At 64.4% G+C, this 46,402-nt stretch carries 28 protein-coding genes and 2 pseudogenes; 10 read left to right on the top strand and 20 right to left on the bottom strand.

Features of this window, described 5'->3' with window-relative positions; translation table 11 throughout:
* Positions 1-130 precede the first annotated feature (130 nt).
* Together AC0L2Z_RS30010 and AC0L2Z_RS30005 are read right to left on the bottom strand one after the other, a co-directional pair.
* On the bottom strand, positions 131-2,566 hold the full coding sequence (locus tag AC0L2Z_RS30010) for a GcvT family protein (protein ID WP_473630046.1): 2,436 nt from the start codon (positions 2,564-2,566) through the stop codon (positions 131-133).
* 244 nt (positions 2,567-2,810) lie between these two features.
* The gene (locus AC0L2Z_RS30005) at positions 2,811-4,349 is read right to left on the bottom strand and encodes a trimethylamine methyltransferase family protein (RefSeq protein WP_473479962.1); all 1,539 of its coding nucleotides are present in this window, start codon (positions 4,347-4,349) and stop codon (positions 2,811-2,813) included.
* A 218-nt stretch (positions 4,350-4,567) separates the two neighbouring features.
* Here AC0L2Z_RS30005 and AC0L2Z_RS30000 point away from each other — a divergent pair, with 218 nt between their 5' ends.
* Positions 4,568-5,158: a transglycosylase SLT domain-containing protein gene (locus tag AC0L2Z_RS30000; protein ID WP_128174262.1), complete on the top strand. Its 591-nt coding sequence runs from the start codon at positions 4,568-4,570 to the stop codon at positions 5,156-5,158.
* Positions 5,159-5,171: 13 nt separating this feature from the next.
* Here AC0L2Z_RS30000 and AC0L2Z_RS29995 read toward each other — a convergent pair whose 3' ends face one another.
* The 6 genes from AC0L2Z_RS29995 to AC0L2Z_RS29970 form a co-directional block, all read right to left on the bottom strand.
* Positions 5,172-7,388 (bottom strand): dipeptide ABC transporter ATP-binding protein, encoded by a 2,217-nt coding sequence (locus AC0L2Z_RS29995; protein WP_473630045.1) that lies wholly within the window; start codon positions 7,386-7,388, stop codon positions 5,172-5,174.
* 50 nt (positions 7,389-7,438) lie between these two features.
* Positions 7,439-8,596, bottom strand: a complete 1,158-nt coding sequence (locus tag AC0L2Z_RS29990; protein ID WP_128174266.1) for an ABC transporter permease — start codon at positions 8,594-8,596, stop codon at positions 7,439-7,441.
* A gap of 12 nt (positions 8,597-8,608) precedes the next feature.
* The gene (locus tag AC0L2Z_RS29985; RefSeq protein ID WP_023798677.1) at positions 8,609-9,643 is read right to left on the bottom strand and encodes an ABC transporter permease; all 1,035 of its coding nucleotides are present in this window, start codon (positions 9,641-9,643) and stop codon (positions 8,609-8,611) included.
* Positions 9,644-9,867: 224 nt separating this feature from the next.
* A complete protein-coding gene (locus AC0L2Z_RS29980; protein ID WP_023798676.1) occupies positions 9,868-11,523 on the bottom strand; it encodes an ABC transporter substrate-binding protein in 1,656 nt (551 codons plus the stop codon).
* A 390-nt stretch (positions 11,524-11,913) separates the two neighbouring features.
* The gene (locus tag AC0L2Z_RS29975) at positions 11,914-19,830 is read right to left on the bottom strand and encodes a translocation/assembly module TamB domain-containing protein (RefSeq protein ID WP_473630044.1); all 7,917 of its coding nucleotides are present in this window, start codon (positions 19,828-19,830) and stop codon (positions 11,914-11,916) included.
* Positions 19,830-21,758: an autotransporter assembly complex protein TamA gene (locus AC0L2Z_RS29970; protein WP_287300786.1), complete on the bottom strand. Its 1,929-nt coding sequence runs from the start codon at positions 21,756-21,758 to the stop codon at positions 19,830-19,832. Before AC0L2Z_RS29970 ends, AC0L2Z_RS29975 begins: the two co-directional genes overlap by 1 nt.
* A 304-nt stretch (positions 21,759-22,062) precedes the next feature.
* Here AC0L2Z_RS29970 and AC0L2Z_RS29965 point away from each other — a divergent pair, with 304 nt between their 5' ends.
* The 6 genes from AC0L2Z_RS29965 (at position 22,063) to AC0L2Z_RS29940 (ending at position 33,960) form a co-directional block, all read left to right on the top strand.
* On the top strand, positions 22,063-27,543 hold the full coding sequence (locus AC0L2Z_RS29965) for an alpha-2-macroglobulin family protein (RefSeq protein ID WP_473630043.1): 5,481 nt from the start codon (positions 22,063-22,065) through the stop codon (positions 27,541-27,543).
* 193 nt (positions 27,544-27,736) lie between these two features.
* The gene (pbpC, locus tag AC0L2Z_RS29960; RefSeq protein WP_473630042.1) at positions 27,737-29,842 is read left to right on the top strand and encodes a penicillin-binding protein 1C; all 2,106 of its coding nucleotides are present in this window, start codon (positions 27,737-27,739) and stop codon (positions 29,840-29,842) included.
* Between the two features lie 272 nt (positions 29,843-30,114).
* The gene (locus AC0L2Z_RS29955; RefSeq protein WP_473630041.1) at positions 30,115-31,143 is read left to right on the top strand and encodes a sulfate ABC transporter substrate-binding protein; all 1,029 of its coding nucleotides are present in this window, start codon (positions 30,115-30,117) and stop codon (positions 31,141-31,143) included.
* Positions 31,144-31,175: 32 nt separating this feature from the next.
* The gene (cysT, locus tag AC0L2Z_RS29950) at positions 31,176-32,027 is read left to right on the top strand and encodes a sulfate ABC transporter permease subunit CysT (protein ID WP_095493088.1); all 852 of its coding nucleotides are present in this window, start codon (positions 31,176-31,178) and stop codon (positions 32,025-32,027) included.
* The gene (cysW, locus tag AC0L2Z_RS29945; protein WP_287291429.1) at positions 32,020-32,904 is read left to right on the top strand and encodes a sulfate ABC transporter permease subunit CysW; all 885 of its coding nucleotides are present in this window, start codon (positions 32,020-32,022) and stop codon (positions 32,902-32,904) included. The genes cysT and cysW overlap by 8 nt, the downstream gene beginning before the upstream one ends.
* 15 nt (positions 32,905-32,919) lie before the next feature.
* Positions 32,920-33,960 (top strand): sulfate/molybdate ABC transporter ATP-binding protein, encoded by a 1,041-nt coding sequence (locus tag AC0L2Z_RS29940; RefSeq protein ID WP_473630040.1) that lies wholly within the window; start codon positions 32,920-32,922, stop codon positions 33,958-33,960.
* Positions 33,961-33,978: 18 nt separating this feature from the next.
* On the opposite strand, the pseudogene AC0L2Z_RS29935 reads toward AC0L2Z_RS29940, so the two are convergent.
* Both AC0L2Z_RS29935 and AC0L2Z_RS29930 read right to left on the bottom strand, forming a co-directional pair.
* Positions 33,979-34,098, bottom strand: a pseudogene (locus AC0L2Z_RS29935) (type II toxin-antitoxin system VapC family toxin); the annotation flags it as partial.
* Between the two features lie 63 nt (positions 34,099-34,161).
* A pseudogene (locus tag AC0L2Z_RS29930) lies at positions 34,162-34,386 on the bottom strand (antitoxin); the annotation flags it as partial.
* Between the two features lie 298 nt (positions 34,387-34,684).
* Between AC0L2Z_RS29930 and AC0L2Z_RS29925 the strand changes: the two are divergent.
* Both AC0L2Z_RS29925 and AC0L2Z_RS29920 read left to right on the top strand, forming a co-directional pair.
* Positions 34,685-35,671: a sulfate ABC transporter substrate-binding protein gene (locus AC0L2Z_RS29925; RefSeq protein ID WP_473536053.1), complete on the top strand. Its 987-nt coding sequence runs from the start codon at positions 34,685-34,687 to the stop codon at positions 35,669-35,671.
* A 250-nt stretch (positions 35,672-35,921) separates the two neighbouring features.
* Positions 35,922-36,371, top strand: a complete 450-nt coding sequence (locus AC0L2Z_RS29920; RefSeq protein WP_027154320.1) for an RrF2 family transcriptional regulator — start codon at positions 35,922-35,924, stop codon at positions 36,369-36,371.
* A gap of 38 nt (positions 36,372-36,409) precedes the next feature.
* Here AC0L2Z_RS29920 and AC0L2Z_RS29915 read toward each other — a convergent pair whose 3' ends face one another.
* From AC0L2Z_RS29915 to AC0L2Z_RS29870, 10 genes are all read right to left on the bottom strand, one after another.
* Positions 36,410-36,937, bottom strand: a complete 528-nt coding sequence (locus AC0L2Z_RS29915; RefSeq protein WP_128247729.1) for a gluconokinase — start codon at positions 36,935-36,937, stop codon at positions 36,410-36,412.
* A 29-nt stretch (positions 36,938-36,966) separates the two neighbouring features.
* Positions 36,967-37,953 (bottom strand): ABC transporter permease, encoded by a 987-nt coding sequence (locus tag AC0L2Z_RS29910; protein ID WP_023798663.1) that lies wholly within the window; start codon positions 37,951-37,953, stop codon positions 36,967-36,969.
* The gene (locus tag AC0L2Z_RS29905; protein WP_127293490.1) at positions 37,950-38,930 is read right to left on the bottom strand and encodes an ABC transporter permease; all 981 of its coding nucleotides are present in this window, start codon (positions 38,928-38,930) and stop codon (positions 37,950-37,952) included. Before AC0L2Z_RS29905 ends, AC0L2Z_RS29910 begins: the two co-directional genes overlap by 4 nt.
* Positions 38,927-40,495 carry a sugar ABC transporter ATP-binding protein gene (locus AC0L2Z_RS29900; RefSeq protein WP_287249950.1) on the bottom strand — a complete coding sequence of 523 codons (1,569 nt, stop codon included), beginning with the start codon at positions 40,493-40,495 and terminating at the stop codon, positions 38,927-38,929. Before AC0L2Z_RS29900 ends, AC0L2Z_RS29905 begins: the two co-directional genes overlap by 4 nt.
* Before the next feature lie 70 nt (positions 40,496-40,565).
* Positions 40,566-41,690, bottom strand: coding sequence for a sugar ABC transporter substrate-binding protein (locus tag AC0L2Z_RS29895; RefSeq protein ID WP_027154324.1), 1,125 nt, complete (start codon positions 41,688-41,690; stop codon positions 40,566-40,568).
* Positions 41,691-41,986: 296 nt separating this feature from the next.
* Positions 41,987-43,015, bottom strand: coding sequence for an HTH-type transcriptional regulator GntR (gene gntR / locus AC0L2Z_RS29890; protein WP_023798659.1), 1,029 nt, complete (start codon positions 43,013-43,015; stop codon positions 41,987-41,989).
* A 248-nt stretch (positions 43,016-43,263) separates the two neighbouring features.
* On the bottom strand, positions 43,264-43,485 hold the full coding sequence (locus tag AC0L2Z_RS29885; protein WP_287229374.1) for a hypothetical protein: 222 nt from the start codon (positions 43,483-43,485) through the stop codon (positions 43,264-43,266).
* A 124-nt stretch (positions 43,486-43,609) separates the two neighbouring features.
* Positions 43,610-44,020: an SRPBCC family protein gene (locus AC0L2Z_RS29880; RefSeq protein WP_287174559.1), complete on the bottom strand. Its 411-nt coding sequence runs from the start codon at positions 44,018-44,020 to the stop codon at positions 43,610-43,612.
* Positions 44,017-44,340: an ArsR/SmtB family transcription factor gene (locus AC0L2Z_RS29875; protein ID WP_128247742.1), complete on the bottom strand. Its 324-nt coding sequence runs from the start codon at positions 44,338-44,340 to the stop codon at positions 44,017-44,019. The genes AC0L2Z_RS29880 and AC0L2Z_RS29875 overlap by 4 nt, the downstream gene beginning before the upstream one ends.
* Before the next feature lie 138 nt (positions 44,341-44,478).
* Complete coding sequence (locus tag AC0L2Z_RS29870) at positions 44,479-45,708, bottom strand: MFS transporter (RefSeq protein WP_473630047.1); 1,230 nt, start codon at positions 45,706-45,708, stop codon at positions 44,479-44,481.
* Between the two features lie 192 nt (positions 45,709-45,900).
* On the opposite strand from AC0L2Z_RS29870, the gene AC0L2Z_RS29865 reads away from it, so the two are divergent.
* Complete coding sequence (locus AC0L2Z_RS29865) at positions 45,901-46,188, top strand: DUF3175 domain-containing protein (RefSeq protein WP_473630039.1); 288 nt, start codon at positions 45,901-45,903, stop codon at positions 46,186-46,188.
* The last annotated feature ends 214 nt before the right edge of the window (positions 46,189-46,402 follow it).

The following is a 46,402-nucleotide window of genomic DNA, read 5'->3' as shown; positions in this document are numbered from 1 at the left end:
GGAATCATTCCTTTGCATCTGGCCTAGGAATCACATCTCGATTCCACCAGTCTACCCCTAAGGTTAGCGCCTATGGGGCGCTGTCCCGCCGACCCCGCGCATTTTGGATAGCCTCCACCTAGCAGCGCCCTCACCCTCGCAGCCGCTCGAGATTCGCGTCGAACAGCGGCGTCGGCTGCACCCGGGCGGTGTAGCGCTTGCCCAGGAGCTCGATCTCGAAACCATCGGCCTCGTCGGCGATCTCCTTCGGCACATAGCCCAGGGCCACGGACGTCTTCGAATGATGTGCGTAGCCGCCTGACGTGACCCAGCCGCGCACCGCGCCGTCGAACCAGATCGGCTCGTCGCCGATGACGTCGGCCGCATCGACGACAAAGGCGCGCAGTCGCAGGTTGCCGCCTTGCTGGCGCTCGGCGAGTGCCGCCTGCTTGCCGATGAAATCGGTTTCTTTCCCGTAGGCGACGAAACGGTCGAGCCCGGCCTCCAGCGGTCCGTAGATCGGCCGGTATTCGCGCGCCCACGAGCCGTAATTCTTCTCCAGCCGCAGCGCGTTGAGCGCGCGCGCGCCGAACAGGCCGATGCCGAAGTCTTCGCCGGCCGCCATCAGGGTCTGGTACGCGGCACGCTGATATTCCGGCGCCACCCAGATCTCGTAGCCGAGATCGCCGGTGTAGCTGACGCGGCCGACCAGGCACGGCGCCATGCCGATATCCATCCTGGCCGTCGCCATGAACGGAAACGCCGCATTCGACACATCCGCCCGCGTGGCTTTTGCCAGCACGTCCCGCGCCCTCGGACCGGCAATCGACAGGCCCGTCAGTCTCGCCCCCAGCGCCTCGATATGGACCGAGCCATCTTGCGGCAGATGCGCCTCGAACCAGCGCATGTGATACTGCTCGGCAATGCCGGAACCGGCGAGGAACCAGCCCTCCCCGCTGGAATTGCCGCTGCCGAGATTGGCCAGCGAAAAGTCGCCGATCAGCCTGCCGTCTTGCTTCAGCATCGGCGCCAGCGTCATGCGGCCGGGCTTTGGCAGCTTGCAGGCAAGCAGGCGGTCGAGCCAGGCCGCCGCGCCCGCGCCCGTCACCCTGTATTTGGCGAAGGACGAGATTTCCGACAGGCCGACACTTGTCCGCACCGTCCTCACCTCTTTTGCGACATGCTCGAAATCGCTCGAGCGCCGCCACGAGAACTCGTCCCTTACGCCTTCGGGCGCATACCACAGCGGCACTTCCAGCCCATAGGCCACGCCCCACTGCGCGCCCTTGGCCGACAAGAGGTCGTAGACCGGCGTGGTCTTGAGCGGCCGCCCGGCAGGCAGCTCCTCATTGGGAAAGCGGATGGAAAAACGCCGCGAATAATTCTCGCGCACCTTGGCGTTGGTGTAGGCCATCGTTGCCCAGTCGCCGTAGCGCGAGACGTCCATCGCCCAGATGTCGGCGCCGGGATCGCCCTCGATCATCCAGTTCGACAGCGCCAGGCCAACACCGCCGCCCTGCGAAAAGCCGGCCATGACGCCGCAGGCGACCCAGAAGCCAGGCAGGCCGCGCACCGGCCCGACCAACGGGTTGCCGTCGGGCGCGAAGGTGAAGGGGCCGTTGATGATCTGCTTGATTCCGGTGTTCTGGAAGGCCGGGAAATGCCGAAACCCGACTTCCAATGACGGCGCGATGCGGTCGATGTCGGGCTCCAGCAGCTCGTGGCCGAAATTCCACGGTGTCTGGAGCTCGGACCATGGCTTGTTGGCCTTCTCATAGGTGCCCATCAGCATGCCGCCGCGCTCCTGGCGCAGATAGAGCTCGCCGTCGAAATCGACCGCGTGGATGATCTCCGTGCCGGTCTTCTGGTTCCAGGCGGCGACCTCCGGCATGTCCTCGGTGATCAGGTACATGTGCTCCATGGCCAGCACCGGCAGTTCGAGGCCCACCATGCGGCCGACCTCGCGCGCCCACAGGCCGCCGGCGTTGACGACATGCTCGGCCACCACCTCGCCCTTGTTGGTGATGATCCGCCACAACCCGTCGGCGCGGCGCACGATATCCTCGACCTTGGTGAAGCGCTCGACCTCGGCGCCAAGTTTTCTGGCCGCCTTGGCATAGGCGTGGGTGACGCCGGACGGGTCGAGATGACCGTCCTCCTTGTTGCGCACCGCGCCGACGAACTGTTTCGGGTCGAGCAGCGGCATCAACTCGGCCGCCTCATCAGGCGAGATCTCCTCGAGGTCGATGCCGAGATAGCGGCCCTTGGCGACAACGCCGCGCAGCCAGTCGAGCCGCGCCTCGGTCGCCGCCAAAAGCACGCCACCGGTCAGATGCACGCCGGTCGCCTGGCCGGACAGCTCCTCGATCTCCTTGTAGAGCGAGATCGTGTATTTCTGCAGCTTGGCGACGTTGGGATCGCCATTGATCGTGTGCATGCCGCCGGCCGCGTGCCAGGTCGAGCCGGAAGTCAGCTCGTCGCGCTCCAGAAGCACAATGTCGGTCCAGCCGTGACGGGCGAGATGGAACAGCACCGAACAGCCGACGACGCCTCCGCCAATGACCACGACCTTCGCATGCGATTTCATCGGTTTTTCTCGTTATTTCAGGGAGTTGGAGGGGTGGGATGAATCGGTGCGGGAGGAGCCAAGCCACCCCCCTCTGGCCTACCGGCCATCTCCCCCTCAAGGGGGGAGATTGGCAGTTTCAACGCCGCCGCGCTCTTTTCAACGGTGGTGATTGGCGAAGGAGAACGTGACAGCCAATCTCCCCCCTTGAGGGGGAGATGTCCGGCAGGACAGAGGGGGGTACACGAGCGCAAGCCTTCGACCATCACGGCTCGCCCTGCCCGATCGCTTCCTTGCGCCTGGCCACATACGCCTCCAGCGCCTCGCGCACGGCAATATCAATAGTCGGTTCGACATGATCCTCCAGCGCCTTCTTCCACAGCCGCGTCGCCCGCGCCGTGGCGTCTAGCCCGCCGGCCTCCTGCCAGGCCTCGTAGTTCTGCCAATTGGAGAGCATCGGCTGGTAGAAGGCGGTTGCATAGCGCTCCAGCGTGTGCGGCTCGCCGAAGAAATGGCCGCCGGTCGGCACGGCACCCAGCGCCTCGACGGCGAGTTCCGCCTCGTTGACTTCGATCGGGCGCAAAAACTCCATCATGTGCTGGATCATCTCGACGTCGATGATGAACTTTTCGAACGACGCGGTCAGCCCGCCCTCCTGCCAGCCGGCTGCGTGGTAGACGAGATTGCCGTGGCCGAGCACCGCGCCCCACAGCGCCATCAGCGTCTCATAGGCGCCTTGCGCGTCGGCGGCGTTGGAGGCCGAGCCCGGCGTCGTCCGGTAGGGCAGTCCATAGCGCCGCGCCAATTGCCCGGAGGCGATGTTGGCCTTGGTGTTCTCCGGCGTGCCAAAGGCCGGCGCACCGGACTTCATGTCGACATTGGAGGTGAAGGCGCCATACATGACCGGGGCGCCGGGGCGGACAAGCTGCGTCAAGACCACGCCGAACAGCGCCTCGGCGTTCTGTTGCGCCAGCGCGCCGGCAAGCGTCACCGGGCTCATCGCCCCCATCAGCGTGAACGGCGTCACCGCAACCGACTGACCGAACTCGGCCATGGTCATCAGGCCTTCGGCCATCATTTCGTCGAAGCGGCGCGGCGAGTTGACCGAGATGATGGTGGTGACGCCGGGATCGTCGCGCATTTGGTCGAGGCTCAAGCCCCGCGAAATCGCCATCATTTCGACGCCGTCCAGCGCCCTGCCGCGGCCGATCGCCGAGACGTGAAAACTCTTGTCGGTCAGCGTCAGATTGGCGAAATAGGTGTCGAGGTGGCGTGAATTGGCCGGCAGTTCCACCGGTGCGCAGACCTGATTGCCGAGCATGTGGATGCAGTTGAAATGCTGCGCCAGCCGGGTGAGGTCGCAATAGTCGCGCAAATTGCCGGCGCGCCGGCCGCGTTCCATGTCATGCACGTTCGGCGGTCCGGCGACGAGCGTAAAATTGATCGTGTTGCCGCCGAGATGGACTGTGTGGGCCGGGTTGCGCGGCGTCAGCGTATAGCTGGACCGCGTCGTCTTCAGTGCCTCGTCGACCATGCCGCGGTCGATGCGGACAGTCATCGACGCATGATTGACCTTGGCGCCGGCCTTCTCGAACAGCGAAAGCGCCCGCGGGCTCATCACCTCGATGCCGAAATTCTCCAGAATGTGCATCGACGCCTGGTGGATCGCCTCGATCTGATCGGCCGAGAGCATCGCCATCGGCGGATAGGGATTTGTCACGCGGCGCAACGGCAGTTGCGGGATGGCGGCCGGTCCCCTGTTGCTGGTTCGCTCGGCGCCGCGCTTGCGTCTCGGTTCGGTCATGCGGCGCATCAAAGCGCCGGCACGACGATCGGGCTGTCAGAAATCCGCCACCTGCGGGCGCGATTTTAGCCAAGGCGGCATTTTGGGATTTTCGTGCCGACAAAAGCGACGGAAAACGTCGGAATATCTATCCTCGCTGTGTCCCGGCCAAAGCGGCCGATCAGCCGTTAAGGAACGCTGCAAGATTCCCTTTATGATTCCAGCCTAATCCTCTTCCAATGGGTAGGTCGAGTTTTAGCAAAATTGTAGCCGTTACCGTGCTGCTGGCGCTGTCGGCCTGCGCGACGCCGCCGAGCCATATCAACAATGTCTGCGCCGTCTTCGACCAGAATGACGGCTGGTTCGACAACTGGCAGGCGGCGGCCGAACGCGCCGAACGGAAGCACGGCGTGCCGGTTCCCGTGCTGATGGCGACGGTGCGCAAGGAATCCGGCTTCAAGAGTAACGCCAGGCCGCCGCGCAAGAAGCTGCTCGGCTTCATTCCCTGGAAACGTGCCTCCAGCGCCACCGGCTTCTCGCAGGCGCTTGACGGCACCTGGGCGCAATATCAGAGCGAGACCGGCAGTTGGGCGGCGCGCCGCACCAGCTTCGCCGATGCCGTCGATTTCGTCGGCTGGTATCATTCCAAGACATCAGACACGCTCGGCGTCGCCCGCAACGACACCTACAATCTCTATCTGGCCTATTATCTCGGCTGGACGGCCTATGGCCGCGGCAACCGCGGCGATGCCGGCGTGCAGCGCTATGCGCGGGCCACCGAGCAGATGGCTCGGGACTACGCCGCGCAGCTACGCCAATGCGCGCGTTGATGGCGCCACGGATCTAATCGTCCGTCAGCTTCGGCCTCTTGCCGTGCGGACGCTGCGGCGGAGCGCCGGCAAAGCCCGGACCGATGCCTTGCGGCGCGTCGTCGGGCACGCCTTCATTGGCGGCATGCTCCTTGTCGAACTTGATCACCGGCTCCATTTTCGCCAGCACGTCGTCGGCAAGCCAGCACAGGCTCATATGACCGTCGCCGAGATGCTTGACCGGCGGCACCTGCGTCTCGCAAAGATTGTCCGGCACCAGCTTCTTGTAGCCGCAGCGGGTCTGGAACGGGCAGCCGGTTGGCGGGTTCATCGCCGACGGGATGTCGCCCTCCAGCACGATGTGCTTCTTGATCACGCTGGTATCGGCGATCGGGATCGCCGACAGCAGCGCCTCGGTATAGGGATGATAGGGCGGCGAAAAGATCTGGTCGGTCGTGCCCTGCTCGACGATATAGCCGAGATACATGACGACGACGCGGTCGGCGATGTAGCGCACCACCGACAGGTCGTGGCTGATGAACAGCATCGTCGTCTTGTTCTTGCGCTGGATGTCCATCAACAGTTCGGTCACCGCCGCCTGCACCGACACGTCGAGCGCCGAGACTGGCTCGTCGGCCACCACCACCTTGGCATCGCCGGCAAAAGCCCGAGCCACGCCGATGCGCTGCTTCTGGCCGCCTGAAAGCTGGCGCGGCTTGCGGGTCTCGAACGCCCGCGGCAGCTTCACCAGGTCGAGCAGTTCCAGCATGCGCTTGCGGCGGTCGGCAACGGTGTTGCCGACATTGAACTTTTCCAGCGTGCGGATGATCTGCGAGCCGACCGTGTGGCTGGGGTTGAGCGTGTCGAACGGATTCTGGAACACCATCTGGATCGACGACACCGTCTCGACGCTGCGGTTCTCGACCCCGATCGACTGGATCTGCTGGTTGCCGAGCGTCACGCTGCCGGAGCTTGCCGTCTCCAGCCCGAGCAGCACCTTGGCCAGCGTCGACTTTCCGCAGCCGGACTCGCCGACAATGGCGACGGTCTCGGATTCGCGCGCCATGAAGGAGATCGTCTCATTGGCCTTGACGACGCGGCCCTCGCTCGAGCCGAACACCTCGCTGCCGCCGACCTTGTAGTACTTTTTGAGATCCTCGATCTTGAGCACCGGCGCGCCGGGCTCGACGCGCTCGTTGACCTTCTTGGCGCCGGGCGGCAGCGCTTCCCAGTCGATCTCGTTGAAGCGCACGCAGCGCGAAAAATGGCCTTCATGGCCGTCGACCGCGATCATCGGGATTTCTGCGGCGTTGCAGACGCCCTCGACGAAATGGTGGCAGCGGGGGCCGAAATTGCAGCCCTTCGGCCGCTCGTGCGGCAGCGGCAATTGCCCCGGGATTGAGATCAGAGGCCGCGAATTCTTGTCGGCGCCAGGCAGCGGGATCGAGCGGAACAGGCCTTGCGTGTAGGGATGGCGCATCCGGTCGAAGACATCCTTGATCTTGCCGGTCTCCACCGCTTCGCCCGAATACATCACCGTGATGCGGTCGCAGGTTTCCAGGATCAGGCCGAGATTGTGCGACACGAAGATCATCGAGGTGCCGAACTTCTCGCCAAGTCCCTTGACCAGGTCGACGATGCCGGCTTCGACCGTCACGTCGAGCGCCGTCGTCGGCTCGTCGAGCAGCAGCAGCGCCGGCTTCGACAGCAGCGCCATGGCGATGACGATGCGCTGTTGCTGGCCACCGGAAAGCTGGTGCGGAAACGAGCGCATCATCCGCTCCGGATCGGGCAGCCTGACCGAGCGCACCATTTCCAGCGCGCGTTGATAAGCCTCTTCCTTCGACACCTTGTCGTGGATCAGCGGCACTTCCATCAGTTGCTGGCCGACCTTCATCGCCGGGTTCAGGCTGGCCATCGGCTCCTGGTAGATCATCGCGATCTTGTTGCCGCGGATGGCGCGCAGTTCCTCGTCGGACAGCTCGCCCATGTCCTTGCCCTGGAACTTTATCCGGCCGCCGACGATCTTTCCGATGTTGGAGAGGTCGCGCATGATGCCGAGCGACACGGTCGACTTGCCGCAGCCGGATTCGCCGACGATGCCCATCGCTTCGCCAGGCATGACCGTGCAGGAGAAGTCCATGACGGCCGGTATCTCGCCCTTGCGGGTGAAGAAGGAGATCGACAGGTTCTCGATCTCGATGATCGGCCCATTGGTCCGCTTGGGGGGATTTCGAACTGCCTCATTCATGGGTCGCTCCAATCCTGTTCTTTCAGCATATCGGGTCGAGAACCCGTCCATCAATCTTTCATCGATTGCTCACGCAGCGAGTCGGCCAGCAGATTAAGGCCCAGCACGAACGACATCAGCGCGATCGTCGGCGGCAGCGCCGGATGGATGAAGGAGCGCAGCAGCCGGCTGGCATCCTTGATCGCGGTGCCCCAGTCCGGGCTCTCGGGCGCCAGCCCCAGGCCGAAATAGCCGAGCGTGCCGAGCAGGATCGTGGTGTAGCCGATACGCAGGCAAGCATCGACGATCAGCGGCCCGCGCGCATTGGGAAGTATCTCCCACAGCATGATGTACCAGGGCGATTCACCGCGCGTCTGCGCCGCCGCCACATAGTCGCGCGTTTTGATGTCCATGACCAGGCCGCGCACGATGCGGAACACGCCGGGGCTGGAGGCGAACACCACCGCCACGAAGATGTTGAGCTGGTTGGGATCGATATGGATGATCCTGAACGGATCGGCATCGAAGACCAGGCCGGCATAGACCCAGCCGCCAATGATCAGCGTCAGCCCCAGCAGGATGTAAAGGCGGTCGGGCCGTTTCTTGTAGCGCGTCCAGAACAGCACGCTGAAGAAGATGATCGGGAACATGAAGAACAGGCCGGCCATCGCATAGGGGATCGGTGTCTCCATGATGCCCGGCGTCACCAGGAGGTAGAACAGCAGGATCACCGGGAAGGCGAGCACCAGATTGGCGAGGAATGACAGCACCGTATCGATCCTGCCGCCATAATAGCCGGCCGGCAGACCGAGCGTGATGCCGACCATCAGCGCAAACCCGGTCGCCGCCGGCGCGATGATCAGCACGATCTGACTGCCGTAGACCATGCGGCTGAACACGTCGCGGGCAAGCTTGTCGCCGCCGAACAGGTAGACAAGTCCCGATTGCGGCTCGACCGCGCCCGGCAGGGCGTCCTTCATGATCGGGATCTGGACAAGCGGATTGAACGGCGAGACGGTCGACGCGAAGATCGCCGTGAACAGCCAGAACAGGCAGATGCCGACGCCGACGATGCCGACGCTGCTGTCGAAGAGCTGACCGTAGAGGCCAAGCCTCTTCTTGTAGGCGAAGCTCGCCCCCATCACCACGACGAGAGCGATCCAGACCGGCCAGAAACGCGCAAGCACGCCAAGCACCACATTGAAGGCGCCGATATATTCAAGCTGCATCCGCTCGATCCCCTATTGAACTCTGATACGCGGATTGAGAAACGCGTAGCCGACATCGGAAATGAGCTGCGTGATCAGGACGATGAACACCGAGACCAGGGAGCAGCCGAGCAAAAGATCGATATCGTTGTTGCCCGCCGCCTCGACCAGCGTGTAGCCAAACCCCTGGTAGCGGAACATCACCTCGACAATGACGACGCCGGTGAGCAGCCAGGGAAATTGCAGCATGATGACGGTGAATGGCGCGATCAGCGCGTTGCGCAGCGCGTGCTTGACCACGACGCTGCCGAAGGAGAGGCCCTTCAACCGGGCGGTGCGGATATATTGCTGCGTCATCACCTCGACCATCGAGGCGCGGGTCATGCGGGCGATATAGCCGATGCCATAGATCGCCAGCGTCATCACAGGCAAGGTGAAGTTGTAGAAGGTGATGCCCCGGCTGGCGGAAGCCGCCGAACCGTTCAGCAGGCCGAGCCATGAGGCGAAGATGACGGTGAAAATGACGCCCGAGACATATTCGGGCGTCGCCGTCGAGGCGATCGAGGCGACCGACAAGGTCCGGTCGGTTCGCGAGCCTTCGCGCATGCCGGCGAGGATGCCGATCAGCAGCGAGATCGGCACCATCACCACAAGCACCCAGAACATCAGGATTCCGGTAGCACCAAGCGCCGGGAATAGCTTCGACGCGACCGTCGTCTTGAACTTGGTCGAGCAGCCGAAGTCACCCTGCAGAACGCCGGAGAATGTCGGCTCGACAGGATCGTTGCAGAAGGCAAAACGTCGCGTGGGTTTGCCGGTTGCCGGGTCTGTGACTGGCTGCTTGGGCACGATACCCAGCCATTGGCCATAGCGGGAAAAGAAATTCTGGCGGTAGCCATGGTTGACAAGCCAGTTTTCGAGCTGCTCGGCCGAGGTGTGCATTTCGGTCTGGCTGATCGCCAGCTTTTTCAGATTGGGATCGAGATTGATCAGGAAGAACACGACCATCGTCAGGCACAGCATCGTCAATGCCATGGTGACGAGGCGTCGAAGGATGAAAGAAAGCATGGCGGTCCCCTGCCGGCTGGTTGGGGTTGAGGCCGGCTCGGAGCCAGCTCAGCCGCAATCGGCAGAGCTGGCTGTCAAACGGACCCTCAGAATGCGATCAACCCTGTCTTATTGCACGCCCCTTTCCGAAGAGTCTGCGCTTTTTTTCTGCGCCGATCTGCGGTTGTGGGATCATGCATGGCGTGGGTGGAAGGGGCGAACCGCCCCTTCCACGATCGATCCGATCAGGCCTCCTCGTCGAGCCAGACCTTGCCGTAGTCGCGCTCGAAGGTCGGGTGCATGCCGTAGTTCTTAACGGAAGCGACCGAATGGCTGTAGAGCTTGCGCCAGTAGGGCTGGATGATGATGCCGGCATCTTGCAGGATCTGCTCGATGTCCTTCATCATTTCCTTGCGCTTGGCGGGGTCGGCAACGGCGAGCGCCGCGTTGAGCTTGGCATCCCACTCCGCATTCGCCCAGCCCGTCTCGTTCCAGGCTTCACCGGTGCGATAGCCGATCGCCAGAACCTGGACGCCGAGCGGCCGCATGTTCCAGTTGGTCATCGACAGCGGGTATTTGGTCCAGTCGTTCCAGAAGGTCGAGCCCGGCAGCACCGTACGCTTGACCTTGATGCCGGCGTCGCGCATCTGCGCGGCGATCGCATCGCCGGTGTTCTTGTGCCAGTCTTCGTCGACCGTGATCAACTCGTGCTCGAAGTCGGCCTGGCCGGCTTCAGCCATCAGCGCCTTAGCCTTGGCCGGATCGCGGGCAATCTTCGCCAGCTCGAAGTATTCCGGATGGATCGGCGAGACATGGTGGTTTTCGGCAACTGTGCCGGCATTGCCGTAGCCGAGCTGCAGGACGACAGCGTTGTCGACCGCAAGCTGCAGCGCGTTGCGAACCTTCTGATCGTCATACGGCTTGTTGGTCACATTGGTGCGGCAGACGATCGTCGAAGCGGTGACCACCTCGGACTTGACCAGGTCGACACCGTCGAGGATCGACACATAGTCGGCCGACGTCTCGAAATTGGTATGGACTTCGCCGGCTTCGAAAGCGCTGACCATCGCCGCCGGATCGGTGCCATAGTCGATGAACTCGACGCCGTCGAGAAACACCTCACCGTCCCACCACTTGTTGTCTTCGCGGCGCTTGTAGACGACCTTCTGGCCGACATCGTAGGAGACCAGTTCAAATGGGCCGGTGCCGATCGGGCAGGCTTTGAAATCGCCGCCCTTTTCGTCGAAGGTCTTGTGGACGACGAGACCGGGATAGTCGCACACGTTGGGGATGAGCGCGATATCCGGCGAGCTGAGCGTCAGCTTGACCGTGTGTTCGTCGACCTTGGTGACGGCGCTCTCATCCAGCTTGTCGTCCTTGACCAGCGAGCCGAGACGACCGGGCATGGAATTGCCTTCGGCCTTCTTGTCGGCCCAACGCTTGAAGTTGAAGATGACATCGTCGGCGGTGAACGGATCGCCGTTGTTCCAGGTGACGCCCTTGCGCACATGCAGCGTGTATTCGGTGGCGTCGTCGTTGACGTCCCAGCTCTCGAGCAGGTAGGGGCGGAACGTGTATTCGTTCGTGTACTTGACCAGCGGCTCGAGCGCCTGGCGCTCGGCATTGGCGATCTCCGACCAGTCGGCCTTGCGCGGATCCTTCGGATCCTTGATCCACATAGCGACCTTCAGTATGCCGCCTTTCTTGCCCTGCGCGTCCTGCGCTCTCGCCGGCGTCGGGTCGGCGAGGCCGAGCATGCCATAGGCCATCGCCGTGGACGCGCCGAAGACGCTGGCCAAAGCGAGAAACTCGCGGCGATCGACACGTCCGGCCCTGGCTTCCTGGGCCATCGCATGGATGTGATCCGGAACGCGGTCGCCATTACTCTTGTAGATTGTCATCGAGAACTCCCATTGTTGGCTTTCTGCCTTTTACCATTCCGCATCCGGGCCGTGATGTCAAAAACGGCACCGGATTGGGAACATGCCAAGGAATGTGCAACTTTGGAAGGGAAGCAGTTCGCGTGATAACGACAGTCTTGGCGCAAAATTGCTATTGCCCGGCAGATTTCGTTCGAATCTCCGGCATCGATCAAACTGAGACATTCACTACCGCGCCGCACGTCCCGTCGGGCGCGCAACGGACGCTGTAGCGGTTTGATTTTGCGCCGAAATCGATTTCGATTCTCGCGGTCATGCGCGAAGCTTTGCACCGCGCCGGCCGATCGCGGATGAGTGCCAGAACGGCGACGAGGGCTGTCGGACTGCCGGACCCTATCTCGCCGGCCGGCTTCAGTACTCGCGTTCGTAGAAAATGCCACCCTTGGCTTCGCCGGCATCGGTGGCTTCGCCGCGCAATTTGACGCCGCGGCCGACGTCGAGATCGATCGCCGCCTTGCCCGAACCCGGCTTGTCGCCCTTCTGGATCGTCACATAGGTGCGGTCGTTGAGATATTTGCCGGCCGAGACCGCGGTGCCGCCCTCCTCGTCGGTGACGACGTCGAGATCGTCGACGCCGATGGCGCTGCGCAGGTTCTGGAGCAGCGAGGTCGAGCCGCCGATGCCGGCCAGTTGCGCGGCGGCTTCGGCAAGCTGGGCGATCTGCAGCGGCGACAGGTTCGACATCGAGCGGCCGAAAATCAGTTGCGCCAGGACCTCGTCCTCTGGCAATGCCGGCACCGACGAGAAGTTGAATTTCGGATTGGTCGCCTCGCCCGAAACCACGATGGTGACGGTGGTGCTGCTCGTCGTCGATGTCGCCGTGAGATTGAGATAAGGCACCAGCGACCCCGAAAAGCCGACCGTGCCTTCGGTGAAGGTCAGCCGCTTGGCCAGGATCGACAGCCGACCGCGCTGCAAGTCAAAGGTGCCGACCGCTTGCGGCGACGATGCCGGGCCGGTCAGCCGCAGCGAACCGCCAAGCTCGGCATCGACGCCCCTGCCCTGGATGAAGATCTGGCTGGGCGCGTTGACCGTGACATCGAGGTTGAGGCCGCCACCACCGCTGCTGCTGCTCGCCGTCGCCGGACGCAACGCCTTGTCTTGCGCGCGCACGGCGGCCGGTGCGTTCTTGTGCCTGATGTTGAGCGCCGCCAGCGAGCCCGGCAACTTTTCGGGAACGGTGATGACGGTCTTGGCCAGGTTGATCGTACCCGAGATCAACGGCGCCGATGCGAGTGGCCCCTTGATGGTCAGGTCGCCGCCGAGATTGGCGGTGACCACCCTGCCGTCGGTGTAGCGACCGTCGACGAGCTTGACCGACAGGTCGGCCGGAAAGCCTTGCGCCGGATTGATGCCGACCGTGCCGCTGGCCGACAGGCTGCCGCGCGTCGACAAATTGCCGGTCAGGCGGTTGATCCTGGCGACGCCATCGCCGATCGCCACATCGGCGGTGATGTCGTTGATTGCAAGTCCCGAGCGTGCATCGATCAGGCGGGCACCTGACGTGCGGACCGTGCCTGTGATCACCGGCGCCGTCGCCGGGCCGCGCACCTTCAGATTGACGTCGGCAGTGCCGCTCAACGACAGGCCTTGTGCGGCCAGTGTCCGGGTCAGGAAGGCGAACGGCACCTTGCCGGAAAAGTCGAGATCAAGCGTCGGCGTGCCTGATGTCGTCATCGTGCCGCCGCCCTTGAGGCCGAGACCGGCGGCATCGCTCATGTTGGCCTCGAAGGTCAGTCGGTTGCCGGAAAACGTGCCGGAGGACGAAACGCCCATGCCGCCGAAACCGGCGCCGCGGGTCTGCGACGTCTGGACGCCTGCGGCGTCGACCTTGAAGGCGACGGCCGGATTGGCCGGCGCGCCCGTCACCTTCACCGTGCCCGAGATCGTGCCGGCGGCATCGAGGCCGGGCGAGAAACTGTTGGCGAGCGACATCGGCACCCGCGCCAGCGTCGCGTTGAGATTGAGCGCCTCCCCGACCTTGCCCGAAACCGTCGCCGTGCCGCCGCCGAGGTTGAGTGCGAGCCTGTCCAGGCTGGTGGTGCCGTTGGCGATGGTGATGGTCGAGGTCTGGGCGATCGCCGCCTTGATGCCGCGCATCGTCGCCTGGCCGGAGGCGAGCTCAACCGTCGTCGTGCCATTGGCGACCCTGACGCGGCCGGCCGCCTTGGCCGGAATGTCCTTGACGGTGGCGCCGCCGGAAAAGCCGGTCCAGTCGCCGTCACGGGTGAGATCGACATCGATGCCGCGAATGACGGTGTCGCCGGAGGTGACGCTGTCGGCCCGGATTTTTCCGGAGATCACCGGTGCCGCGAGATAGTTGCCGATCGATGCATCGATGGTCACCGTCTTCGCCGAAACATCACCGCGTGTAATCGACGCCGTCGAAGCCTTGACGGTGACGCCAGGCGCATTGCCGGTCTTCGAGAACACGATCGTGCCGCGCACGTCGCCTTCCGCCTTTTCCAGCGCAAGCGCTGCCAGCGGTCCGATGTCAGGTAGGTCGAGCGCCACGGTGCCTTCAGGCACGAACGCCTCGTCAAGCGCCAGGTCGCCTGATATCCGGTTCTTGCCGAGCGACAGCAAAAGCCCGTCGATGGCGCGCTTGCCGTTTGACGTCGCCAGCACGGCGCTGCCTTGCAGGGGCTGGCCCGCGACGTTTCCGGTCAGTTGGACATTGGCCGCCGGGTTGGCGGCATCGGCCTTGCCGGTGGCGGTGAGGCTCAACCCGGTGATCTCGCGTTCGGCAACCGAAAGCCGCTCGCTGTTGACCGTCAGCGACAGGTCGGGCGCGGTGCTGGCGCCTTGCGCGTTCAGCGCAAAGGTGATGGCGCCGTTGGCGTCCCCTGACAGAAGCGAGATGTCGGCCAGCGCGCCTTTGATGTCGACGGTGAGCTTGTTGTCGGCAAGGCTGGCCTGCCCGTCGGCGGTCAGCGCGCCGGATACCAGCCTGATCGCATCGGCGGTGACATTGCCATTGGCGTCGCGCTTCAGCGCGGCACTGAGTTCCGTCCGCTGCGCGAGCACGCCGCGCGCTGCCGCCGGCAGCGCCGCGGAAACGGCGTCGGTCTTGAGGTTGAGGTCGATGGCGCCGTCGGCCAGCGAGATCCTTCCATTGAAGCCGCTGTCCAGTACCTCGCTCGTTACCGAGCCGCTGTCGATGACGATGGTATCGGTAGCGAGATCGCCGGCGACCTTGGCAGTAATCTTTCCGGCGAGCAGCGGCGCGATGGTCGGATTGTCCAGGCCGATTTTGTCCGCCGTCACCGTGCCGGAGATCGGCCCTGTTCGGCCCTTCAGATCGAAGGCGTCGGAATGGAGCGCAAGCGCGATGCCTTCGGCCTTGGCGAGGTTGGTGGCGACCGACGGCAGTGTCGCGGAGATATTCAGCGTCGATTGCGTGCCCTGCCCCGCGACCTCCACCGACAGCGCCTGCAACTCGAGCTTGATCGGGCTCTCGGTGCTGCCAAGCGCCAGCGGCAGGCTCGGGCCGGTCGAGGCCAGGTCGAGCGAAAAATCGCTGGCGCCGTTCGGATTGATGGTGCCGGCAGCCTTGCCGGAAATCTTGTCCCCGGCAAGCGTCGCGTTGTCGATGGCGACGCCGCCGGCGGAGGAGAAGCTGCCTGCGGCATCGAGGTTGAGCTGCCCAAGCCCCGCCTGGCGGGTCTGGCTGGTCTCGGCGCCGTTGAGCTGCGCATTGAAACGAATGTCAGGGGCTGCCGACGGTCCCGTCACATGCGCCGTTCCACCGAGTGTGCCCGCGGCGTCGAGGCCGGGTGAAAAATCATTGGCCAGGGCGGCCGGCAGCCCGGAAAACTCTGCCGCGAGATCGAGCGTCTGGCCGGCGGTGCCGGACACTGTCACCGATCCGCCGCCGACATCGAGCATCAGCTTCTCGATGCTGGCCGCGCCATTGGCGATGCTCAGGGTCGACGGCTGCGCGATCGCCGCCTTGATGCCGCGAATGGTCGCTTCGCCGGAAGCGATTTCGACGCTTGTCGTGCCGTCCGCGATCCTCACCCTGCCTTCGGCCCTGGCCGGAATTCCGGCAACGGTGGCGCCGCCGGAAAACCCGGTCCAGTCGCCGTCGCGCTTCAAATCGACATCGATGCCGCTGATCACGGTGCCGCCGGAGGTGACGCTGTCGGCACGGATTTTACCGGAGATCGCCGGTGCGGCGACATAGTTGGCAATCAGCGCATCGATGGTGACCGTCTTTGCCGAAAGATCGCCGCGCGAAATTGAATCTGTGGTCGCCTTGATGGCGACATGAGGCGCATTGCCGGTCTTCGAGAAGACGATCGTGCCACGCACGTCGCCGTCAGCTTTTTCCAGCGCCAGGGCTGCGAGCGGACTGATATCGGGTAGATCCAGCGCAACCGTGCCGAGCGGCAGGAATCGATCGTCGAGAGCAAGGTCGCCGGAAACTTTGTTGTCGCCCAGTGACAGGCTTAGTCCGTTTATGGACCGCTTTCCCTGGCGCGTTACCAGCGACGCCTTGAAATCGAGTGGCTCGTCATTGACGGATCCGGTGAGCGAGATATCGGCCGCCGGGCTGGCGATGTTGCCCTTCCCCGTCGCGGTGAGCTTTAGCCCGGTGATTTCTCGCGCCGCCACCGAAAGCCGGTCGCTGTTGACCGTCAGCGACAGGTCGGGCGCGGTGTTGGCGCCTTGCGCGTTCAGCGCGAAGGTGATGGCGCCCTTGGCATCCCCGGACAGAAGCGAGATGTCGGCGAGCGCGCCCTTGACGTCGGCGCTGACCTTGTTGTCGGCGAGGCTGGCCTGCCCGTCGGCGCTGAATGCACCTGATACCAGCCTGATGGCGTTGGCGATAACATTGCCGTTGGCGTCGCGCTTCAGTGCCGCGCTGAGCTGCGTCCGCTCGGCGAGCACGCCGCGCACTGCCGCCGGCAGTGCCGCGGAAGCCGCAACCGCCCTGAGGTTGAGATCGATGGCGCCATCGGCCAGGGAGACCCTTCCATTAAAGCCGCTGTCCAGTACCTCGCTCGTTACCGAGCCGCTGTCGATGACGATGGTATCGGTAGCGAGATCGCCGGCGACCTTGGCAGTAATCTTTCCGGCGAGCAGCGGCGCGATGGTCGGATTGTCCAGGCCGATTTTGTCCGCCGTCACCGTGCCGGAGATCGGCCCTGTTCGGCCCTTCAGATCGAAGGCGTCGGAATGGAGCGCAAGCGCGATGCCTTCGGCCTTGGCGAGGTTGGTGGCGACCGACGGCAGTGTCGCGGAGATATTCAGCGTCGATTGCGTGCCCTGCCCCGCGACCTCCACCGACAGCGCCTGCAACTCGAGCTTGATCGGGCTCTCGGTGCTGCCAAGCGCCAGCGGCAGGCTCGGGCCGGTCGAGGCCAGGTCGAGCGAAAAATCGCTGGCGCCGTTCGGATTGATGGTGCCGGCTGCCTTGCCGGAAATCTTGTCTCCGGCAAGCGTCGCGTTGTCGATGGCGACGCCGCCGGCGGAGGAGAAGCTGCCTGCCGCATCGAGGTTGAGCTGCCCAAGCCCCGCCTGGCGGGTCTGGCTGGTCTCGGCGTCGTTGAGCTGCGCATCGAAACGAATGTCAGGGGCTGCCGACGGTCCCGTCACATGCGCCGTTCCACCGAGCGTGCCTACGGCGTCGAGGCCGGGTGAAAAATCATTGGCCAGGGCGGCCGGCAGCCGGGAAAACTCTGCCGCAAGGTCGAGCGTCTGGCCGGCGGTGCCGGATACGGTCACCGATCCGCCGCCGACATCGAGCATCAGCTTCTCGATGCTGGCGTTGCCATTGGCGATGCTCAGGGTCGACGGCTGCGCGATCGCCGCCTTGATGCCGCGAATGGTCGCTTCGCCGGAAGCGATTTCGACGCTTGTCGTGCCGTCGGCGATCTTCACCCTGCCTTCGGCCCTGGCCGGAATGCCGGCGACGGTGGCGCCGCCGGAAAACCCGGTCCAGTCGCCGTCGCGCTTCAAATCGACACCGATGCCGCTGATCACGGTGGCGCCTGATGTGACCGTGTCGGCCTTGATCGTGCCGGAGATCGCCGGCGCATTGAGAAAGTTGGCGACCAGCGCCTTGACGGCGATGGTCTTCGCCGCCAGATCGCCGCGGGAAATAGACCCGCTCGTCATATCGATGACTACCGTCGGCGCGCCACCATCATTCGAGAGGCGGATGCTGCCCTGCACGTCGCCGGCCGCCGTCTGCCCGGCAAGCGCGGCCAGCGGGCCGATATCGGGCGCTTCGAGGGTCAGCGTGCCGAGCGGCAGCAAGCTGTCGTCGAGCACGAGATCGCCCGAGACCTTGTTGTCGGCCAGCGACAGGCTAAGCCCGTTGAGGGAACGCGTTCCGTCACGCGTCACCAAAGATGCCCTGAGATCGAGCGGCTGGTCGTCGACGAACCCTGTCAGTGCGACATCGGCAGCGGGATTGACGATGTCGGCCTTGCCCGTCGCTGTCAGCTTGATCGTCTTGACCGTCCGGCCCGACGCGGTCAGGCTGTCGCTGTCGGCCGAGACCGAGAAATCCGGCGCCGAGCGCGCGCCGCTCGCCGTCAGCGCGAAATTGACGGCCCCGCCGACCGGTACGCCAACCATCGGCGACAGCACCGAGACATCGCCGAGCGTGCCCCTGATGTCGGCCTGGATGTCGGTGCCCGTCGCGCTGGCGGTGCCGCTGGCGCTGAGCGAGCCCGAATTGAGTCGCAGCGCATTGGCGGCAAACAAGCCTTGCGGGTCGCGGGTCGCGGTCGCCGAGAATGTCACACGCTCGCCGAGAACCGGGCGGATCTGCGGCGGCAGCGCAGTCGAGACGGCATCGGCATTCATCTTGAGCGTCATCGCCAGATCGGCCAGCGTCACCTTGGATGTCACCGAGGCATTGAGCGCATCGCTGCGCAGCGTGCCTTGATCGACGACGATCTCGTCCTTGCTGACCGACCCGGCGAGGTCGGCGGTGACCCTGCCGGTCACCAGCGGCGCCAGCGTCGCCACGTCGGTGTTCAGGCCGCCGGCGATAAGCTTGATGGTGACCGGTCCGCTGCGGTCCTGGATGTCAAAGCCGTCGGAATGGATTTCGGCCACCAGATCGTCCACCCGCGTGCCGCCCGCCACCACCGAGACCAAGGACGCGCCGATGTCGATTATCGGCGCCTTGCCGCCGCCGAACGCGCGAGCCGTGGCGCCGGTGATCGCGACCGTCACCGGCTGCGCCGCGGCGCCGAGGCTGAGCACGATTGGTGGACCCTTGGCGGCGAGTTCCACCGAAAGGTCGCTGGCGCCGTTGGGGTCGATGATGCCCGCGGCGGTGCCATGCACGGCATCGCTGTCGATGCTGGCGCGCTCGACCTCGACGCCGCCCGTCACGATCGCGGTTCCGGCGAGGTCGAAGCTGGTCTTGCCGGCAAACAAGGATTTCAGATTGTCGGGCAAGAAGCGCTGGAAGTCGCCGTCGCCCTTGGCCTCGACATAGTTGCCCTTGTCGGTGAGCTGGTGGCGACCTGTGAGCTGGGTGACGATCTGGCCGTCGACGACGAAGGTACCGATGCCGCTCCAATTGGCGACCGGCCCGGTGCCGGTGACGACGATGTTGACCGGCGGCGCATCCGGCAATTTGAGCAGATTGGCGATGATGCCGCCGGCCGGCTCCGACGCCTTCAGATCGAGGTCCAGCTTGTTGTCGGCGGGCGCGAAATGGATGTTGGCGTCGAGCTTGCCTTGCTTGCCGTCGCGGCGGGTGATGTTGAGGCTGGTTGCGAGCGCCAATGGCGCCGCATCGGCCTTGAACGATCCCTTGGCGGCGAGCTCGGCGATACCGCTGCCGACCAGCGCCTGCCCGAGCGCGATTTCCGGCAGGTCGATCTGCTTGATGTCGAGCGACACCGGCAGCGTGGTGGCGCCACCTTGGCTCGGCTGCGTGCCGGCCGCCGGCAGCCGCGCCAGTTCGATGCGATCGGCGCCGATGCGGCCGGCGCTGAAGTTTTTCGACAGAAGCGCCAGCGGCGACCAGTCGACGGCCACCTTGCGCGCCACCAGCCAGGCGCCCTGGCGATCCTCCAGGACCACATGGTCGACCGTCAGCGCGCCGGACCAGATGCCGTCGATGCCGCTGACCGTGACCTTCTGGTCATCGGTCGACGCCACGGTCGAGATGATGCCGGCGAGATTGGCGCGGCCGCGCTCGGTCTTGGTCAGCACGACGAGCGCACCGACCACCGCCGCCACCAGGACGAGCAGCGTGTAAAGGGCAATGCGAAGGATGCGCTTGAACATTGTCATCAAAACGCCTGGCCGATACCGGCATAGATGCCGAAATCCGGGTCGTCGGGATCCGGGTTGAGCGGCACCGCCGCATCGATGCGCAACGGTCCGAACGGCGTAATATAGCGCAAGCCGACGCCGGCGCCGACCTTCATGCCGGAAAAATCCGGGAATTGATCGGTCGAGACGGTGCCGGCATCGACGAACGGCACGACGCCGATCGTGTCGTTGATGGCGATGCGCATCTCGAACGAGGTCTCGAAGAAGGACAGCCCGCCGATCGGCTCTCCGTCGGCGTCCTTCGGACCGATGCCCTGATAGGCATAACCGCGGACCGAGCCGCCGCCGCCGGAATAGAAGCGCCGGTCGGCCGGAACATCCTGAAGGCCGGCGCCGATGATCGAGCCGATGACGACGCGTTCGGCCAGGACGAACTTCGAGGCCGCGTCGAGCGACTGATAGGCCGATCCTTCGCCCCTAAGCTTGACGAAGGCGGCACCGTTCAAAATGTCGTAGCTCGGCTCGGCATAGGCCAGCGCCCTGAATCCGGTCGTCGGGTTGAGCCGGTTGTCGCGGTTGTCGTAGACATAGCGCAGCGGAATGCTGGCGATCAGAAAAGTGTGCTTGCCGAAGGAATCGGTGATCTTCGAATAGTCGAGCGCGACTTCCGCCGAAACCGTCTGCTGCCGGTCGAGGTCATACGACAGGCCGGTGTTGCCCTTGACCGAGAAACGGTCGTAGGCGTCGGGATGCTCCAGCACGGTGTTGGCGCCGGCGAAGAATTTAGACGCCGGCCCGACCACGCCCGGCTTTTCGAACATGATGCCGGCATTGTAGTTGAGCTCGGTCAGTTCGTTGCTGCCGATGCCGCTGATTTCACCCTCGATGCGCAGTTTTTCGGCACGGCCGAACAGATTGCGGTGACCCCAATAGCCTTCGAGGCCGAGCCCCTCGGTGTTGGAGAAGGTGCCGCCAAGGCCGAAATAGCGCGGCTTGCGCTCGCTCACTTCGACGCCGATCGGGATGTTGCCATCGGCGTCGAGACCGTCGGCCTCCTTCAGCGTCACGCTGTTGAAGACTTCCAGCCCGAGCAGCCGGTCGCGCGCCTCGTCGACCTCTTCCGGCGAATATTGGCGGCCGCGCTTCAGGCCGGTCATGTATTCGGTGAAATCGCGGTCGACCTTTTCGGTGCCTTCGACCGTGGTGTCGCCATAGCCGGCAACCGGCCCGGCGGCCACGGTCAGCGCCACGTCGAGCGTCGAGGTGGCGTGATCGGCAACGATCTCGCGGGCGGTCACCTTGGCCAGCGGCCTGCCGTCCTCCTTGAGCGCCCGCACGATCGACGCCTCGGCCTTGAGCACGGCACCGGAACCGGCATCGCCGCCGGCGATCAGGCCGAAATCGGCGCCCGACAGCCCCGCCGCATCGCCCTCCAGCCTGATGTCGCCAAGCGTGAACTTCGGCCCGGCCGCAATGTTGATCACCACCGGAATCGGCTGCGGACCCGAGAATTCGGCGTCCGGCGGCAAATCGTCGAGCGGCTTGCCTTCGATGGTAATGGTGACGACGCCCTCGTAGCGGGCGTCCGCATAAAGGGCGGCGACAAGCTGATCGCGGTCGGCACGCGCCTTGGCCAGCAGGCCGAGCGAACCGGAGACCGGACGTTCTTCGTCGTCCTTCAGCGCCGAGGCGTTTTCGAGCTTTTCGGCGAGATCCTCGTCGGCGTCGGGCGCCTCGATGGTCACCGCATAGCGCAGCGGATCGACGATGTCGGCATCTTCATCCTCCGACGATCCCCACAGCTTGATGCCGAAGATCTCGAAAGCGGCCGCATTTCCGCTCGCGCCAATCAGTGCAGTCGAGCATAGCAAGGCGGAAAGCAAGGCGAGCGAAAACACGCGCCGTGGCGCGGTTCCTCCCGACATCTGCCTTTCATACGCCGACATTACAACTCTACACTAGCGGCCAAAGCTAAAATTGGAATGAAGTTCTGAATTGCTCGTAAACGGGCCACAATCCAAATGCCACAATCCAACTGTCTGAAATGGACAGGGCTTGGAATTCACACCTTCTGCGTCGCCGCAAGAAAGCGTGATCCCTGTCCTGTGGAGGTACTACCGGTCATCGGCCGGAAAGGAAACCGTTGGCAGGCGGGAACCTGCCGCGTCCTTGTGTTGACAAGCTGGACCGAAGCTTGAACATGTCTGGGCGTAACGTGGACGTAACGTAAGCAGTGTCCGGAGGGGTGTCATGGCAATGCGCGCGGCTCGTGGTCTGTCGATTCTTTTTCTTCTCTTTTTCGCTTGGGGCAGTGTCGCGCAAGCGGCCGAAGCGCGCCGGGTGGTGACATCGGACAATTCCGATTATTTCGGCTTCGATCTCAGATCCGACCAGAACGTCAGCCTCGATCAGTGCACGACGACATGTCTCGGCGATCCCGCCTGCCGCGCCTTCACCTACAACCCCAAGGCCAAATGGTGTTTTCTCAAATCCGATTATAACACGCTGAAGCCCTTCAAGGGCGCCGTCGCCGGCAAGGTCGTCAACGTCGAAGGCGACCCCGACATCGGCGCGCCGCCGGCGCTCGCCTTCTTCCCCGCCTGGATGGCCGACCAGGCCCAGCAATACCGCAACAGGCTCACCGGCCCGGCCTACACCAAGCCCACCGAAGGACTGACGGCGCTGCGGGAGGCGGCAAGGCAAGCGTCGCAGACCGGCGACCACCGCTTGGCCGTTCAAAAATACGAGGCTTTGGTTTCGGTATTGCCCGACGATGGCCAACTCTGGCTTGAACTGGCGCGGGAAACACTTGCCGTGCAGCCGACCGCCAACAGCGCCGAGGCGTCGACCCTGCCGGCGAACGCCACCTCCGCCGGCTTCAACGCCTACAAATTGCTGCGCACCACAACAACCCGTGCCGAAGCGCTGGCACTGCTTGGCGACGGGCTCGATCGCCGCGACCTCGCTCGGCCGGCCCTGCAGGCCTACGAAGCGAGCCTCGCGCTGGTCAGTTCGCCCTGGGTCACGGCCGCCTACCACGACCTCAAGGCGCGCAAGGGCTTCCGCGTCGTCGATCACACGGTCGACGCCGACACCAGCGCGCCACGCATCTGCGCGCAATTTTCCGAAGACCTGGTCAAGACCGGCGTCGACTACGCGCAATTCGTCACTGTCGACAACGCCGCCCCCAAGGGCGTCGAGGCCAAGGACAAGCAGATCTGCGTCGAGGGGCTCGAGCACGGCCAGCATTACGACGTGACCTTCCGTCCCGGCCTGCCGGCCGCCATCGGCGAGGTGATCTCCACCCCTGTGGTGCTGTCGATCTATGTGCAGGACCGCGCCCCGTCCGCCCGTTTCACCGGCGACAGCTTCGTGCTGCCGGCCGGCGCCCGCCGAGGCATCCCGGTCGTCACCGTCAACATGAGCGCCGCCGAAATGAAGCTTTTTCGCATCGGCGATCGCTCGCTGACCCAGCTTCTGTCCGGCTACCAGTTCCTGCGCCAGCTTGACGGCTACGACATCTCCAACATTTCCGATCAGATGGGCGAGCCGGTTTGGCAGGGCCAGCTCGACATCGCCAACGACCTGAACAAGGAAGTCACCACCTCCTTCCCGGTCGACGAGGCGCTGCCGCAGCGCAAGCCCGGCGTCTATGTGCTGACCGCGCAACCGGTCGACGAGAACGACGACGACTATGATTCGCGCGCCACGCAATGGTTCGTCGTCTCCGATATCGGCCTGTCGACCTATACCGGGCAGGACGGGCTGAACGTCTTTGCCCGTTCGCTCGCAACCGCCAAGCCGATATCAGGTGCTGAACTGACGCTGCTGGCCAGGAACAACGAGATCCTCGGCACCGCGACCACGGACGGTGAAGGCCGCGCCGTCTTCAACCCCGGACTGACGCGCGGCGACGGCGGCATGGTGCCGGCCGTGCTGACAGCCAGGCAGGGTGACAGCGACTTCGTCTTCCTCGACATGGGCCGCGCCGGCTTCGATCTTTCCGATCGCGGCGTCACCGGGCGTCCGGCGCCGGGCGCGCTCGACGTCTATGCCTGGACCGAACGCGGCATCTACCGCGCCGGCGAGGACGTCCATGTCGCAGCACTTGCCCGCGACAGCGCCGCCAAGGCGGTCGAGAACCTGCCGCTGACCTTCATCTTCACCCGTCCCGACGGCGTCGAGAACCGCCGCATCATCAGCGACGGCGCATCGGCCGGCGGCCATGCCGTCGACCTGCCGCTCGAAGCCAACGCCATGCGCGGCACCTGGACGGTGGCGATCCACACCGACCCCAAGCAGGCGGCGGTCGCCAGCCAGATGTTTTTGGTCGAGGATTTCGTGCCGGATCGCATCGAGTTCGACCTGTCCTCCGACAAGCAGGAGATCGCGCAGGGCGAAACCGCTAACGTTACCGTCGACGGCCGCTTCCTTTATGGCGCGCCGGCCGCCGGGCTGGCGCTCGAAGGCGAACTGACGCTGTCGACCACCCGCGCCTGGGACCGCTTCAAGGGCTATTCCTTCGGCCTCGCCGACGAGCAGTCGGCGGAACCGTCAGTCACCCCGTTCACCGGCCTGCCGGTGGTCGGCGACGACGGCAAGGCGACCTTCCCGGTTTCCGTCGACCAGTTGCCCTCGACCACCAGGCTGGTCGACGCCAAGGTTACGGTCAGGATGCGCGAGACCGGCGGCCGCGCCGTCGAACGCTCGCTCAACTTCGCCATCCGGCCGCAGGGCCAGATGATCGGCATCCGCCCGGATTTCGACGGCGACGAGGTGCCGCAAGGCGGCACGGCGAAGTTCGGCCTGATTGCCGTCGACCCCGACGGCAAGCGCGAGGCGCTCCAAGGCGCGCAATGGTCGCTGGTCAAGGTCGAACGCAACTACCAATGGTACCGCTCCAGCAGTTCCTGGAATTATGAGCCGGTGACCTTCACCAAGTCGGTGGCCAGCGGCCAGGTCGACATGACCGCCGACGGCGAGGCCACCGTCTCGCTGCCGGTCGACTGGGGCCGCTACCGGCTCGAGATCGAGACGTCTGACCCGGAGGGCCCGGCGACCAGCTACGAGTTCGACGCCGGCTGGTATGTCAGCTCCACCACCACCGAAACGCCCGACGGCCTCGAAATCGCCCTCGACAAGGACAGCTATGCGGCCGGCGAAGTGGCCAAGCTCAAAGTGTCGCCGCATTTTGCCGGCGAGCTGCTCGTCACCATCGGCGCCGACAAGCTCTTGAAGACCGTCACCGCCAGCGTGCCGGCCGGCGGCAGCACCATCGACATCCCGGTCGGCGACGACTGGGGCGCCGGCGCCTATGTCACGGCAACGCTGTTCAGGCCGGGTGATGCGCAGGAAACCCGCATGCCGGCGCGCGCCATCGGCGTCAAATGGCTGAAGGTCGATCCGGGCTCCAAGAAGCTCGCCGTCAGCCTGACGCCGCCGGACAAGACCATGCCGCGCCAGCAGCTGTCGATCCCGGTTTCGGTGGCCGGCGTGCGGCGGGGCGCCAACGCCTATGTCATGGTCGCGGCCGTCGATGTCGGCATTCTCAACCTGACCAACTACAAGGTGCCGGATCCGGAGACCTGGTTCTTCGGCCAGCGCATGCTCGGCCTTGAAGTACGCGACCTCTACGGCCGCCTGATCGACGGCTCGCTGGGCACGACTGGCAAGCTGCGCAGTGGCGGCGACGGCGCCAACATCCAGTCGCAAGGCAGCCCGCCGACCGAAAAGCTGGTCGCCTTCTTCTCCGGTCCGGTCCAGCTCGACGCCGACGGCAAGGCGCGGGTCGACTTCGACATCCCACAGTTCAACGGCACCGTGCGCGTCATGGCCGTCGCCTGGACCGAGGACGGGGTCGGTCACGCCCAGTCCGACGTGATCGTGCGCGATCCGGTGGTGATCACAGCCGGCCTGCCGCGCTTCCTGGCGCCCGGCGATTCGGCGTTCATGCGGCTCGACGTCACCGACGCCGACGGTCCGGAGGGCGACTATGCGCTGTCGATCGACACGTCAGGCGATCTTTCGACCGGCAGTGCCGCCCTGCCCGAAAAGCTGACACTGGCCAAGGGCAAGCGGCAGACGCTGACCGTGCCGTTGATCGCTGAGGCGCCGGGGAACGCTTCGATCACCATCAAGCTCGCCCATGCCGACGGCACCGCTGTCGAGCAGACGCTCTATGTCCCGGTGCGCCCGGCGCAATTGCCGGTGACCACCCGCATGGTGGTCGACCTCAAGGGCAATGGCGGCTCGCTGCGCGTCGACAAGGAGCTCTTGGCGGCAAGCCTGCTCGACGGTGCTTCGGTCAGCGTCGGCGTTTCACAGGCGGCGGCCTTCGACGTGCCCTCGCTGCTGATGACGCTCGACCGCTACCCCTATGGCTGCGCCGAGCAGACCACCAGCCGCGCCATGCCGCTGCTCTATGTCAACGAGATGGCGTCGGGCATCGGCCTGGCCAGCGACACCGACCTGCACGGCCGCATCCAGGACGCCATCTACAAGGTGCTGAGCTATCAGGCCTCGGCCGGCAGCTTCGGCCTGTGGGGCCCGGGCTCCGGCGATTTGTGGCTCGACGCCTATGTCACCGACTTCCTGACCCGGGCGCGCGAGCAGAAATACGACGTGCCGGCGCTGGCGATGAACCAGGCGCTGAGCAATCTGCAAAACGCGATCGGCTATGACCAGGACGTCAAGGATCGCGGCAGCGAGATCGCGTATGCGCTCTATGTGCTGGCCCGCAACAAGAAGGCCTCGATCGGCGATCTGCGCTACTACGCCGACACCCAGCTCGAAGCCTTTACCAGCCCGATGGCCGTCGCCCAATTGGCGGCGGGCCTGGCGCTCTATGGCGACACGCAGCGCTCGGAAGCCACCTTCCAGGCCGCCCTGCAACTGGCCAATTCGACCTCGGCATACGACTACTACAGGTCCGATTATGGCTCGCCGCTGCGTGACGGCGCAGCGATGCTGGCGCTTGCCGCCGAATCCAAGCCGGTGCCGACGATCGTGCCGGCGCTGATCAAGCGGGTGACGCAGGAACGCGCCGCCGTCAGATGGACCAGCACGCAGGACGAGTCCTGGATGCTGCTGGCGGCGCGTGCCCTGAAGGCCGGCAATGATGCGATCGCGCTGACCATCAATGGCGCGCCGCATGCCGGCGCCTATTCGGACCAGATCGCCGGCAGCGACATTGCCGACAGTCCGCTGACCGTCGCCAACACCGGCAGCAACCCGTTGCAGGCGGTCGTCACCACGGTGGCCTCGCCGATCCAGCCGCTGCCGGCCAGCGGCGACGGCTTCACCATCGGCCGCACCTACTACAAGCTCGACGGCACCGAAGCCAATGTCACGCAGGCGACCCAGAACGAACGCTATGTCGTCGTGCTCAGTATCTACGAGCAGAACAAATGGCCGTCGCGGCTGGTGATCACCGATCTGCTGCCGGCCGGCTTCGAGATCGATAATCCGGGCCTGGTTTCCAGCGCCCAATTGTCGAATTTTTCCTGGCTGGCCCAGACCGACGCCGCCCATCTCGAATTCCGCGACGACCGTTTCGTCGCCGCTTTCAATCCGAACGACGGCGACGGCGACCGCAACATCACGCTCGCCTATGTCGTGCGTGCGGTGACGCCGGGCACCTATGCCCATCCGGCGGCTACCGTCGAAGACATGTACCGGCCGCAATATTCGGCCCGCACCGCGACCGGCATGATGGAGGTCAGGGCGCCGTAAGGCAAAGATGGCGAACCATGGCGATGGCGCTGCCCCTCATTGCCCTGCCGGGCATTTCTCCCCGTATAGTGGCGGGGAGAAAGAGGCCTGCGCCGAAATTTTCGCCAAACTCGAACGCTGCTGAAAAGCCGCTGTGGGCCGTGACAGCCCCCTTCTCCCCGTCACTATACGGGGAGAAGGTGCCGGCAGGCGGATGAGGGGCAGCGCCGTGCTCTCCAAAAAATTCCTGCGCCGTTCAGCCATCGCCGCCGCCTCCCTCTCCGGCTTCGCAGCAATCGCCGCCGCCACCCTTTGGCAGCTCGACCGCGCCTTACCGCCGCCGCTGCCGGCGGCGCTGACGGTATCGACCGAAGTCCAGGACCGCGACGGCCAACTGTTGCGGGCCTTCGCCACGCCGGACGGCTATTGGCGGCTCGCCACCCGCCTCGACCAGGTCGACAGACATTTCGTCGACATGCTGGTGACTTACGAGGACAAGCGCTTCTGGGATCATGAAGGCGTCGACGTGCTGGCGCTGGCCCGCGCCGCCGGCCAGTTCGCGACCAATGGCCGTATCGTCTCCGGCGGCTCGACGCTGTCGATGCAGCTCGCCCGGCTGACCGAACCGCGCGACAGCCGCAGCCTCGGCTCCAAGCTCAAGCAGCTGCTGCGCGCCCTGCAGATCGAGCGGCGGCTCACCAAGCGCGAGATCCTCGAACGCTATCTGACGCTGGCGCCCTATGGCGGCAATCTCGAAGGCGTGCGCGCCGCCTCGCTGGCCTATTTCGGCAAGGAGCCGAAGCGGCTGACCGTTTCGGAGGCGGCGCTGCTCGTCGCGCTGCCGCAACTGCCGGAAAAGCGCCGGCCCGACCGCAACCTCGCAATCGCCCACGCCGCCCGCGACCGGGTGCTGACGCGAATGGTCGCATCAGGCCTGCTCGGCGAGCGCGAGGCCGCACGTGCCGCGCTCGACGATGTTCCCGGCAGCCGCCGCCCGCTGCCGGCGCTTGCCGCCCATGCCGCTTATACAGTGCTGCCCCGGGCCGTCGCAGGCCAGAAGCTGCGGCTGACGATCCGCAAGAGTGTCCAGGAAGGACTGGAACAGGTGGCCAGGGATGCCGCCGCCAGACTCGGCCCTCGCCTGTCCGTCGCCATGGTGCTGGCCGACGCCCGCACCGGCGACATCCTCGGCGAAGTCGGCTCCGCCGACTATTTCGACGCCAGCCGCTCTGGTTGGATCGATATGACCAGGATCGTCCGCTCGCCCGGTTCAACGCTGAAACCGTTCATCTACGGGCTCGCCTTCGAGCAGGGATTGGTGGCGCAGGAAACGCTGATCGATGACAGGCCGACGGATTTCTCCGGCTATCGGCCGAAGAATTTCGACATGGGCTATCAGGGCGACGTCAGCATCAGGCAGGCGCTGCAGCTGTCGCTCAACGTGCCGGCGATCAGTGTGCTCGACGCGGTCGGGCCGGCGCGGCTGCTCGCGCGCTTCCGGCAGGCCGGCGTCACGCCGATCCTGCCCGTCAACAAGGCGCCGGGTCTCGCCATCGGCCTTGGCGGCGTCGGCGTGACGCTGCGCGACCTCGTCCAGCTCTATGCCGGGCTCGCCAATGGCGGCAAGGCACACACGCTGCATGACGGCACCGAGCCGGCGAATGCCGAGCGCTCGACCGCTACCATCCTCGACGATCAGGCGAACTGGCAGATCACCGACATATTGTCGGGCGTCAAGCCGCCTGAGGGCGCCGCCCAGCGCGGCATCGCCTACAAGACCGGCACCTCCTACGGCTACCGCGATGCCTGGTCGGTCGGCTTCGACGGGCGCTATGTGCTGGGCGTCTGGGTTGGCCGCCCCGACGCCGGCGCGGTGCCCGGCCTGTCCGGCTATGTCTCGGCCGCACCGATCCTGTTCGAGGGCTTTGTCCGCTCCGGCCTGGCTGCCGTGCCGCTGCCAGGCCAGCTGGCCGGCGTCACCAGACCCAGGCGCGACGATCTGCCGGTGACATTGGCGCGCTTCGGTTCTGGCGCCGACGGCCTGGTCCAGGCGACGCCGACCGAGCCCGCGCCGACGATCATCTTTCCGCCCGACGGCGCCCACGTCGATCTCGCCGCTACCACCGCCGACGCCACGCCACTGGTGCTGAAGCTGCAAGGCGGCCGCGCCCCGTTCCGCTGGCTGGCCAATGGCAAGCCGCTGGTCGGCATCGACCGGCGGCGCACCGCGACCTGGCAGCCGGACGGCGCCGGCTATTCGACCCTGACCGTGATCGACGCGGCCGGGCGCGCGGCCAGCGTGAAAGTGTTCGTTGAATAGAATGCGCCAAGCGATTCAGGGAATTGGCTTTCCATTAGGTCGGCGAGTAAGCAGGACACGCTCGACTCCTCAGGCCACTGCCGAGGCGCGACCTGTCTCTAGATAGATTGCTTCATGTGCCCGGATTCGGCACTGCAGCGTTGCGAGGAATGAATTTCTTCGTGATGCCGAAAGCCGGCGAAAAATTGCTTCATAAGGCCAAAAAAAACAACATTGATTGCATCTAATTTCTACCAATTCAGTAGATTGAGGTGATCTCAACGGAGGCGGAAATGACCAATCCTCATTTCACGAAACTGCTAGGCGCACTGGTCGCCACATCTGTCCAGTTCGGCACGCTCGGTTTCGCGTTCGCCGATACCACCATCCTCAATGTGTCGTATGACCCGACGCGTGAGCTTTACAAGCGATTCGACGAAGCGTTCGCCGCCCACTGGCAGGCCGAGACCGGCGAGACGGTAACCGTCCAGCAATCGCATGGCGGGTCGGGCGCACAGGCCCGTGCCGTGATCGACGGCCTCGACGCCGACGTGGTGACGCTGGCGCTAGAAGGCGACATCAACGCCATCGTCGAGAAATCGAAGAAGATCAATCCCAACTGGCGGACCAAATTCGAGAACAATTCGGCGCCCTACACCTCGACCATCATCTTCCTCGTCCGCGAGGGCAATCCGAAAGGCATCCAGGACTGGGGCGATCTGGTCAAGGACGACGTCCAGGTGATCACGCCCAACCCCAAGACTTCGGGCGGCGCACGCTGGAACTATCTCGCCGCCTGGGCCTATGCCAACGCCAAGGATGGCGGCGACGAGGCCAAGACAAAGGAATTCGTCGGCAATCTGTACTCTCATGTTCCGGTGCTCGACACCGGTGCGCGCGGCGCAACCGTGACCTTCGCGCAAAAAGGCCTCGGCGACGTGCTGCTGGCCTGGGAAAACGAGGCCTATCTGGCGCTCGACGAATTCGGCGCCGACAATTTCGATATCGTCTACCCGCCGACCTCGATCCTGGCCGAGCCGCCGGTCGCCGTGGTCGACGCCAATGTCGATGCCAAGGGCACGCGAAAAGTCGCCGAAGCCTATCTGAGCTACCTCTACTCCAACGAAGGCCAGACGCTGATCGCCAAGAACCACTATCGCCCGTCGAAGCCGGATTTGGTACCGCCCGAGGACCTCGCCAGACTGCCTGAGATCAAGCTGATCACCATCGACGATCCGCTTTTTGGTGGTTGGAAGAAAGCACAGCCTTACCATTTCGGCGACGGTGGTATATTCGACCAGATCTACAAGCCGGCCCAGTAGACCCAGTTAGCTAGACTCTAGATCAGGACGACATGACCACAGCACCCGCCAAGGCGGGGTGGCGGTTCAGACAGCCGAGCGTCATTCCGGGTTTCGGATTGACGCTCGGCTTCTCGCTTGCCTACCTCACGCTCATCATCCTCATTCCCCTGTCAGGGCTGATCTGGCGATCGGCCGCGCTTGGCTGGGCCGATTTCTGGGCGATCGCCACCGACCGCCGCACCATCAACGCGCTTGAAATCAGCTTTGGCACCGCCTTCATTGCCGCCATGGTCAATGTCGTCTTCGGCACCATCGTTGCCTGGGTGCTGGTGCGCTACAGCTTCCCTGGCCGCCGCATCGTCGATGCCATGGTCGACCTGCCCTTCGCCTTGCCGACAGCGGTCGCCGGCATCGCGCTGACCACGCTCTACGCGCCGAACGGCTGGCTTGGCAGCCTGCTGGCGCCGCTCGGCATCAAGGTCGCCTATACGCCGCTCGGCATCGTCATCGCGCTGATCTTCATCGGGCTGCCCTTTGTCGTGCGCACCGTCCAGCCGATCATGGAGGAGATCGACAAGGAGGTCGAGGAAGTGGCCGCCACGCTCGGCGCCAATCGCTTCCAGACCATCGCCCGGGTTCTGCTTCCGGGCCTGGCGCCGGCCATCGTCACCGGTTTCGCGCTTGCTTTCGCGCGCGGCGTCGGCGAGTACGGCTCCGTCATCTTCATCGCCGGCAACCTGCCCTACAAATCCGAGATCGCGCCGCTTCTGATCGTCATCCGGCTGGAGGAATACAATTATGCGGCGGCGACCGCGATCGCGGCGATCATGCTCGCTTTGTCGTTCGTGATGCTGCTGGTCATCAATCTGGTGCAGACGTGGAGCCGCAAGCGCTATGGCTGATCCGGAGATCAAATCCTACGCACCGCACCACGAAAGCCAGTCGGCGGCAGTGACCGAAAGCCGCCCGGCCAAGGCCGTGCTGATGATCGTGACCTTTGCCTTCCTCGGCATTTTCCTGCTGTTGCCGCTGATCGTCGTCTTCAACGAGGCTTTCGCAAAGGGTCTCGGTGCTTATACCGAGGCGCTGACCAACCCCGACACGCGCTCGGCGATCCACCTGACGCTGCTGGTGGCGGCGATCTCGGTGCCGCTCAACATCGTCTTCGGCGTCTCCGCCGCCTGGGCGATCGCCAAGTTCGAGTTCAAGGGCAAGGCCTTCCTGACCACGCTCATCGACCTGCCGTTTTCGGTTTCGCCGGTCATTTCCGGCCTGGTCTATGTGCTGTTGTTCGGCGCGCAAGGCCTGTTCGGTGCCTGGCTGAAGGCGCATGGCATCGTCATCCTGTTTGCCGTGCCGGGCATCGTGCTGGCCACCATCTTCGTCACCTTCCCGTTCGTCGCCCGCGAACTGATCCCCTTGATGCAGGAGCAGGGCAATGGCGACGAGGAGGCGGCGCTGTCGCTCGGCGCCAATGGCTGGCAGGCGTTCTGGTACGTGACGCTGCCCAACGTCAAATGGGGGCTGCTCTACGGCGTCTTGTTGTGCAATGCGCGCGCCATGGGCGAGTTCGGCGCGGTCTCCGTCGTGTCGGGCCACATACGCGGACTGACCAACACCATGCCGCTGCATGTCGAAATCCTCTATAACGAATACAATGCCGCAGCCGCCTTCGCCGTTGCTTCACTGCTTGCGGGCCTGGCGCTGGTCACGCTGGTCTTGAAAACACTTCTCGAGATGCGCTACGGCGCCGAGCTCGCCGCGACGCGCGGACACTGAAAAAAGGGACGGTTGATGGAAGTTCGCGTTGCCAACGTGCGCAAGGAGTTTGAGCGGTTTCCGGCGCTCCACGACGTTTCGCTCGACATCAAGTCCGGCGAACTGATCGCGCTGCTCGGGCCATCCGGCTCCGGCAAGACGACGCTGCTCAGGCTGATCGCCGGGCTGGAGCGGCCGACGAAAGGCAAGATCCTCTTTGGCGAGGAGGATGCGTCGCAAAAGTCGATCCAGCAGCGCAATGTCGGCTTCGTTTTCCAGCATTATGCGCTGTTTCGCCATATGACGGTCGCCGACAATATCGGCTTCGGCCTAAAAGTTCGGCACGGGCCGTCACGGCCGTCGGCGCAGGAAATCCGCCGCCGTGCCTCAGAGCTTCTCGACCTCGTCCAGCTTTCCGGCTTGGAAAAGCGATATCCGGCGCAGCTTTCGGGCGGCCAGCGCCAGCGCGTGGCGCTGGCCCGCGCGATGGCGATCGAACCGGCCGTGCTTTTGCTGGACGAGCCGTTCGGCGCGCTCGACGCCCAGGTCCGCCGCGAATTGCGCCGCTGGCTGCGCGACATCCACGACGCCACCGGCCACACCACGGTCTTTGTCACCCATGACCAGGAAGAAGCGCTCGAGCTTGCCGACCGCGTCGTGGTGATGAGCCAGGGCAGCATCGAGCAGGTCGGCACCGCCGACGAAATCTACGACACGCCGAATTCGCCCTTTGTCTACGGCTTCATCGGTGAATCGAGCGCGCTTCCGGTCAAGGTCGAGGACGGCCAGGTCTGGATCGCCGATCGCCCGATCGGGCTGTCGGCGCCGCAGGCGCCGCGGGGCGAAGCAACGCTGTTCTTCCGCCCGCACGATGTCGACCTGGTGGACGAATGCAATGGCTGCATCGCCGGCACGGTCGCCGCCAGCCGCCGCGTCGCCGGCACCAGACGGGTGGAGCTCGAAATCGGCGGCGAGCGCCAGCGGGTCGAGATCGAGCTGCCGGTCGACCATCCGGCGGCGCAGAAGAGCCGAGTAGCGTTCAGGCCGCGGCGCTGGAAGCTTTTTCCGGCTGCTTGATCCCCTTCCGGCGCTACTCAGCCAGTTCTCGACCTTCAGGCCCTTGATCCGGTTGAACTCTCCCATGTTGGCGGTTACCAGGGTGGTGTCCAGCGCGTAGGCGTGGGCAGCAATAAAAAGGTCGTTTTGGCCAATAGTGGCTCTGCCCGCCGGGTTTCGGATCATGTCGCTGACAAGTTGGTGTCCAGCATGAGCCGCATTAAAAATTCTTTCGGATTTGACAGGCATATCGTCGGTTCCGGGGAAGTCGTCCTCGGGACCGAGTGGTGGCTCTTGCGCCCATTGCGCGAGCCGCGCCGAGAGGCCAGGTTTGCGGACCGGCTCGATGACCAGGCGGTCGCCTTCACGGCTGATCAAGACCTTTTCGCCGGGGAGCTCGAACTCGACAGGAATGCGCACCGCCTAGCTGCGATTGTTGCGAAACAGCTTCGCCTCTTTCGGCGGAGTCTTGGAATGGCGGTCGCTGGGGCATAGCGATGGCTCCTTTGTTTATACTATTTGTAAAATGCCAGGCAGTGTCGCGATGCAATCGTTTTGCCAACGCATGGGGACCGCTGCCCAGGTGCCTCGCAAGACTCCGGGTGAAAGAAAATCCTAGCAACGGCTTGGAATGGGAACATTTTTCTCGCGATGGCGTGGTGAAGCCGCTCTGCGTGTCTCGTCGCCCACCATGCCTTGCCGCTATGGTTCGGCAATAAGCGCACTGCATCGGAGTCCTGTTTTCATGAAGCGATTTTTGCTTGGCGTCGCCACATTGGCCGGCCTGTTCCTCGCATCCTCCCAAGCCTGGTCGGCCGACAAATTGCTGAACGCGTCCTATGATGTCGGCCGCGAACTGTTTGCGCAGATCAACAAGGCCTTCGTCGCAGAGCACCCCGGTGTGACCGTCGACCAGTCGCATGCCGGGACGTCGGCGCAGGCGCGTGCCATCGCCGAAGGCCTCGGCGCCGATGTCGTCACCTTCAACCAGGTCCTCGACATCGACTTCCTGGTCTCGAAGGGGCTTATCTCCGCCGACTGGCAGAAGGACTTCCCCGACAACGCCTCGCCTTTCTATTCGCTGCCGTCCTTTTTGGTGCGCGCCGGCAACCCGAAGAACATCAAGGATTGGAACGATCTCGTGCGCGACGACGTCCAGGTGATCTTCCCCAACCCGAAAACGTCGGGCAATGCGCGCTACACCTATCTCGCGGCCACCGCCTACGCCAAGGAGGCCTTCAAGGGCGACGACGCCAAGGTCAAGGAATTCGTCACCAAGCTGTTCAACAACGTGCCGATCTTCGACTCTGGCGGGCGCGCCGCCACCACCACCTTCGTGCAGCGAGAGATCGGCGACGTGCTGATCACCTTCGAGTCGGAAACGCGCGGCGTCCGCAGGGAGTATGGCGATGACAAGTTCGAGCAGGTGACGCCCTCGGTCAGCCTGCTGGCGGAGTTTCCGGTGGCGATCGTCGACACGGTCGCCGACGAGCATGGCACGCGTGACCTCGCCAAGACCTATCTCGACTTCCTCTACACGCCGCAGGGCCAGGACATCGCCGCCCGCAACGGCCTGCGGGCTCGCGACGCGGCGGTCGCCGCCAAATACAAGGCCGAGTTTCCCGATGTCCGGCTGCTGACGGTCGAAGATGTCTTCGGCGGCTGGGCCAAGGTCCAGGCCGAGCACTTTGCTGCCGGCGGACTGCTCGACCAGACCTATGGCAGCCGCTGAGCCAAGCGATCTTCGAAATTGATTGAAAGCCGGCTTTGCCGGCTTTCTTCGTTTTTCGCGCTCCGGACAGGTGATTTCCCGCAGGTTCCCAGCGCGCCGTCCAAAACGTCACGAACAATCAACGTGTTTGTGCCTACTGTGCCCTCGGACGGCTTGTTTCGCGAAACTGCATCGCGCGACAAAACGTCATGATTTGCACACAAACAACCGCCAGATGCGGGCGGTTGGGGTTTTCATGAACTGAATCGGCATGCTTACCAAAAAAGGCAAATACGGCCTCAAGGCCCTCGTGCATCTGTCAGGCTTGCCGGTCGGCCAGTTGGCGTTCGTCAACGACATTGCCGTCGCCAACAATATCCCGAAGAAATTCCTGGATGCCATTCTGGGCGAATTGCGCAATGCCGGCTTCGTCCAGAGCCGCAAGGGCAAGGAAGGCGGCTATCGCCTCGCCCGCCCGGCCTCCGAGATCAAGATCGGCCATGTCGTGCGCGTCCTGGACGGGCCGCTGGCGCCGATCCCTTGCGCCAGCCGTACCCAATATCAGCGCTGCGATGATTGCGACGAGGCGACATGCCAGGTCCGGAACATGATGCTGGAGGTGCGCCATGCGATCGCCGAGGTGCTGGACAATCGCAGCCTCGCCGCCATGCGCGACGCCGACAATGACGATTTTCCAGTCGAACTGACGTCACAGATCTGATCTGGCGTCTTGAAGCAATATCCGCGCCGGCGACCCCCTCATGAATCCGGCTCGAACAGGCTTGTGACGTCAGCGACAATGTCGGCGATCGGGCGCGTTGCATCGAGCGTCAATGCATTCTCGTCGGCTGCCGGCGCTTCGAGCGTGGCGAACTGGCTGTCGACCAGGCTTGCCGGCATGAAATGGCCCTGGCGGGAGCCGACACGCTGCTTTGCCGTCGCCGGATCGATTTCCAGGTAGAGGAACAAAATGTCCTGGCAAAAGCCGCGCAGACGCTCGCGATAACTGCGCTTGAGCGCCGAGCAGGCGGCGACGACGCCCTGCCCATCGCCGACCGGTCCTGCAATGCGCAGGCCGATCGCGTCGAGCCAGCCTTCGCGCAATGCGTCGGTCAGCGGCTCGCCGCTTGCCATGCGCGCGACGTTTTCCGGTGGATGCAGCCGGTCGCCCTCGACGAAGACAGCGCCCAGCGCCGCCGCCAGCGCTTCGCCGACCGCCGACTTGCCACAGCCGGCGACGCCCATCACCACGACGGCCGGTGCGGGCCGAATGCAATCGCTCTGCATTTGTGCTGTCTTTTCGTCCACGATGCGGGTCAGCGGCTGGCCGGCGCACGGCCGTAAAGCAGGAGCATGGCGACGATGACGACGCCATAGATGATCTGCCGCCCCGCCTCCGGCATCTGCATGACGGAAAGAATGGATTGCAAAAGCGTGATCAGGATGACGCCCGCGACCGTGCCGAGATAGGAGCCGCGGCCGCCGAGGATCGAGGTGCCACCAAGCACCACCGCAGCGATCGACGGCAGCAGATAGGCGTCGCCCATCGACTGCGCCGCCTTGGAGGCATAACCGGCCAGAAGCACGCCGCCGAAGGCGGAGAGCCCGCCGGATACGGCGAAGGCGATCAGCACCACGCGCCGCGTGTCGATGCCGGAGAGGTAGGCGGCGCGCTCGCGGTTGCCGATGCCGTAGACCGTGCGGCCGAAGCCGGTGCGGGTCAGCACGAAAACCATCGCAGCGCCGATCAGCGCCCAGATGACGACGGCATTGGGCACACCCGGAATGGCAAAGCCGGTCGCCAGATAGCGCATCGCCCGGGTCGCCGAATCCTGCGGCGAGAAGCCGCCGGTATAGACCACCATCAGCCCTTGCGCGACGGCATTGGTGGCGAGCGTGATGATCATCGAGGGAATGCGCAGATAAGCGACGCCAATGCCGTTGACGATGCCGATCGCGACGCCGCAGAAAATGCCGAACGGGATCGCCAGCGCCACGCCGAGCGGGCCGTAGGCGGCGGCCGCACAGGCCATCATCGCGCCCGTCGCCACCGACCACGGCACCGACAGGTCGATCTGGCCAAGCAGGATGACCAGCATCATGCCGGTGGCGATGACGCCGAGAAACGACGCCACCTTGAGCTGCTGCAGCAGATATTCCGGCGACAGGAAGCTGCGCGAGTAAAGGCTGCCGACAAACAGCAGCAGCACGATGCACGCAAAGGCGGTCAGCACCGCAGGGTCGGCGCGGCGGATGAATTTCGGCATGCGGCCGGCGATGCCGGCGATGGTCGTTTCGCTCACAGGAACCACTCCAGCCGGTTGCGGACCCTGAACAGGGCGAAGGCGCCGAGGCTGACGGCGATCAGCAGGATGACGCCCTGGAACAGCGGCTGCCAGAGCGGATCGAAATCGAAGACGAAGAGCAGGTCGCCGATGGTGCGGAAGGCGAGCGCGCCAAAAATCGCGCCGATGGCGCTGCCCTTGCCGCCGAACAATGAGACGCCGCCGAGCACCACGGCGGCGATCGAGAACAGCGTATAGGCATTGCCGCTGGCATAGGCCGCCTCGCCCGTATAGGTGAAGAAGGTCAGGAACAGCCCGCCGATCGCGGCCAGCAGGCCGGCCAGCGCATAGGCGGCGAATTTTCCCCGGCGGATCGGCACGCCGGACATGTAGGCTGCCATCTCCGAAGATCCTGCGGCATAGGCCGCGCGCCCAAGCACGGAGCGGCTGAACGGCACCCAGACGACAAGCACGACGGCCAGCAGCACCACCAGGCTCGCCGGCACCACGCCGAACAGCCGCCCGGTCAGCGCGTCGGCAAGATCCTCGTTGACCGAACCGCCCGGGAACGGTCGCAGCAGCAGCGCGATGCCGAAATAGACCGCGCCGGTGGCGATGGTGGTGACGATCGGCTGCAGCCGTCCGTAGATGACGATGGCGCCGTTGATCGCCCCGCACAGCAGTCCGGTGCCGAGCACCGCGACGACACCGAACGCGGTCTCGATGCCGGTGCCGATGACCAGCCACGAGGCCAGGCAGTTGGTCAGCAGAAAGATCATGCCGACGGAAAGGTCGATGCCGGCGGTGATCACCACCAGCGTCTGCGCCATGGCGACGAAGGCAAGCAGCACGCCTTTGTTGGAAGCCGTCTGCACGACATTGGCGGTAAAGCCGGCCGGATGGTTCGAGGTGTAGATCGTGAACATCACGATGAAGATACCGAACGCCAGCAGCGTTCCGCGTTGTTCCGCAAGCCAGTAGCGCCAATCTTTCACGCGTCCGCTCCTCGGGCTGGCGTCTTCGCCATGCCTCTAACGGGCATCTCTTCGCCATGGATGTTGAGCGCGCTGGCGATCAGCGCCCGCTCGGTGATCTCGGCGCCGACCAGCTCGCGCTTGACCGCTCCGTCATAGAGCACCAGCACCCGGTCGCAGCAGCCGATCAGCTCGTCATAGTCGGTCGAGTAAAACAGGATCGCCGCGCCCTGGTCGGCAAGCTTGCGCATCAGCTGATACAGTTCCTGCTTGGTGCCGACGTCGATGCCGCGCGTCGGGTCGTTGAGCAGGATGATGCGCGGCTGCCGCATCAGCCATTTGGCGATGACGACCTTCTGCTGGTTGCCGCCGGACAGCGCGCCGACCGGGATGTCGAGGCCGGCCGTCTTGATCGCCAGCAGGGCGACCATGTCGTCGATCAGCCGCTGCTCGGCGGCACGGTCGATGATGCCGGCCCTGGATAACCGGTCGAGTGCGGCAAAGGAGAGGTTTTCGCGCACCGTCATCGGCAGCATCAGGCCTTCGGTCTTGCGGTCCTCCGGGATCAGCGCCATGCCGATCCGGTCACCGCGGGCCTTGGCCGGGCTGGCGATCGCCACCGGTTTGCCGTCGATCAGTATCTGGCCGCTGAGGCCGCGCAGCACGCCGAAGAAGGCGAGCAGCAATTCGCGCTGGCCCTGGCCGTCGAGGCCGCCGAGGCCGACGACTTCGCCCGCCCCGACCGTGAGCGAGATATTGTCCAGCCGGTCGGTCCACGACAGTTTTCGCGCCTCCAATACCGGAGCGGTTATAGCCGGGGCGCGCACCGGCTTCGGTGGGAAAATATGGCTGTATTCGCGGCCGATCATCAGTTCGACGACTTCATTGTCGCTCTTCGAGCCCGCAACATAGCTGGCGACGTTGCGGCCGTTGCGGAACACCGTGCACTGGTCGGCCAGTTCGGCGATCTCGTTCATCCGATGCGAGATGTAGAGCAGCGCCAACCCTTCCGAGCGCAGCCGCTTCAAGACGCCAAAAATCTTGGCGACGTCTGCCGCGGTCAGCGCCGAGGTCGCCTCGTCGAGGATCAGGATGCGCGGCTTCCTGGCAAGTGCTTTGGCGATCTCGACCATCTGCCGTCTTGAAAGCGGAAGGTCCTTGACCAGCGCCAGCGGGTGGATGTCGGCGGCGCCTGCACGCGCCAGGGCTTCTTCCGCGATGCGCCGCTGCGCCTTGCGGTCGATCATGCCGAACCGTGTGGGCGGATCGGAAATGACGATGTTGTCGGCGACGCTGAGTTCGGGGACGAGCGACAATTCCTGGAAGATGCAGACGATGCCGGCCTGGTTGGCCGCGGCCGGCGACGCGAAGCTCACCTCGCTTCCGTCCAGCATCATGCGGCCTTCGTCAGGCGCGACGACGCCGGCCATGACCTTGATCAGCGTCGATTTGCCGGCGCCGTTTTCGCCGAGGATGGCGTGGATGCTGCCTGGCGTGACCGAAAGCTCGGCCTTTTCCAGCGCCCGCACACCGCCATAGCGCTTGGATATGCCCTCCATGCGGAAGAGCGGAACCGCACCGTCCATCGGCCCCTCCCAAGGCGCTTGTTCACCGGGACCGGCGCCGCGTAATATCCCGCGGCGCCGAGCGATCAGCCTACTGATTTTCCTTGCTCTGGCCCATGATTTCCTGCGCGGTGAAATTGATGCCGCAGGTGGGGAAGGAATTGCCGACGAAGAAATTGTCGGACTGGTCGGGGAAATAGTCCTCGCCCTCCTTGAAGTTCGGATCCTCGACGATCGCCAGCGGCAGCTTCACCGCCTGCGGGACGACCTGGCCTTCGAGCGCGGCGATCGCCGTCTTGATGGCGACCGCCACCTGGGCGGGTCCGGTTCCGGCCGACGAGCATTTCAGCCCTTCTGAGGCGAATTTGGCGCAGAATTTGCGAAAGCCATTCTCCGTTTCGCCGCCGAACGGCACGAACGGATGCTTGGCGTCGATCATCGCCTGAACGATGCCGGTGTCGCCACCCTGCCCGGTGACGCCGTCGAAGGGACCGTTGGTGGCGATCGCGTCGGCCGTAGCCTTTTGCGCGACGCCGTCGTCCCATTTGCCGACGACTTCGGTGACCTCCCACTTCTTGCCTGAAGCGTCGAGGGCCTCATGGATGCCGTTGTGGCGGTCGGTGTCGACCGACGTGCCGGCAACGCCGCGCACCTCGAGGAGCTTGCCGCCATTGGGGATATGCTTGATCAGCCAGTTGGCCCACAATTCGCCAAGGCCTTTCTGGTCGACGTTGACGTTGATGGCGTCCTTGGTGTCGAGGATGTTGTCGAAGGCGACCAGCACCACGCCGGCTTGCTTGGCGCGCTTGATGACCGGACCGAACGCCGTCGGATTCTGCGCGTTGACAACGATCGCGTCATAGCCGGAATCGATGAAATTATTGATCGCCGAAATCTGCGCCGGCACGTCTTCGCCGGTCGAGACGACCTTGAATTCCTTGAGCTTGGCCGCGACTTCCGGCTGCGCCGCATAGGCTTTTGCCGTCTGCACCATCTGGATGCGCCAGGTGTTGGCGATGTAGCCATTGGCGAGCGCGATGCGGTACGGGCCTTCCTTCTTGGGGAACTTGAAGAACTGCGTGTCGGCGGCCCATGGCGCGAAGCATTCCGGCTCGGCGGATGGGCCTGCGACGATTTCCGGTTCGGCGAGCGCCGACGAACTCAGCATGACGAATGCAGTGGCGGCGACGACGCCACCTACGAGTGACTTGATCATCGATATTCCTCCCAGTTGCAGTTTCTGATTGTTCTTACGCGTCTCGCGTGCCTGGCTCGGCACCTCCTGCCTTGCCGTCGCGCTTTCAGGGTGGCCGAATGCCAACCCGATCTCCTCCCTCGTGGCTCAGTAAACCGGAATAAAAACTATCATATTATACATAATAAACAAGCATCAGCTGTCGCTTATATATAATAAACAGACTTTCGCTGTTTCGCGAGCTTTCGCCTGGATATAACTGGTAGCGCTACCATGACGTAGAGTAAAGCGGCATTTGGCGATGCCTGCAAGCGCTTTCAGCGGGCAGTGCTCTCACGGCGCTTGAGTTCGAAGCCAAGGTCTACGACCGGTTGTTGCGGCCGCTTGCCTGCAATCGCCGCGAGCGCCATGGCGACCGACAGCCGGCCGATCTCGTAGCGAGGCGTCCGGACGCTGGTGACCGAGGGGAAAGCCACTTCCATCATGTCGAGATCGTTGAAGCCTGTGATGCCGATCGTCTTCGGCACGGCAATCGAGGCGCGGTGGCACTCGAACAGCGCGCCGAGCGCGATGTCGTCGTTGTTGCAGAAAATCCCGTCCAGCGTCGGCATCTTGGCCAGCGCGTCGCGAAACAATTCGCGCCCGAGCGTCACGCTGGACGGCACCGGCGTGGTGGTGACAAGCCGCGAGTTGAACAGGCCGGCCGCCTCCATCGCCGCGCGATAGCCGGCCAGACGCCGCTGCGAGCGCGGGTCCATGCGCGCGCCGATGAAGCCGATGCAGCGATAGCCCATTTCGATCATGTGCTCAGTCGCCGCCCTGCCGCCATCGAAATGCGAGAAGCCGACCATCATGTCGACCGGATCGGGGCCGGTCTCCATGACCTGCACCACCGGGCAGCCGGCCGTCTCGAGCAGTCTTCGCGAAACTGGCGTCTGGTCGATGCCCGCCACGATCAGCGCCGCCGGGCGCTGCGGGCCGAACACCTGCAGCAGCCGTTCCTCCTCGAGGCCGGAATAATGGGTGTTGCCGAACTGGATGCGGTAGGAGCTGTCGGACAGGCTGTCATAGATGCCGCGCAGCACTTCGGCAAAGACGCTGTTGGTGAGCGACGGCACCAGCACGCCAAAGACCTCGGCGCGCGCCGAAGCCAATGCTCGCGCATTCGGATCGGGCAGATAGCCGAGCTCATCGACAGCAGCCTGGATCTGGCGGCGCAGATCCTCCGAAACGCGCTCCGGCTCGCGCAAGGCACGGGAGACGGTAATGGCGCCGACGCCGGCCTTGCGCGCGACATCGGCGATCGTCGGACGGCCGCCGCCACGGCGCGAGCGCGGTTTGGTCATAGCCTGGTCCCGAACGCGGCGCCCTCGCCGAAGCGCGACCGCGAAATGCTGTTCAGCGTCTTTGCCACTGTCGCCATGCCAATCCGACTTTGCCGCACCCGACTTGCCACACCCGTCTGGCGTCGCGCAGCCTTTCCCCATTGTCAAGCAAACCGGGCAGGACGCTACCCGAACTCGGGTAGCGCCACTGTTTGAATTTCGGCTGTGGGTGGTGAGCGGGCGTCTTGTCGTCCACCGTGCTCAGTCTTCTACGCCGTGCGTCGTCCGCTGCGCCAGTTCGTGGCATAGGGCAACGCGAACAGATAGAGACCGCTGAGGATGAGCAAGCCGAGCGGGATCAGCGGCATGAGATATACCCAATAGGCCGGCTCGACACCTACGCCCAAGGTGATGAAGATGGCAGCGACGACCGCCGTAAAAATGATCGACAGCCAGCGGTGGAATTGCCGGATCCACGTGTTCCAGTTCATTTGGGACCTCCTCTGAAGACGAGCCGCACGACCCGCTTGGCGCCTTTTTTGCTACCTTGTTTCGTTGACGGACGTCTTGTTGGGCATTGCGTTTCGCCCGCAGATGCCTATGGCGCCGGCACGCCTATTCTATTCGCGCCAGGACCTGCTCCAGCTTCGCAAAGAACCGCTGCCATCCGTGTTGGGCGCCCTGATAGTACTGCTGCTGATCCGGCCGGAAGCCCAACTGCTCCATGCGCAGATGGGTCCCCGTGCTCGTAGGGGTGAGCGTCCACGTGACGACACTTCTGAGATCCTTGGTATCCCACGTGTAAGACAGCGTCTTGCTGGGCTCGACTGCCTGGACCTGACAGTCGACCGTCCCCCAGTCCGCGCTCAGATTGAAACGGTGCCCCTCGTCTGGCTTGAAATCGTTCTTCATCAGCCACTCCTCGATCAAATCTGATTGGGTGAGCGCGCGCCAGATCTTTTCCGGCGGAAAAGCAACCTCCCGTTCAACAATGACGGCGCGCGTTTCGGTCTCGGTATTGGTCATTGGTCCATCCTTTTGAGCAGATCTTCGAGGTTGTCGAACCGGCTTTGCCAGAACCCAGCCATTTGGTTTGTCCAGTCGATCAGCGGCGCCAGGGCGCCGAGTTCCGCGCTATAGTGCGTGTTGCGGCCTTCGTGGCGATCGCGCACCAACCCGGCCTGCTTCAGCACCCCAAGATGCTTTGACACGGCCGGTTGCGAGACCCCGGCCCGAGCGGTCAGGGCCGCGACGGTTTGGTCTCCGTCGCGACACAGCCGCTCGAAGATGGCCCGTCGCGTCCGATCGGCAAGCGTTTTGAAGAGGATCTCGTGGGGCTGTGACATGGCGATCGATAACTCTCTGGCTATTGGAAACCAATAACCGCCGAGATATGTGTCCGTCAAGCAGGAACCTGGACCGGGCTCGCGTCACGGGGGCCTACCCCCTGTCGCTGCCATCGCTCTGGCCAGCGGGGTCAGTGCTCAGGCCATCGCCGCGGCGCTGCGCCGTGCCTTCCACAGCACCAGCACCATGGCCGCTATGTTCAGCAGGTTCCAGGCGATGCCATTGAGGAACGCGGCGGCGTAGGAGCCGGTCAGATCGTAGATCCAGCCCGACATCCAGCCGCCGATTGCCATGCCGAAGATCGTTGCCATGATTACGATGCCGACGCGCTGGCCGGCCTCTTTGGCGGGCATGTATTCGCGCACGATGATGGCATAGCAAGGCACGATGCCGCCCTGCGACAGGCCGAAGACCAGCGAGACGACGTAAAGCGACGCGAGCCCGTCGAAGGGGATGTAGAACAACAGCGACAGGGCTTGCAGCACCGAGCCGATCAGCAGGGTTCTCACGCCGCCGATGCGATCGGCGAGGAAGCCGGACGCCAGCCGGCTGACGACGCCCGCCGCCATCATGATCGACAGCATGTCGGCGCCTCGCGCCACGCCGTAGCCGAGATCCATGCAATAGGCGACGATATGGACCTGCGGCATCGACATCGCCACGCAGCAGCCAAGGCCGGCGACGACGAGCAGCACCTGCAGCGCTGCCGGTGACAGCGAGATCGGCTGGACCGGCGGGCTGCCGGGTGAACCGGGAGCGGGATGTGGTGCGCCGCGCCTGAGCAGCAGGATCAGCGGCAGCATGGAGGCGAGGCAGACGACGCCGATCGCGGCATAGGTGAAGCGCCAGCCCTCGCTCTGCATGACGTAGGGCATTGCCAACGGCCAGATCACCCCGGCGAGATAGCTGCCGGCGGCGGCAGCCGTCACCGCGACGCCGCGGCGGCGGTTGAACCAGTGCGAGATGTCGGCGATCAGCGGCCCGAAAATCGCCGACGTGCCGACGCCGATCAAAAGCCCCTGGACAAGGGTGAACTGCAGGATCGAAGTGGTCAGCGACGCCAGCAGGAACCCTATACCGAGCGTCACCGAGGCAATGAGCGCCGGTATCCAGTAGCCGATGCGGTCGATGGCGCGGCCGACCAGCACATTGCCGACGGCGAAGCCAATCATGGTCGCGGTATAGGGCGTCGAAGCGGCGGCGCGATCGATGCCGAATTCGGCCTGCATGGCGGGCAGCACCACGACCACCGCCCACATGCCGACACCGCCGATCGTCGCCAGCAGCATCGAGATGCCGAGCCGCAGCCAGGCATAGGCGCTGTCTATGCCGGGGCTGCTTGCCTGGCTGGAGGCGGTTGTGGTCAAGGCGTTTCCTGTCCGCGGTGCGCAAGTCGACGGGTTCGACACCACTATCGGCACATTGGCGGCGCCGTGCAGCGCCACATCGCCCAATTGCGTGGCTCCAGGGATTTTGAGCTGCAGTGGAACGGTGGCCGCCGTCCCGGAGTTTTTCATCAAACTTGCCAATAGGCCAATAGAAGGGAGAAGGAGCTTGTCATGACCGCGAAAAGGAAATGGTCGGCCGAGGTCACCGAGCACAGTGATGCGCTGGACCTCGAGGAACATATCTTCGAATCCCACGACCCCAAGAAGATCGCAGCCTCGCTGAAGCGATCGGCCGAGCACAGCGACCGGCGCAAGGCCGAGCCGTTCCAGTCCGCCATGTCGATGCTGAATTTCTACATCAACCGCGCCGGCACGAACCTGCCGGCCAAGCAGAAGAAAGTGCTGGAGGACGCCAAGGACGAACTGCGCGCCGCGTTTCGCCGCCCGAGAGAACACTGAGCAAGGAGCGAAGCGACGCGGCGCAGACCCTGGGAGCCATTCCGTGACAGCCGCCGAAGAATGCAACGGCTCAGAATAAAAGCGCTCTGTAGCGATCCTTCGCGCCCCCCTCTGTCCTGCCCTCTTTGCCAAGACTCGACATCTCCCCCACAAGGAGGGAGATTGGCTTCATCACTGATTCCGCCAATCACCAACCTTGCGGACGCTGTCCGCG

Source organism: Mesorhizobium sp. WSM4850, assembly GCF_055811735.1.
The sequence above is the reverse complement of the archived record's forward strand: the minus strand, read 5'-3'. Positions and strand labels throughout refer to the sequence as shown.

Coding starts and splice junctions, on each gene's coding strand:
- AC0L2Z_RS30010 (WP_473630046.1), bottom strand. CDS start 2,566: ATGAAATCGCATGCGAAGGTCGTGGTCATTGGCGGAGGCGTCGTCGGC.
- AC0L2Z_RS30005 (WP_473479962.1), bottom strand. CDS start 4,349: ATGACCGAACCGAGACGCAAGCGCGGCGCCGAGCGAACCAGCAACAGG.
- AC0L2Z_RS30000 (WP_128174262.1), top strand. CDS start 4,568: ATGGGTAGGTCGAGTTTTAGCAAAATTGTAGCCGTTACCGTGCTGCTG.
- AC0L2Z_RS29995 (WP_473630045.1), bottom strand. CDS start 7,388: ATGAATGAGGCAGTTCGAAATCCCCCCAAGCGGACCAATGGGCCGATC.
- AC0L2Z_RS29990 (WP_128174266.1), bottom strand. CDS start 8,596: ATGCAGCTTGAATATATCGGCGCCTTCAATGTGGTGCTTGGCGTGCTT.
- AC0L2Z_RS29985 (WP_023798677.1), bottom strand. CDS start 9,643: ATGCTTTCTTTCATCCTTCGACGCCTCGTCACCATGGCATTGACGATG.
- AC0L2Z_RS29980 (WP_023798676.1), bottom strand. CDS start 11,523: ATGACAATCTACAAGAGTAATGGCGACCGCGTTCCGGATCACATCCAT.
- AC0L2Z_RS29975 (WP_473630044.1), bottom strand. CDS start 19,830: ATGACAATGTTCAAGCGCATCCTTCGCATTGCCCTTTACACGCTGCTC.
- AC0L2Z_RS29970 (WP_287300786.1), bottom strand. CDS start 21,758: ATGTCGGCGTATGAAAGGCAGATGTCGGGAGGAACCGCGCCACGGCGC.
- AC0L2Z_RS29965 (WP_473630043.1), top strand. CDS start 22,063: ATGGCAATGCGCGCGGCTCGTGGTCTGTCGATTCTTTTTCTTCTCTTT.
- pbpC (WP_473630042.1), top strand. CDS start 27,737: ATGAGGGGCAGCGCCGTGCTCTCCAAAAAATTCCTGCGCCGTTCAGCC.
- AC0L2Z_RS29955 (WP_473630041.1), top strand. CDS start 30,115: ATGACCAATCCTCATTTCACGAAACTGCTAGGCGCACTGGTCGCCACA.
- cysT (WP_095493088.1), top strand. CDS start 31,176: ATGACCACAGCACCCGCCAAGGCGGGGTGGCGGTTCAGACAGCCGAGC.
- cysW (WP_287291429.1), top strand. CDS start 32,020: ATGGCTGATCCGGAGATCAAATCCTACGCACCGCACCACGAAAGCCAG.
- AC0L2Z_RS29940 (WP_473630040.1), top strand. CDS start 32,920: ATGGAAGTTCGCGTTGCCAACGTGCGCAAGGAGTTTGAGCGGTTTCCG.
- AC0L2Z_RS29925 (WP_473536053.1), top strand. CDS start 34,685: ATGAAGCGATTTTTGCTTGGCGTCGCCACATTGGCCGGCCTGTTCCTC.
- AC0L2Z_RS29920 (WP_027154320.1), top strand. CDS start 35,922: ATGCTTACCAAAAAAGGCAAATACGGCCTCAAGGCCCTCGTGCATCTG.
- AC0L2Z_RS29915 (WP_128247729.1), bottom strand. CDS start 36,937: ATGCAGAGCGATTGCATTCGGCCCGCACCGGCCGTCGTGGTGATGGGC.
- AC0L2Z_RS29900 (WP_287249950.1), bottom strand. CDS start 40,495: ATGGACGGTGCGGTTCCGCTCTTCCGCATGGAGGGCATATCCAAGCGC.
- AC0L2Z_RS29895 (WP_027154324.1), bottom strand. CDS start 41,690: ATGATCAAGTCACTCGTAGGTGGCGTCGTCGCCGCCACTGCATTCGTC.
- gntR (WP_023798659.1), bottom strand. CDS start 43,015: ATGACCAAACCGCGCTCGCGCCGTGGCGGCGGCCGTCCGACGATCGCC.
- AC0L2Z_RS29885 (WP_287229374.1), bottom strand. CDS start 43,485: ATGAACTGGAACACGTGGATCCGGCAATTCCACCGCTGGCTGTCGATC.
- AC0L2Z_RS29880 (WP_287174559.1), bottom strand. CDS start 44,020: ATGACCAATACCGAGACCGAAACGCGCGCCGTCATTGTTGAACGGGAG.
- AC0L2Z_RS29875 (WP_128247742.1), bottom strand. CDS start 44,340: ATGTCACAGCCCCACGAGATCCTCTTCAAAACGCTTGCCGATCGGACG.
- AC0L2Z_RS29865 (WP_473630039.1), top strand. CDS start 45,901: ATGACCGCGAAAAGGAAATGGTCGGCCGAGGTCACCGAGCACAGTGAT.